Source organism: Gemmatimonadaceae bacterium, from assembly GCA_019752115.1.
Classification (GTDB): Bacteria; Gemmatimonadota; Gemmatimonadetes; order Gemmatimonadales; family Gemmatimonadaceae; genus Gemmatimonas.
The window spans coordinates 56380-100453 of sequence record JAIEMN010000016.1; the positions used below are offsets into that span (position 1 = coordinate 56380).

The following is a 44074-nucleotide window of genomic DNA, read 5'->3' on the forward strand; positions in this document are numbered from 1 at the left end:
GATGCGCTCAAGATGGTGGCAACGGCGGCCTCGCAGCAGGACGGCGCCAGCGCGAATGGCCAGCAGGGTCGCGCGCCGCGCCAGTGGGACATGCAGGATGAGACGCGACGCGAGCAGGCGGCCCGCGCGCGCGACGAGCGTGAGCAGCGCTCGCGGCAGGATGCCCAGGACCAGCAGGAGCGCCAGCGCCGCCAGACCTTCTTCACCGGGAACGCGTGATGATTACCTCGCCCACGTCGCTGTTGCCGAAGTACACGGCCGCGACCACGTCCCCCACCACGCCCGCGTCGAATGGCACGACCCCGGCCTCGGGCACGGCGGCGGAGCCGCCGAAGGGCCCGCTGCAGCCGTCGACGTCGGTCAGCAAGACCAAGAACACCATGTCCATGGGGAAGGACCAGTTCGTGAAGCTCCTGGTCGCGGAGCTCAAGAACCAGGATCCGCTCAACCCGATGGACGGCAAGGAGACGGCTGCCCAGATGGCGCAGTTCTCCACCGTCGAACAGCTGATGACGCTGAATGAGACGATGTCGAAGCAGTCGTCGGACTCCGCCGACGTGCTCAAGGCCATCCAGGATCTCAGCAAGACCGCGAGCGATCAGAATGATGCGCTCACGATGATGATCCAGGGTCAGATGGCCGTGAACATGGTCGGCAAGACCGGCGTGGTCGATGGCAATTCGCTCTTCGTCGACCGTGACGGAAACGGCACCTTGCTCGTTGATGCAGGCACGCGCAAGGGCGAAGCCCGCGTCACGATCAAGGATGCCGATGGCAAGGAAGTTGGCACCTTCGGGATCGGCAAGCTGACAGGAGGTCAGCAGGCGATCGATCTCTCGAAGGCGATCGGCCCGGACGCGAAGCTCGCGCCCGGCAAGTACAGCTACACGGTGCAAGTCGCAACGGATGGCGGCTCGTGGCAGGCAGTCAAGACGTACACGACTGGACGGATTACCGGTCTGAAGTACGAAAACGGCAACCCCATCCTGACCATCGGCGACAGCCTGTCGGTTCCGATGTCCCAGCTCACCCAAGTGCGCAGCTGAGCGCGACCCCACCGAGGACACAGACTTATGCTTCGTTCCCTTTATGCCGGCGTTTCCGGCCTGCGCAACAACCAGGTGCGCATGGACGTGATCGGTAACAACATCGCCAACGTCAACACCGTCTCCTTCAAGGCCGGTCGCGTGACCTTCAAGGAAGGCTTCGCGCAGCTCCTGCAGGGCGCGAGCCGTCCGCCTGGCGATCAGGGTGGTATCAACCCGATCCAGATCGGTCTCGGCATGCAGATCGGCTCGATCGACCAGATCTTCAATCAGGGTAATCTCGAGACGACGGGTCTCAACACCGACGTCGCGATCCAGGGTGACTCGTTCTTCGTCGTTCGCAAGGGCAACCAGAGCTACTACACCCGCGCCGGCAACTTCCAGGTCGACGCGTTGGGCCAGATGGTGACGCCGGCCAACGGCTTCATCGTGCAGGGCCGCATGTACGACAACGGCGTCCTGCAGGATGGCATCCAGGACATCAAGCTGCCGTTCGGTCAGAAGGTGTCGGCCAAGCCGACGAGCCAGATGACGCTGGCCGGCAACCTCAATGCCTCGGCGCCGATCTTCCAGGGCAGCTTCGCCAACGCCGCCGATCGCGAGAACCCGATCAACGAAAAGGCGTGGACGGAAACGCAGCTGGCGGTCTACGACTCGCAGGGCACGAAGACCGATGTGAAGATCCAGATGTGGAAGACGGGCCCGAACACGTGGGATTGGAAGCTCGATCCCATCGCCTCGTCGCAGACGTTCACCGCGCAGACGGACGCGAACACGCCGCCCAGTGACATCACGCTGCCGGTGCCGCCGACCGGGTACGAGATCCTGCCGGCCAACGTGAAGGTGTACAGCACCACGGGCGTGGAGTACGCCTCGCCGGCGGACTTCAGCTTCTCCGCCGGCCCGCCGCCGGCCGTGCAGTTCACGAATAACATGCCGGCGAACTCACAGATCAAGATCGGCTACTTCATGAGCCCGACCACGGCCACGCCGAGCGAGAACAGTGGCACGTTCACCTTCGACAACGCCGGTATCCTCAACACGAACATCTCGGCGGCGATCAACTTCGCGGTGCCGGGCGCCAACCCGGTCAAGATCGACCTGAAGCTCAACGGCGGCGTGAACGGTCTCACGCAGTTCGCGTCGACGTCGTCCACCGCGGTGCTCCGCGACCAGGATGGCTACACGGCCGGCACGCTCCAGAACTTCTCGATCGACCGCTTCGGTCTCATCACCGGCTTCTTCACGAACGGCACGACGTCGCCGCTCGCCCGCATCGTCCTGGCCGACTTCAACAACCCGTCCGGCCTCCAGCGCATCGGCGACAACATGCTCCAGGAGTCCGCGAACTCCGGCAGCGCCGTCCTCGGCTTCGCCCTCGAAGGCTCCCAGTCGCAGCTCACCAGCGGCGCCCTCGAAATGTCGAACGTCGACCTGGCGCAGGAATTCACCAACCTGATCGTCGCCCAGCGCGGCTTCCAGGCCAATTCGAAGGTGGTCTCGACCTCCGACGAAATGCTCCAGGAGCTCATGACGGTGAAGCGGTAATCGCTGACTAGCTCGGCAAAACCTGCCGCCCCCCACCCCGGGGGGCGGCTTTTTGCCGCCCGTAACCGAACCCAGAACCCACGACCAAGAACCCGACACCGTCAACTGATCAGCTTTAAGACGTTGCAGGCAAATGACTTAGGAAAATCGTCGGGTTGTTGGTCGCGAATGGCACGGCTGATGCTTTTGTCGGTCTCGTCCATTATCCCCTCGACCGACCTGTCATATGGCCAAGGAAGAAGCCAAACCCGCCGAGCAGCCCGCAGAAGGGGCAGCCCCGGCCAAACCCAAGCTCCCCATCCTCATCGGCATGGTGGCCGTTGGCCTCGCCGTGGGCGGGGGCACCGGCGCGGCCCTTCTGGGTCCCATGGTCGCCAAGAAGATGGGGAAGGTCCCGCCCGCCGCTGAGGCGTCGAAGGGCGGTGAAGGCGAGAAGGCGGCGGCCGGCGAGCATGCCGCTCCCGCGGAAGGCGAAAAGCCGGCCGAAGGGGGCAAGGAAGGCGCGGGAGCCGAAGCACCGGTTCTCATGCTCGACAACCTCGTGCTCAATCCCGCCAACAGCGGGGGCAGTCGCTTCCTCCTCCTGACGGTCGCGCTCGAAGTGAGCAGCGCCACCACCATGGAAGACTTCAAGAAGCGCGACGCCGAGTTGCGCGACATCATCCTGACCGCGCTGGGCACGAAGACGGTGGAGCAGCTCACCGACATCACCATGCGCGAGAAGTTCAAGTCCGAAATTTCCGCGGCCGTGGAATCCCGCTTCGGCAAGAAGACGGTGAAGCGGCTGTATTTCCCCCAGTTCGTCGTCCAGTAACTCACGATGAGCTCGGAAACGCTTAGCCAGACCGATATCGATCGCCTGCTTGGCGGCGGCCCGCGTGGCGGGTCGGCGGCCAACCGGCCGGCGGTCGATGTGCAGGTCTACGACTTCCGTCGCCCGCATCGCGTCTCCAAGGAGCGCCTGCGCACGCTGGAAGCCATGTACGAGCGCATGGTCAAGGCGCTTGAGGCGTGGCTCATCTCGCGCGTCCGCGGGCAGATCGAAGTGCGGCTGCAAAGTGTCGAGCAGTTCTCGTTCGGCGAGTTCACGCTCTCGCTGCCGATGCCCTGCTCTTCCTTCATCTTCGACATTCAGGGCACGGGGCAGAAGGGCGTCATCGACGTCGGCCCCGAACTCAGCACCTACATCGTCGATCGCTTCTTCGGTGGCGAAGGATCGGGGAGCCCGCTCACCCGCGCCCTCACGCCGATCGAGCGCATGGCGGTCCGCAACGTGGCCGACAAGGTGACGTCGCTGCTCCAGGAGATCTGGCAGGACCACGTCCCGATGGAGCTCAACATCACGGGCTTCGAGTCGTCGCCGGAAATTCTGCAGGTGGTGAACCGCGAAGATCCGGTGCTCGTCGCCAACGTCGAGTTCAGCACCGGCAACGTGAGCAGCCTTCTGCTCATCTGCCTGCCCTTCTCGGTGCTCGACAAGTTCTTCACGTCGAGTGGCCAGCAGCGCCTGGCGCTTCTCGCCACCAACGAACAGGAACGCGAGATCACGCGGCAGCGCAGCGAAGCCGCGTTGCGCGCGACCAAGGTGCCCCTCGTGGCGCGCCTCCCCGACTTTCAGCTCTCGATGCGCGAACTCTCGCAGGTCACCGAGGGCACCATCATTCCCACGGGGATCCCCCGTGATGCGCGCGTGATCGTGCGCGCGGGCACGCAGGAACGCTTCATCGGTCACGCAGGACGCGTGAACGGCAACCTTGCGGTGCGCATCGCCGATGCGGTGCACGCCGCCGCTCCCTCCGACTCCCGGACCACTTCATGAATCCCGCCGAGATTGATGCCCTGGTGGCAAGTGCCCAGGCGGCCAAGGCGGCCGGTCAGCCGCTTTCCTCGCTGATGGACGAACAGGCCGCCGCGGCCCCTGCCGCGCGCGCGCCGCAGCTCACCGACTTCGAGCAGACGATGCTCGGCACGACCGAAGTGCCGATCGGCATGCTCCTCGATCTGACGCTGCCGGTGTCGATCGAACTGGGCCGCACCAGCATGACCGTGCAGGAGATCCTGCGCCTCGGTCGTGGCTCGGTGATCCAGCTCGACCGCCTCGCCGGTGAGCCGATCGACATCTACGTCGGCGACCGTCGCTTTGCCGAAGGCGAAGTGGTGGTGCTCGGCGAGCATTTCGGGGTGCGTATCACGCGCGTGCTGGCCAATCCGGCCGCCGCGGCGAACGCGAACGCCGCCTGATCCCACATCGGTAGCTCTGCATGTTCATCGCCGGTCTCAGCGTCGTCGCTTCACTCGCCTTCGTGCTTGGCTTGGGTGCCCTGTGTGTCTGGGCGCTCAAGAAGTGGGGCACGGGTGCCATGAAGGGAAAGCAGCGCGTGGCCGTCGAAGTCGTGCAGCGGGTCACGCTCGGCCCCAAGACCGGCCTGGCCGTCGTGCGGGTGGGCGAAAAGGTGATGGCCCTCAGTGTCGGTGAAGGCGGCGTGCGGGCGCTCTTCGAACTCGACGAAGCGGACCGGCAGCACGTGCTGGCGACCAGCCCCGTGGCGCTGTCCCATGTATCGAGCGCCGAAGCCACCAAGGCGATCGCCCTGCTGACGCCGCCCGCCGTCCCGCAGGACGCCGTCACCGCCCTCGGCACCAAGATCGGCACGGCCATCGGCACGAAGTTCGGCGGTCTCCTCAATCAGGCACTGCGCACCCCCGAAACCCCGCAGTCCCAGCTTCCGCAGTCCCAGCTTCCGCAGTACGGGCTTCCGCAGTCCCCGCTTCCGCCGGTCCACGCCGAAGTCCCCGCCTTCCTGACCCGCCCCCAGGACAGCAAAGACGACCGCGCCTTCCACAACCTCCTGAACATCTCTCTGAGCGGCGCGACCCGCATCGCGAGTGTCCTCGCCCTGCTCGCCGTCGCGAGCGCTGGCACGCTGCACGCCCAGGCCGCGGACACCACCAAGAAGGTCGATCCCACCGCCGCGATGGCCGCCGACATCACCAAGTCGGTGCTGCAGAGTGCGGCGCAGATCGTGATCCCCAAGACCGCGGACGCGCCGCCGGTCGTGGCGCCGAAGGGCGTCGCGGCGCCCCTGCGCGCACCGATCAAGGCACCGGCGCTGCCGCTGCCGGCCACACAGAAGGCCACCCTCGCGCCCAAGCCGGGCAACGGCGCCGCACTCACGCCGCAAGCCGCGGCGACGACGCGACCGACCAACGAGATGCAGCTCACGCCGGCGCGTGAGCCGAACAACACGGCTCAGGGCGCCCAGCCGGCGCCCATCGCCGCCGATGATGCCATCATGCGCATGATGCCGCAGATGGACGTGAAGCTTGGCGGCGACGGCAAGACTGAAGGGCTGCGCCTGAACGGCACCGTGGGCATCGTGGTGATGATGGGGCTCCTGACGCTCCTCCCCACGCTGCTGCTGATGATGACCGGGTTTACCCGCATCCTCATCGTGCTGCAGCTCCTCAAGCAGGCCATGGGCACGCAGAGCGCGCCGCCGGCGCAGTTGCTGGCCGGCATGGCGTTGCTCCTCACCGCCTTCGTGATGGGCCCCACGCTCAGCGAAGTAAATCAGAAGGCCGTGACGCCGTGGCTCGACGGCAAGATGACCCAGGTGGACATGCTCAAGACCGGCGTGCAGCCGTTCCGCACGTTCATGCTCAAGCAGACCCGCGAGAGCGACCTCAAGACGTTCGTCGAAATGAGCCGCCTGCCGCGCCCCGCCACCGTGGACGATGTACCGCTGCACGTGCTCATGAGCGCGTTCGTCGCCAGTGAGCTCCGCACCGCCTTCCAGATCGGTTTTGCGATCTACCTGCCGTTCATCATTATCGATGCGGTGGTGGCCAGCGTCTTGATGAGTATGGGCATGATCATGTTGCCACCCGCCATGATCTCCTTGCCCTTCAAACTATTGCTCTTCGTCCTCGTGGACGGATGGAGCCTCACCATTTCGTCCCTGGTGCAGAGCTTCAAGTAGCGCGCAGGTCGGCGAGACCCTGACAATCGTGTCGGGGACCCATGTATTCCGATCTGGTTGTAGGAATTATTTGTCGGTCATCTTTGTCCAAATGCTAAAGCTCACCATGCTTGTGTCGAAATAGTAGACATCGAGGGGCGACGTAGCTCCCCACCGAACGCACTACGCATCGGAGTGGGCGCACTATGGTGGCCCCGGGTGAGAGCAACGAGATCCTCAACGAGTTCCTCGTGGAGTCATACGAGGGGCTCGACCAGCTCGACCGCGACATTCTCGCGTTGGAGCAGTACGGCGGCAATGCCGACATCATCGGCCGTGTCTTTCGGTGTATTCACACCATCAAGGGCACCTGCGGCTTCCTCGGCTTCGGCACGCTCGAAGCCGTGGCCCATGTCGGCGAGAACCTGCTGTCGCGCGTTCGCGACGGCTCCATCCCCGTCACGCCGCAGCTCACGTCGGCGCTCTTACGGCTCAACGATGCCGTACGTGGCATGCTCGAGCACATCGAGGAGAGCGGTGACGAAGGCGCCGGCGACTACTCCGCGCTGATCGATACACTCGCGACGCTGACTGACGCACCGTCCGATGCACCGTCTGACGCACCGTCTGGCGCACCGTCTGGCGCACCGTCCGACGCCGCGGCATCGGCCGCGCCGGCCGACAACCTCCCGCCGAGCGTCACCGAGACCCCGATCACGCCGATCCCGGGCGCGATCCCACGGCTCGGCGAGATCCTCATTCAGCAGGGCATGGTACATCCCGCCGATGTCACCGCCGCCGTGCAGGAGCAGGCACAGGGCGTGACTGCGCGCGTCGGGGAGATTCTCGTGGCACGCGGCAGCACCAGCGCCGCGGCCGTGAAGGAGGCGCTGGATGTCCAGCAGGAAGCACGGGCCGGTCATGTGAGCGACGGCAGCATCCGCGTGGATGTCGCGCTGCTCGATCGCCTGATGAATCTCGTGGGTGAGCTCGTCCTGGCCCGCAATCAGATCATCCAGTCGAGCGCCACGCGCGCCGACAATACGCTGCTCGGAACGACGCAGCGTCTCAATCTGATCACCAGCGAGCTGCAGGAAGGGGTCATGAAGACCCGCATGCAGCCCATTGGCAACGTGTGGAGCAAGTTCCCGCGTGTCGTGCGCGATCTGGCGGTCGCCTGCGGCAAGCAGGTGTCCATTCAGATGGAAGGCGCCAACACGGAGCTCGACAAGACGATCATCGAGGCTATCAAGGATCCGCTCACGCACATCGTGCGCAACTCGGTGGATCACGGCATCGAATCGCCGCGTGATCGCGTCATGGCCGACAAGTCCCCCGAGGGACGGCTGCTGCTCCGCGCTTTCCACGAGGGCGGCCAGGTCAACATCGAGATCAGCGACGACGGCGCCGGCATCGATCCGGCCAAGATCCGCGCGAAGGCCCTCGACAAGGGCATCCTGACCCCCGAGGTCGCGGCTCGCATGAGCGATCGCGAGGCGCTCCACCTGATCTTTGCCCCCGGCTTCAGCACCGCTGAGAAGATCACCAACGTCTCAGGCCGCGGCGTCGGCATGGACGTGGTGAAGACCAACATCGAGAAGATCGGCGGCACCGTTGACGTGTCGAGCACGGTGGGCGCAGGCACCACGCTGCGCATCAAGATCCCCCTCACGCTGGCGATCATCCCGGCGCTCGTGATCACCTCGGCCGGCGAACGCTTCGCCATTCCCCAGGTGAGCCTGTTGGAGCTCGTGCGGATGGAACATGACGAGGCCAAGCAGAAGATCGAGATGATCTACGACAAGCCGGTCTACCGGCTGCGCGGCAAGCTGTTGCCGCTCGTGCATCTCAATCACACGCTGAACCTCGAGGCCACACCCTGGCCCAATGAGCCGGGGGCGCGCGACGAAGCCATCAGCATCGTCGTGCTGCAGACCGACGGCGTCCCGTTCGGCCTCGTGGTGGATCGCATCATGGACACCGAAGAGATCGTGGTGAAGCCTCTCGGCAAGCAGCTCAAGGGCATCACGACCTTTGCCGGCGCCACCATCATGGGCGATGGTCGCGTGGCGCTCATCCTCGATGTGCATGGCCTCGCGGCCCGGGCCGGCGTCCTCGCCACCGAGCGCGACCGGGCCGGCAACGAGGCACGCGCCGAACAGAAGAGTGGAGGCGAGATGCTCCAGACGTTGCTCGTCTTCTCGAGTGGCGGCGAGGATCGGATGGCCCTGCCCCTCTCGGAGATTGCCCGCCTCGAGGAGTTCGATCCGCATCGGATTGAGCGCACCGGACGCCACGAGGTCGTGCAGTATCGCGATGAGATCATGCCGCTCGTCCGGCTCTCCGACGTGCTCGATACCGTGACGGTGACGTCGGCCGATCCCGATGCCCTGCTGCAAGTCATCGTGATCACGCAGGCCGATCAGCACGTCGGCGTCATCGTCGACCGCATCGTCGACATCGTCGAATGCGCCGTCTCCGTCCAGCAACGCAAGCGTCCCGGCGTCGTGCTCGGCTCCGCCGTCATTCAGGGGCGCGTGACCGACATCCTCGATATCCGCCGACTGGTGCAGGACGTCGCCGAGGAATTCCTCACCGCCGGGTTCGGAGGACACGCCGCTCATGGCTGAGATCACGCAATACTGCACCTTCTGGGTCGCGCAGCTCTTCCTCGGCATCGATGTGCATGCCGTGCAGGAGGTCATGCGCCCGCTCGAGATGACGCCGGTGCCCCTGTCGTCCACCTCGGTAGTGGGGCTGATCAACCTGCGCGGTCAGATCGTGACCGCCGTGGACATGCGCAGTCGCCTCGGGTTGCCGCCGCGCGCGGCCGACCAGGAACTGATGAACGTTGTGATGCGCACCGACGATGGCGCCGTGAGTCTCGTGGTCGACGAGATCGGTGATGTCATCGAGGTGACCGACGAGACCTTCGAACGCGTCCCCGATACGCTGCAAGGCGAAGCGCGCGCGCTCATCAAGGGTGTGTACAAGCTCAACGATCAACTGCTGCTCATTCTCGACGGGGCGCGCGTTGCGCAACCCGAAACTTCTCTCGCTGCGGCCTGACCGCTCCCCTCACACAAGGAACTGAACCATGTCGTCCGTTTCCACGCAGAAGCGCGCGAGCCGCAAGCAGAGCACGGCCACGGTGTCCACGTCGGGCCAGCCCAACGCGCAAGCCGTCATCGATGCCATTGCCCGTGCGCAGGCGATGATCGAGTTCGATCTCGATGGGACCATCCTGCACGCGAATGACCTCTTCTGCCGCACCATGGGCTATCGCCTCGACGAGATCCAGGGGCAGCATCACCGCCTCTTTGTCGATCCCGCCTACGCGGCCGGCCCGGAGTATGCCCAGTTCTGGACCGACCTGCGCGCCGGCAAGGCGTTCACCGCCGAGTTCACCCGGCGTCGGCGCGACGGCAGCGAGATCACCCTGCAGGGGAGCTACATCCCCGTGCTCGACGAGAGCGGCCGCGCCGTGATGGTAGCCAAGATCGCCACGGACGTCACCGACGTGCGCAACGCCGCCACCGACGCGGCCGGTCGTCTCGACGCCATCAGCCGCGTGCAGGCCGTGATCGAGTTCCGGACCGACGGCACGATCGTCACCGCCAACGACAACTTCCTCAACACGCTCGGCTACCGGCTTGACGAGATCGTGGGCAAGCACCACCGCCTGTTCGTCGAGCCCACGTACGCCGCCAGCGCCGAGTACGCCGACTTCTGGCGCAAGCTCGCCAACGGCGAGTTTCAGCGCGCCGAGTACAAGCGCATTGGCAAGGGCGGTAAGGAAGTCTGGATCGAGGCCAGCTACAATCCGATCTTCGACCAGAAGGGGCGGGTCACCAAGGTGGTGAAGTTTGCCATCGACGTCACGGCGACCAAGCTGCGGGCGGCCGACTTTGAAGGCCAGCTGTCGGCGATCAGCCGGGCGCAGGCGGTCATCGAGTTCAATCTCGACGGCACCGTCGTCAACGCCAACGACAACTTCCTGAACGCGTTGGGCTACCGGCTCGACGAGATCAAGGGGCAGCATCATCGCCTCTTCGTCGAACCCGCGTACGCCCAGTCCGCCGAGTACGCGCAGTTCTGGGCCGATCTCAACGCCGGCAAGTTCCGCCAGGCGGAGTACAAGCGGATCGGCAAGGGCGGGCGCGTGGTCTGGATCAACGCGAGCTACAATCCGATCTTCGATCTGAACGGCAAGCCGTACAAGGTGGTCAAGTACGCCACCGATGTCACCGAGCAGAAGAACCTGCTGTCGATGGTGAACTCGAGCGCGAACTCGCTGGCCGCGGCCGCCGAGGAGCTCACGGCGACCAGCCACACGATGAGTGCCACGGCCGAGCAGACCAGCGCGCAGGCCAACGTGGTGTCGGCGGCGTCCGAGCAGGTCAGCCGCAACGTGGCCACCGTGGCCACGGGAACGGAAGAGATGAGCGCTTCCATCCGTGAGATCGCGAGCAATGCGGCCGAAGCCAGCAAGGTGGCCGTGCACGCGGTGAAGGTGGCCGAGAGCACGAACGACACCGTGGCCAAGCTGGGCGTGTCGAGCGCCGAGATCGGGAAGGTCATCAAGGTCATCACCTCGATCGCGCAGCAGACCAACCTGCTGGCGCTCAATGCCACGATTGAAGCGGCGCGCGCCGGCGAGGCGGGCAAGGGCTTTGCGGTAGTGGCCAACGAAGTGAAGGAGCTCGCCAAGGAAACGGCGAAGGCCACCGAAGACATCAGCCAGAAGATCGAGGCGATTCAGACGGATACCACCGGCGCCGTGTCGGCCATCCGCGAGATCTCGCAGATCATCGACAAGATCGCCGAGATCCAGACGACGATCGCCAGCGCCGTGGAAGAGCAGACGGCGACCACGAACGAGATGGGGCGCAACGTCACCGAAGCGGCCAAGGGGTCGTCGGAGATCGCGCAGAACATCACCGGCGTGGCGCAGGCGGCCATCGCGACCTCGCAGGGCGCGTCCGATTCGCTCCGCGCGTCGACCGAGCTGGCGCGCATGGCGGCCGATCTGCAGGGGATGGTTGGCAAGTTCCAGTTCTGAGGATCCTCGACGATGCGTGCCCTCATAGTGGATGACAGCCGCGCGATGCGCGCGGTGATCGGCAAGATGGTTGGGGATCTCGGGGTCGAGACCTCCTTTGCCGCCAACGGTCGCGACGCGCTCGAGCAGCTCGTCGCGACCGGCCCGCCGGACTTCGCGCTCCTCGACTGGAACATGCCCGAGATGAACGGCTTCGAACTGCTCCAGGCGTTGCGGGCCGATACCCGGTATCGCGATGTCCCGGTCGTCATGATCACCACCGAAACGGAAGTACAGCAGGTGGTCCGGGCGCTGGAGCAGGGCGCCAACGAGTACATCATGAAGCCGTTCACCGCCGAGATTCTGCGCGACAAGCTCGACATGCTCGGCCTGGTGCCGACCGGCGCCTGACGGACCGCTCCATGCGTCGTATTCGGGTGCTCGTCGTGGACGATGCGGTCGTTGTCCGGCGCATGGTGACCGACGTGCTGGCCGCCGATCCGGAGATCGACGTGGTGGGCACGGCGGCCAACGGCCGGATTGCGCTGCAGAAGATCACGCAGCTCACACCGGACCTGATCACGCTCGACGTGGAGATGCCCGAGATGGATGGGCTGACCACGATCAGTGAGATCCGGAAAACATGGACGACCATGCCGGTGATCATGTTCAGCACGCTCACCGAGCGTGGTGGGCAGTCCACGCTGGAAGCATTGTCACGGGGCGCCACGGACTACGTCACCAAGCCGGCGAACGTCGGCAGCGTCACGGTGGCGCAGCAGCGCATTCGCGACGAGCTGATTCCGAAGATCAAAGGGTTGTGCGCCGGGATTCTCGCGCAGGCGGCCCAATTGGCCGCACCGGCGGCGGTCCCGCGTACCACCGCGCCCACGGCGGCAGCGCCGGCGGCGCGACCGCTCACTGGACTGACCGGCGCGTTCGACCTGGCACCAACGCCGCTCTCGCCGCTCGCGCCGCGCGTCGTCGCGATCGGTAGCTCCACCGGTGGGCCGAACGCGCTGATCGAGGTCATTCCGAAGTTGCCGGCCCTCTTTCCGGTGCCGGTGGTCATCACGCAGCACATGCCGCCGATGTTCACGCGTCTGCTGGCGGATCGCTTGTCCAATCTCTCACGGGTCCCCGTCCGTGAGGCCCAGGAAGGGGATGTGATTCGCCCCGGGACCGTGTGGGTCGCCCCCGGCGATCATCATCTCGTACTCAAACGCGTCGAGGACAAAGTGATCGCCACGCTCACGCAGGCCCCGCCGGAGAATTCCTGCCGACCATCAGTCGATGTGATGATGCGCTCGGTGGTGGAGTGCTACGGCGCGCAGGTGCTGGCGGTGATCCTGACCGGCATGGGGCAGGATGGCCTGCGGGGCTGTGAGCTCGTGCACGACACCGGCGGCGGCGTGCTGGCGCAGGACGAAGCCAGCTCCGTGGTCTGGGGGATGCCCGGGTTCGTGGCCAAGGCCGGCATTGCCAACGCCGTCCTCCCGTTGCCGCAGGTGGCGCCCAGCATCATCGCCCGCGTGCTCCATCCGGTCCTCTCCACTGCTCCATCCCCCTCCCTCGCCGCGTCAGCAGGTGCCCCATGGCGATGACCGCCCGAACGTTCGAGTACGTGCGTCAGCTCGTACTCACCCGCAGTGCCATCGTGCTCGAAGCCGGCAAGGAGTATCTCGTCGAATCGCGCCTGCTGCCGCTGGCCAAGGTGCATGGCTTCAATACGCTCGATGATTTCATCGACGCCATGGCGGCCAACAGCTTCGGTACGATGCATCGGCAGACGGTGGAGGCGATGACCACCAACGAGACGAGCTTCTTCCGCGACATCCATCCGTTCGATGCGCTGCGCAAGCACATCCTGCCGGAGCTCATCGCGAAGAAGGCGCTCACCCGACAGCTCAACATCTGGTGTGCCGCGGCGAGCACGGGGCAGGAGCCGTACTCCATGGTGATGCTCCTCAAGGAGCACTTCCCGGAGCTCGCCACGTGGAAGGTGTCATTCCTCGCCACCGACCTGTCGAATGCCGTGCTCGCGAAAGCGCGCAGCGGCCGGTATGGTCAGCTCGAGGTCAACCGCGGGCTGCCGGCGCCGCTCCTCGTGAAGTACTTCACGAAGGATGGCACCGAGTGGATCATCCGCGAGGAGCTGCGCAATCAGATCGACTTCCGCGAACTCAACCTCATCGAAGCGTGGCCCACCATGATGCCACTCGACTTGGTGATGATCCGGAATGTGCTGATCTACTTCGATATTCCGACCAAGAAGAAGATCCTCACCAACATTCGACAGCGGCTCGCGCCGCACGGATATCTCATGCTGGGCGGTGCCGAAACGACCATGGGACTCGACGATCAGTACGAGCGCGTGCAGATCGACAAGGGGATCGCCTACCGTCAGGTGAGCGCCGCCGGCACCGCCGGGAGGGCCTATGCAGCAGCTTGATGCCGCCATCGATGGCATCGTCGCCTCGGTCTGGGAGAGCATGCTTGGCATGGTCGTCGAGCCCGACGACACCATCCAACCGCTGGGCCACGACCCGGTGAGTGAACACACGTACGCCGGCGTCGTGCAGATTGGCGGCGCGTGGGATGGCGCCGTGGCCGTGCAGTGCTCCGACCGCATGGCGCGCCACGCCGCGCAGCACATGTTCTCGCTTGAGCATGGCGATGTCAGCGTGGCCGACTTGCAGGATGCCCTCGGCGAACTGACCAACATGACCGGCGGCAACATCAAGGCCCTGCTCCCCGAGCCGTGCCGCCTGGGGCTGCCGGTGGTGGTGGAAGGCGCGGACTATCGCCTGCGACTTCCTGGGGCCTCGGTGGTGCGCCGCGCCACCTATCGCGCCGACGGCGAACTGGTCGTCGTTACGATGCTGGAGCGGACGACGTAGACGGCACCGCGAAGCCGAAGTCGGGGAAGACGTTCACTTCGATCCAGCGCCGGAAGAACGGATCGTCGAAACGGTACGCCCCCTCGGCGTCGCGCAGCACCAGCTCCGCGTCGATCAGCTGGGTCACGATGCGCGCCATCGTGCTCTTGGGCTTGAGCGGCCACCGGCGCAGCGTGTCGGTGCCGGTGGGTTCCACGTGCGGGTCGTGCGCCATGAGCACCAGCAGCGTGCGATGCGCGTCGCTCTCGAGCCGCTCCCACGCGCGCAGATAGAGCGCACTCTGCTCGGTGACCAGCACACCAAGCGCGGTGGCCACATCATCGGCCGTGGCCGCCGTGTCGTCGGGGAGCACATCCCACAACACGCGCGCCAGCTGCACCACGTCGCGCGTACGCGGCCCGGCGACCTGCACCACGTGCCGGGCCACGGCATCCGGGATCACCACGCCGCTCGCGGCGGCGCGCTCGGTGATCCACGGCGCGAACAGGTCGACCGGAATCGGCTGCAGATCGAGAATCTCCGCCACCTTCCAGAGCCCGGCCTTTTTGGCGTCGAGCATCTGCTCGATCAGGCTCTTCTCCGACCCCGCGAGCACGTAGCTGATGCGCCGGTGCGACTCGAGCGTGCCCTTGAGCAGCCAGTCGATCTCAGGGTCCCACCGCGCGAGGCGCTGAAATTCGTCGAGCGCGAGCCCCAGCGTTTCGCCGCGCTCGCGCAGCTCCTCCTCCACCGCGTTGAGCGCGTCGGCAAAGACCTGCCCCGGCCGCACCGCCGCGGCCGCGGCCTGCAGCGGCGGGAGCACACTGAACGACACACTCGGCGCTCCCGTGACCGGATCCGCCGTGGTCGTGATCGATACCTGCGCATTGCGCATGCGCTGAATCAGGCGCACCGCCGTATCCGTCCACCGGCGCCCAAGCTCGCGATGCACCGCGTCCAGCACGCGCTGCGCCGCCGCTTCCATGGATGTGACCTTCGCCAGATCCACCAGCGCGACGTTCTCGCCATTGGCGCGCGCCGCGGCCGCCGCCGCCAGAATCGCCGAGGTCTTCCCCTGCCGCCGGTCGCCATAGACCACCAGCCGCGACGCCGGATCCGTCAGCGCCACCACGATCCGCCGCAGCTCCGCCACGCGGTCCGCGAAGTGCCCGCCCTCCGCCGGAAATCCGATGATGAAGGGATTGGTCTGAAGGGAATTCATAGTCCCATAATCTGGGACCCACAGGAAAAACTCACAATAGGGGACTACAAAATCCCAAGGAATGGGTCCCAAAACCCAACAACCCCAAACCCCACCCCAGAGTACGGCATTTCCAACCCGGCAATCCCTGCCGCCTCTCAAGGTGTGAGGCCGTTTCCTCCCCCTAACCCCTCCCCTCTGACTTCTGATAAACCCAACCCAGTAAACCACTTAGCCATCACGGAAGGCGCCGAAGCCAGTTGGCACCTCTCCTGCTTTATCCGTGCTCGGCAATTCCACCCCAGACCGACCTATGTCCCATCAACTCGTCATCGACCTCAGCCGCGACGCGATCCTGACCGCTCTTATGGTCGCCGCGCCGCTGCTGCTCATCGCCATGGGCGTCGGGCTGGTCGTGTCCATCATCCAGTCGGTCACGCAGATCCAGGAGCAGACGCTCTCGTTCGTCCCCAAGCTCGTCCTGGTGGGCGGCGCCTTCATCGTCGGGCTCCCCTGGCTCATCCAGATCCTGATGAAGTTCACCACCCAGATCATTCGCGGTATTCCCGCGATGGTCGGTTGATCGGATCCGGACGCCCGTCGTGAACGGCATCCTGAGCGGCTTCCCCGACTTCTTCGCCCCCGGCGTCGCCACGGCCACCGTGCTCGTGGCGCTGCGCGTGGGCGGGCTGCTGCTCGTCGCGCCCGCGTGGTCGTCCAAGCAGGTCCCGATGCGCCTGCGCACCGCGCTGCTGGTGCTCTTCGCGGTGCTGCTGTTGCCGACCGGGATGGCCAGCGCCAATCAGGTCGGTCTCGCCATCACCCCCGCGAGCTTCCTCACCGAAACGGCGCTTGGCATGGCCTTCGGCCTCGCGGCGGCGCTCACGATCGCCGGCGCCGAGTTCGCCGGTGAACTCATGACCACCACGATCGGCCTCTCGGGCGCCGCGATCTTCGATCCGGTCAACAACACCCAGGGCTCGATCCTCGCCGCCTTCATGCAGGTGCTCTCGCTCGTGATTCTCATGAGCACCGGCGGCCACCTCCTGATGCTCCAGGCCGTCGGCCAGAGCTTCTCCATCTTCCCGCTCGGCGCGCCGATTCACATCGGCGCCGGGCTCTTCGCACTCGTGAAGAGTGCGAGCACCATCTTCGCGACCGGCGTGCAGTTCGCCTCGCCGGTCATCGCGGCCATCCTGCTCGCCAACATCGCCCTGTCGATCCTTGGTCGCGCGGCGCCGCAGCTGGAGATCATGAGCATCGCCTTCCCGCTGCAGATCGGGATCGGCCTGCTCACGCTGGCCGGTTCGCTCGGCCTGCTTGTGCGCGCGCTCGGCGACTGGGCGCCCGCGTATCAGCAGCACCTCGACAGTTTTGCGCGGGCGGCCCAGGTGGCCCCCGCGCCGGCGGGGAGGCGCTGACGAGCCATGGCAGAAAACGAATCCGGCGAAAAGACCGAAGACCCATCCGGTAAACGCCTCGAAGAAGCCCGCGAGAAAGGCCAGATCGCCAAGAGCGCCGAGTTCAACACCGCGGCGTTCCTGCTCGGCTTTCTCATGGTGATGTCGTTCGCCGGCCAGGCGCTGTGGGACTTCCTCCTGGCCACCATGGGGCAGCTCCTCGCGACCTCGGGCGACGGTTCACACGAAGGCGTATCGATGATCACGTGGCTCCAGGCCCTGTCCACCCGCACCATCATCGCGATGGTCGGGATGATGGGGGCGATGGCCGTGATCGCCATTGGCGTGCAGGCGCTCCAGACGGGTGGCCTGCTCACCGCCAAGCCGCTCGCGCCCAAGTTCGAGCGCCTCAATCCGATGAACAACCTCGGGCGCATGTTCAGCACGCAGTCCATCGCCGAGCTGTTCAAGGCGCTCGCCAAGATGGGCATCGTGAGCTGGGCCGTGTACGCGACGTTGAGCAACGCGTGGCCCGACATTCAGGCGCTCGTGCTCGACGCGAGCCCGATGGCGCTGATGTCACTCGTGGAACGCTACGGCATGGCGCTCATGAAGAACGCCGGGCTGATGTTCCTCGTCCTCGCGGCCGCCGACTACGGATTCCAGAAGTGGAAGACCTTCGAAGACCTCAAGATGACCAAGCAGGAGGTCAAGGAAGAGGCGAAGGCGTCGGAAGGCAATCAGGAAATGAAGGGACGTCGCCGGCAGATCGCGCGTGAGCGCATCCGTCGCGCGATGTTCGCCGCCGTGCCCAAGGCCGATGTCGTGATCGTCAACCCGACGCACATCGCCATTGCCATCAAGTACGACCCCAATGTCGCCCCCGCGCCGTACGTCGTCGCGCTGGGTGAACGCAAGATCGCGCAACGCATCAAGGAGCTCGCGTTTCAGCATGGTGTCCCCGTCATCGAGAACAAGCCGCTCGCCCGGGCGCTCATCAAGGTCGTCAAGGTGGGCACGATGATCCCCGTCGAGATGTACCTCGCGGTCGCTGAAGTCCTCGCCTTCGTGATGCGTCAGCGGCAGAAGTTCGGGAAGGCCTGGCGTGGCACGGCGGAGATGGCCGCATGACGTCCGCCGCACTGCCGATTCCGAATGCCGGCGCCGTGGCGCCGGGCAAGCGCGCCGATGTGGCGCTGGCGCTGGCCGTCGTGCTGGTGCTCGCGCTCATCATCGTGCCGCTCCCGCCGGCGCTGCTCGACCTCTGCCTCGCGGCCAGCATCGGCGCGTCACTCGCCGTGCTGCTCGTGGCGCTGTCCACGACCAATCCGCTCGACTTCAGCAGCTTCCCCGCGCTGCTCCTGCTCCTCACGCTCTTCCGTATCGGCCTCAACGTCAGCTCCACGCGCCTCATCCTCACGGAAGCGCACGCGGGGCGCGTCATTCAGGCGTTCGGCAGCTTCGTTATCGGCGGCAACTATGCCGTCGGTATCGTCATCTTCCTCATCCTGCTGGGCATCAACTTCATCGTCATCACCAAGGGTGCCGGGCGTATCGCCGAAGTGGCGGCGCGCTTCACCCTCGATGCGATGCCCGGCAAGCAGATGGCCATCGACGCCGACCTGTCGGCCGGCCTGATCGACGAAAAGGAAGCCCGAACCCGCCGTGACGAGATCGCGCGCACCGCCGACTTCTACGGCGCGATGGACGGTGCCTCCAAGTACGTGAAGGGCGATGCCATCCTCGGCATCCTCGTCCTCGTCGTGAACATCCTCGGCGGCATCTTCATTGGCGTCGTGCAGCGCGGCATGCCGCTCGGCAAGGCCGGTGCGACGTACACCATCCTTACGGTTGGTGATGGTCTGGTGTCGCAGATCCCGGCGCTGATCATCTCGACCGCCGCCGGTCTCATGGTCACCGCCGCGACCGGCACCGACCGGATGGGCACGGTGCTGGGCAAGCAGCTCGGCGGGCACCCGCGTGCGATGTACATCGTCGCCGGCGTGCTCGGCGCGTTCGCGCTCGTCCCGGCCGTCCCGATGTTCCCCTTTGCGGCGCTCGCCGCCGGGGCCATCGCGCTGGGCAAGGTGGCCGAGAAGGCCGAGAAGTCGCGGATGGCCATGGCCGCGCTCACCAGCACCCCCGTGGAAGCGGTGGAAGCGCCGGCGCCCGCCGATCCGATGCGCGATCTGCTGCAGATCGATCCGCTCGAACTCGAAGTGGGCTATGCGCTCATTCCGCTCATCGACGCGGGCCAGGGCGGCGACCTGCTCGAACGCATCTCCCTGCTGCGCAAGCAGGCGGCGGTGGAACTCGGCATCCTCGTGCCGCCCATCCGCATTCGCGACGATATCAGCCTCCCCGCCAACGAGTACGTCATCAAGCTGCGCGGCTCCGAAGTCGCCCGCGCCGAAGTGCTGCCGCGCTTTGTCATGGCGCTCAACACCGGTGGCGTGGTCGCCGAGATCGATGGCATGGAAACGGTGGACCCGAGCTTCGGCATGCCGGCCAAGTGGGTCAACAGCGCGCGCAAGTCGGAAGCGGAAGCGCTCGGCTATGTCGTCGTTGAACCGACCACGGTCGTCGCCACCCACCTGCTCGAGACGCTCAAGAACAGCGCCGCCGATCTCCTCGGCCGGCAGGAAGTGCAGGAGATGGTGGAGACGCTCAAGAAGTCGCACCCCGCGCTCGTGGAGGAGATCATCCCCGGCAAGGTGTCGCTCAGCGTGCTGCACCGCGTACTCCAGCGCCTGCTCCGCGAGCGCGTCCCCATTCGCGACCTCGTCACGATCCTCGAAGCGCTCGGCGATGGCGCCGACAGCACCAAGGATCCCGAGGCGCTCACGGAACTCGTCCGCAAGGCACTCACCAACGTCATCGCCCGCATGTTCGCCGACCAGACCGGCAGCGTGCGCGGCATCACGATCGGGTCGCGTCTCGAGAGCGCGCTGCTCGGCCTCTTCTCGCCGCGGCAGTCGCAACCGAACGCGCCGATGCTCACGCCGGAGCTCCTCGCCGGGCTGCTGCGTGAACTCAATCACCTGGCGTCCACCTATGCGGTGGATGGCCGTCCGTTGCCGCTCATCACGCCGCCGTCGCTGCGTGTTGGCGTGCGGCGCCTGATCGAACCGGTGCTGCCGAGCCTCCCGGTGGTTTCGCTCGCCGAACTGCCGGCGCAGATCACCCTCAGCAGCGTTGCCACGTGGGAGATGACCCATGGCTGATATCCTCCTCGCCCACTCCATGAGCCATCCGCAAGCTGAACGTTTCCGTGGTGCCGATCTCTCGCGCGTCTCCGAGCGCGCGCGTCGCACCCTGGGCGACGATGTCATGATTCTGCACACGCGCACCGTCCGCGAAGGCGGCGTGCCGATGGTGGAAGTCCTCGCGGCGCCCAGTGCATCCATCGACGGCGTGCGCGCGCGGCTCACGCCGGCCCCGCTCCCGGCCACATTGCGCAAGGCAGACGGCACGCCCTTCTGCATCGCGCTCGTCGGTCCGACCGGAGCCGGCAAGACGACGACGGCGGCCAAGCTCGCGGTCAAGCGCGGGCTCTTTGGCGCGGGCCGCTGCGGCCTGCTGACCATCGACACCTATCGCGTGGGGGGCATGGAGCAGCTCGCGACCTATGCCGATCTCGCCGACGTGCCTTTTGAAGTGGTCTACGACGAGAAGGAAGTGGACGCCGCGATGAAGCGCCTGTCGGCGCAGTGCGACGTGATCATCGTCGATACGCCGGGGCGAAGCCCGAACAAGGCCGAGCTCACCGAACGGTGGCGCTCGCTGCTCGACCGCATGAACCCCGACGAAGTGCATCTCGTGCTCCCCGCCTCATTGCGTGCCGATCTCGCGGTGGACATCGGCCGCAACTACGGCGCCGCCAAGTCGGCGCGCGGCAGTGCGCATCGCGGGGCCACGCACTTGCTCATCACCAAGCTCGATGAAGTCCCGCGCGAAACTGGCGTCGCCGATCTCGCGCTGTCGCTCGGCATGCCCACGCGCTGGATCGCCGATGGGCAGGACGTGCCCGCCGATCTCGGCGCGGGCGTGCCCCGCCTGCTTCGGAGCTGGGGGCTCTCGGCCGATGCGGAACCCGATTGGATGCCTGCGTAACCCATGGCTGCTCCGATGATCCTCACCCCTCCCCGCAGTCTCGCGGCCACCGCGCCCGCCGCCCGTTCGCAGGCGGAAGGTGTGCGTGCGGCCATGCGACTCGTGGGCGGTGGCACGGCGGATGGCGTGCCCACCATTCTCTGCGCGAGCGGACGTGGTGGCAGCGGCACCTCGTTGCTGGCGGCCTTGCTCGCCGCCACGGCGGCCGGTGATGGCTTCCGCGTGCTGCTCGTGGATACCGACGACCTGCTGGGTCCGCTCGCGATGACGTTTGGCGTGGCGCCGCGCGCGAGCTGGATGGATTTGCGCGGCGGCAAGGCCGCGCCGCTGGACGTGATCACCCCCATCACCGCCACGCTGACGCTGGTGGCCGGTGGCCCGGCGCGTCTCAGTGACGACGCCACACCACTCACGAGTGCCGAACGCCGCGCATGCATGAAGCGCGTCAGTATGCTCGGTGAAGGCATGGACCTCGTGGTGATGGATGCCGGGTCACGCCTGGATGCCGTGCTCGGATCTGTAACACCCCACGCCGGTGAGCGAATGCTCGCCGTCGCCGGCGGGCACGATCCGATTGCCCTCGCGTCCACGTATGCGCTCATCAAGGCTGTACACGCGCGTCATGGTGCCCTTCCGACGGAGGTACTCGTCAATCGGCACGAGGGGCCAGACGCCACCCGCTGTTTCGAGGCCATCGATGCTGGGGCCCGACAGTTTCTCGGAATGTCACTGCGCCAGGCTGGCGCCGTGCCGGCCGACCCCACGCTCGACGCCGCCCTGCGCGCCGGCATGCCGTTCCCGGATGCCGCCGCCGGATCGCCCGCCGCTCTCGCCGCCCACGCGGTGGTGATGGATGTGCTGGCCGCCCGACCCTCCTCACGCATCGGTGCCTGACTGTGTCCCTCGCTACTCCCCTCGGATCCGTCGCCATGAACGCCCAGCTCTGGCAAGCGTATCAGGCCGGTAATCAGACCGCCCGTGATCGACTCCTCGAAGAGCATCTCGGTCTGGTGCACCATGTGGCCCGTCAGGTGTCGCGCACGCTGGCCGTGCGCGCCGACTTCGATGAACTCGTGAGCGCCGGGACGATCGGCCTCATGACCGCCCTCGAAGGGTTCGACGCCACCCGCGGCCTCGCCTTCAGTACGTTCGCGGCGCCCCGCATTCGCGGCGCGATCCTCGACGAACTGCGCAAGCAGGACCATGTGCCGCGGTCGATTCGCCGCAAGACGCGCGAGATTGCGGCCGCCCGTGAAGCGTTCCAGAAGGAACACGGTCACGCCCCCGAAGATCGCGAGCTCGCGGCCACGCTGGGCGTGGATCTCGAAACGCTCTGGCGCTGGCAGGCCGACGTGGAAAGCGCGAATCAGATTCCGCTCGATCGCGCCCCGGGCGAGCGGGAGAATGCGTCGCCGGTCCCCGCCGAAACGCTGACCAGCGACGAGTCGAACGGCGTGGAAGAGGCGCTGACGCACGAACAGGAAGTGTCGCACCTGAAGGACGCCATCATGCGGCTCAAGGAGCAGGAGCGCGTGGTGCTCTCGCTCTATTACTTCGAGGAACTCAAGCTCCACGAGATCGCGAAGGTGCTCGAGCTGACCGAATCGCGCGTGTCGCAGATCCGGAGCAAGGCGCTCAGCAAGCTGCGCGTGGAACTCCGCCCGTTGCGGGAGACCGTCGCATGAAGGCGCTGATGCAGAGTCTCAAGATCGCCGCGCTGCTCGTTGGCGTGACGGCGGTTGGTCTGGTCGCGGGCGCCTGGCTCATGTCGCCGGCCATTTCGCCGCGGCAGCGGGTACTCGCGGCCGGTGGCGTGATCGGCACCCTGGTCTTCGCCGCCCTCGCGTCGTGGCTGCGCGGCGTGATGATCGATCGCCGGGCCCGCCGCAGCCGCACCGCGGCCGCCGCGCCACCGGTGATCACGCTCCGCAGTGGCCGCAGCGCGCGCACCCCCAAGGCCGTACAGGCGCTCGCCGCGAGCGGGGCGGCGCCGGTGGAGATTGCGCACCGGACCGGGCTGCCGCTCGATGCGGTGGCGATGCTGCTGGAGTTGGCGCCGGCGCGGTAGTACGGGTGGGGCGCTAGTGCTGGCGCCCCAGTCCGCGTTTGGTCCAGACGAGCAGCGGACAGCCACGGCGACCGGTCATCAGTTCGCTCGGCGGGTTGCGCGTATACACCTCCATCATCGCCACATCGCGAGGATCGAGCGCGCGCAGATCGTCCGTGTCGCCGGGGATACCATCAATGCGGATGTCCCAGTTCGGGCACGGCCCACTGACCACGACGCGTGTACCCACTCGCCGCATGCGAACGCCGGGAATGCTGTCGAGCACCTCGGGAACGCCTGGGAAGTCGCGCATCACGGTCGAATCCCGGTGATAGCCGAAGCCTGCTCTGATGCGCTCTTCAATCGCCCTCGTGCGCTCGGCGAGCACCGTTGCTTCGACCTTGATCGCCTCGAGGCGCGTGACCGCGCTCAGCGATACGTCGATCACGGCTGGTGAGGTGGCGTCGATGACCACCGGTCGCGATGCCACTTGATAGCCGATCGCCATCACCTCGAGTTGGTGCGTACCCTCCGGAATGCCGCGCAGCACGTAGCGGCCACTATCGTCGCTGCGCACCCCTTCGAACTCACCGACCGTCACGCTCGCGCCAGCGATCCCTGCGCCCCGAGCATTACGCACCACGCCGCGCAGCACGCCGAGCGCCGCGCGCGCCGCGCCGCCACTCGGGAGCACGATGTCCTGCCGCGCCACGCGCTCCGTCGTCGGCGCCATGGTGATCGCCACCCGCCGCAGCGAGTCGTTGGCCGACGCCGCAAACGCCAGTGTGAGCGGCACCCCCATCGGTAATCCGCAGAGCGCATAGCTTCCGCTGGTGTCCACGCTCGCCTCGCGGCGCAATCGTCGCTGCCCGATGTCGGCCAGCGACTTCCCCTTTCCGCTGAGCTCGATCCATTCGCCCGTGCCCACGAGCGATGCGCGACTCACGGTATCGCCCGCCGCGAGCCGCACACTGCCAAACACCAGCAGCGTGTCGTGCGCCGGTGCCGTGGAGCCGCACAGCCGTGACCAGAGCGTGGCGAAGCTCGGGAGTGCCAGCACCACAGGAATGTCCTCACGCACAACCCGCACCGCGCGCGACGCCCCATTGAGCCCGATCGCGTCGAACGCATCGTGCTGCACCGTCAGCCGTTAACTCCCTGCCGCCACGCTGTCGAAGCGAAAGCGTCCGTTCGCATCACTCAGCGCACTGCGCCCCGTGCCTTCGATTGTCACCAACGCACCGGCGAGCGGGCGTGTGTGGAGGCTGTCGTACGCCAGTCCAGTAATTACCACGGGCTGGGCGTGCACGGCGTTCAGCGGCGGACAGAGTCCAGCCGCGACGAAACACATCAGCGCGCTGTGCGCGCGGAGCCATTGCATTGCTGGACGGGACATGGAGCGAACGTACCCCTCGGTCGCGGCGGCAGCAATGTCGATCGTCCCTGCGAAGAGGCCCGACTCGGACGTCGGTCTACGGACATCTATGGACGGTGGGAATCGGGATCGGGAACGGAGGTGGGGGTCGGCTTGCCCGGGGCGAGGATGTGCTGCGCTCCGTCATCACCAATCGTCCGTGCGCCGCGCGAAGCGCCAACACGGACACTCTGAATAGCGGAGCGCAGCAGGCTCCACCCCCCAGCAAGCCGACCCCGATCGTCCGACCAGAATCCCGACTCCCAACTCCATAGTTGTCCGGAGTCCAAAGTCCCAAGTCGGGAGTCCGATACGCGGCCCACCCGCTCGGCTCAGAGCACCAGCAGGTGCTCCGTCGTCGCTCCCGCCACCGCCGCCAGCGGTACAGCGCGATCGAACGTCACCAGCTGCCCCTCGCGCTCGACCGCCAGTGCCAACAGGTACACGTCGGTCAATTGACGTCCGCCGTGAATGCGCGAAAAGTCCACGCGCGTGCTGGCCAACAGTGAGAGATCATCGGGCCAGAACTGGTGCGCCGGCGTCGCGACCGCCTCGCGCAACCGTTCGGCAATCGCCGCCACCGGATGCGGATTCGCATACGTCGGCTGCGACATCACGCGGATGCAGCCGTTCTGCGTGATCGGGCACGACGCCCACCCGCCGTCGCCGCCCGCCTTCGCGAACCACGTAGTCGCGGCAACATGCGACACATGCGACGCATCCAGCAGCGCAATGAGGACGTTCACGTCCAACAGCGATCGGCGCGCGGCGGCCACGTGCTGCCTCAGTACGCGTCGTCTTCGCGCAGCGCGTCGATATGCGCGTTGGTCACCACGCGCTCGCCCGCCGGAAACGGGCGAAACCCGTAGACCGCCGGCGCTTCCCGCACGACCGACGGCCCCGCCAGCGTCGTCAGCGCGCGGCGCAGGAGCTCGGAGACCACCTGCCCCGTGGTCTTCCGCTCCACCCGCGCCCGCTCCTTCGCGGCGTCGAGCACGTCCAAATCGATATCCAGTGTGGTGCGCATGCATCTGATGTTAACGCATCAATCATCAGTCGGCAACTCCTGCCCACCCCATCCCGCCACGGCAATCCCCGCCCAGCCACCGGAAAACCGGCAACAATTTCCCACCGCGTAATCCGCGTACGCAGTCCGTGGCAAAAATGTAATCGCATATCCCACAACCACTTAACTCAACAGCAGCAGCGCCAGAAAGTTTGGCCCGGCCATTGCCTTTCACCATGTCGAGTTCGTGTACCCTCTTTCGAACCCGACATGCCGGATCCTGTAAAGACCAACGGAATGACCAGCGCCGCCGCCGCGCTCCAGATGCTGGAGCGGCGTCAGCAGGTGCTGGCCAACAACCTCGCCAACGTCTCCACCCGGGGATTCAAGGCCGAGACGCCGTTCGCGCGGATGATGGGCAACGCCCTCGCCACGACCGATACGGCGCTCAACCAGGCGCAGGGGAATCTCACGCAGACCCATAACCCGCTCGACCTCGCCGTCGACGGCAATGGGTTCTTCGTGGTGCAGACCCCGAGCGGCGACCGGTTCCTCCGCAACGGCACCTTCGCTCTCGACGCCGATCGGCGCCTGGTGGACGAACAGGGCAATCCGGTGCTCGGCGAGGGCGGCCCCATCACGCTGCCCCAGGGCAACATCGAGATCGATGCCACCGGCCTCGTGAAGGTCAACGGCAAGCCGCAGCAGCGGCTCAAGCTCGAGACCGTGAAGGACGCGTCCAAGCTGCAGCACGAAGGCGGTACGCGCTTCGTACCCGATGCGACGCGCACGAGTGTCCCCGCTGAACAGCGCACCATCAAACAGGGCTTCGTCGAGGAGTCGAACGTCAACGCGATGACCGCGATGACCGACATGCTCTCCGTGCTGCAACGCTACGGTGCCGCCCAGAAGACCCTGTCCACGATCGATTCGGTTCGCGGCATCGCCGTGACCGATCTCGCCAAGCCCGTCTAAGGAGCTCTCGTATGGATCCGGCCCTCCGCGCCGCCGCCACTGGCATGATGGCGCAGCAGACCCGCACCGAAATCATCGCCAACAACCTGGCGAACGTGAACACCACCGGCTTCAAGCGGAGCCGCGCGCACTTCGAAGACCTGCTGTATCAGACCGTGCAGGGGACGCAGATCCTCGGCGATCCCAATGCCAACACGTCGCCCGCCATTCAGGTCGGCCGCGGCACCAAGCTCGCCGGCGTGCAGCGCGTGCATGAACAAGGCGCGCTTGAGCAGACGAGCCGCAACCTCGACGTCGCCATCGAAGGCGAAGGGTTTCTGCAGGTGCAGCTGCCGAGTGGTGACATGGCCTACACGCGCGACGGCTCGCTCCAGATCTCCGATCAGGGCCTGCTCGTGACGAGCGAAGGCTACGCCATTCAGCCGCCCATCCGCGTTCCGAACGACGCCGCCGAGCTCACGATCTCCGCCAACGGCAACGTGAGCGTGAAGCGCGGCAACGACATTCTCCCGACCGAACTCGGGCGCATCGAGCTCGCGCGCTTCGCGAACCCGAGCGGCCTCGAGTCGCTGGGGCGCAACCTGCTGCAGGCCACCGCCGCGTCGGGGCGGCCCACCGTGGGCTTCCCGGGCGACGAGGGGATGGGCCGGCTCGAACAGGGCGCACTCGAAGGCTCCAACGTGGAGATCGTGCAGGAAATGGTGGAGATGATCGCCGCCATGCGGGCGTACGAGATCAACTCGAAGGCGATCAAGCAGGCCGACGAGATGGGTCAGATCGCCAACAACATCACGCGGTGATCGTGATGCGTTCCGCGGTGTCCACCGGGCTGCTGCGCGCAGCGACCGTCCTGGCGATGCTCGTGGCATCGGCGGAGATGCTACGTGCGCAGAACGCGCCGCGGGCCGTCGCCTCCACGCGCGATCTGCGTCAGGTGAGCGTCGCCGTCGCCACGCGGGCGCTTGCCGCCGGCGAAGCGCTGGCCGAGGGCGACTGGACGCTGCGCGATACGACCATCGTGTGGCGCTGGACGACCGCCCCCGACACCACGCGCCCCGCCGCCGGCTGGGTCACGCGTCGGGCCATTGCCGCGGGCGAAGTGCTCAAGAGCCCCGCCGTGGTGCCGCCGCCGGTCGTGACGAGCGGCGCGACGGTCACCGCCATCTGGCAGGACGGCCCCGTGCGCCTCGTGCTCAGTGGCACCGCTACGAATACTGCCGCCATCGGCGCGCCGGTTGGCGTCCGCCTGGATCGCACTCGCCGACTCGATGGCATCGCCATCGCGCCGAACACTGTTCGCCTTCGCTGAGACCTGAGCGATGACTCTCTCCCATACGCGACTCCTGACCATCGCCGCGCTCGGCTCGCTCGTCGCCACGTCGCTGGTGCACGCGCAAGCCGCCACGCAGCAGCCTCCGCGCCCGGCCGCCACCACCGGAGCGACGGCCGCGCCAGCGGCCGGAGCCACCGCAACCGCCGCGCCCTCGATGACCGTCCGGTCGTCCTGGGTCAGTGACCGCCGAGACTTCGCCGTGGGCGACATCATCACGGTGCTGATTGACGATTACACGATCTCCACCGCGGTGAAGGAAGATCTCGCCACCGACAAGCGCAATCGCGGCCTGTCCGCTGATGCGCAGCTGCCATCGAGCAACAAGAGCGTCGGCATCACCACCCGCAACACCGCCGACCAGACCAAGCGTGGTCAGGCCCGGCGCGAGAACCGCTTTCAGAACGAGATGAGCGTGCGCGTGGTCGCCATCGCGCCGAACGGCCTGCTGCAGCTCAAGGGCACCAAGGCCGTCGACGTCGACAAGGCCAAGCAGAACATCATCTTCACCGGCTTCGTCCGTCCGCAGGACATCACGCCGGGCAACAGCGTCGAATCGAGCCGCGTCGCCGACATCTCCATCGGCTACGCCTCGCCCGGCCCCCTCGGCACCCCCAAGCAGGGGATGCTGACCAAGATCCTCGGCGCCCTCTGGCCGTGATCCCCTCTGTGCTGCACTCCGCGAGCCGTCCCATGACCACCACGTCGCATCCGCACGCCATCGGGCAGACCATCGGCCACACGATCGGGCAGATCCTCAAGGTCCTGCTCGTGGCCGTCGCCCTGCTGCTGCTCCTGCCGTCGCTGGCGCACGCGCAGAACGACATCAAGATCCGCGACCTCACGTCGGCCGAAGGCGCGGTGCCGGTGCGCCTGGTTGGCTACGGCATCGTCACCGGGCTCGACAACACGGGCGACCGCGCGATCGGTGGCCAGACCGCCGGCCCGACCGTGCAGAGCGTCATCAACATCCTGCGCCGCTTCAACGTGGAAGTGCCGGCGGATCTCATCCGCATGCGCAACGTGGCCGCGGTGCTGGTCACCGCCGAAGTGTCGCCGTATCTCCGCCCGGGTGGTCGCTTCGAGATCAACGTCTCGAGCATGGGTGACGCGCGCTCCCTCAAGGGCGGCGTACTCTTCATGACCCCGCTCGTCGCCGATCCGAATGGCAAGCCGCTCGCCACCGCGCAGGGCTCGCTCATGATCAGCGAAGGCGGCGCCACCACGCGCTATCAGCCCACGCACGAAACGTCGGCGCGCATCCCCACGGGTGGCGTGCTCGAAGCGGATCTGCCTCGGCCGGCCATCGTCGCCAGCTCGCGCCTGCTCCTGCGGGAACCCGACCTCGGCACCGCCACGCGCATCGCCGCCGCCATCAACACCGCCATGGGCGACAAGACCGCCACGGTGGAAGACGAAGGCAGCGTGATGGTGACGATCCCCGATTCGGTGCAGTCCAAGCCGCTCGCGCTCGCCAAGATCCGCGATCTCTCGATCAAGCCTGAAGCGCGCCCGCGCATCGTGATCGATGCGAAGGACGGCACGGTGGTCGCCGGTGGCGACATGATCGTGGGCTCGGCCACGGTGAGCCACGGCGCCATCACCCTCGCCATCGGCCAGGTCGCGCCGAACGACACCGCCGCCATCCCCGGCAGCGTACGGCTCCCGGCGGGCATTCCGGTCCAGCGTGTCGCCACCGCCCTCCATGCGGTGCTCACGCCCCCCAGCGAAATCGCCGCGATCTTCGCCGCCCTGCGTGAAGTCGGCGCGATCACCGCCGAGGTCATCGTCCGGTGATCTCACGACTCCCCTCCGCGTTCGGCGCTGCGCAGCAGCCGCCCACCTCCGCGAACATCAACAAAATGCCGACCGCACCAGCGGTCGGCGGCACCGCAAACTCCGCGTCCGCGCCCGTCGTCGACGAGAAGCTCAAGAAGAGCGCCCAAGCGCTAGAGGGCCTGTTCGTGCAGCAGCTCTTCAAGGCGATGCGTGACACCGTTCCGCAGCAGGAAGGGATCGTCACCGGTGGGGCCGGAGAGGACATCTTCACTTCGCTCATGGATGAGCACCTCGCGACCGAAACTCCCAAGCAATGGGAGGGCGGCCTCGCCGAGGCGCTCTATCGCCAGCTGCGGGGGCCTGCTCAGGCTGCCGCATCCCAGGCTTCAGCGCCGCACCCTGCTTCCTCGACCAACTGATGTCGCCGACGACACTCCTTGCCCAGGAATCCGCGTCCCTCGAAGGCGGAACCCGCCATGGGGCGCCCAGCGCCGCACTGCTCAGTGCCCTGCACGACGCGCTGATCTCCGAACGGCGTCTGCTCGAGGAACTCATCGCGCAGATGCGTCGGCAACGCACGGCCGTCTCCGCCGATGACATTCAGGGCGTGGACGACAGCACCTTCGCCACGCACCGCATCCTGGCCACGCTCGGGCAGGCGCGGCAGCGCCGCCGTCAGCTCAACGTGCTCCTCGGCGGCAACGAGGAGTGCACGCTGCGCGAGCTCGAGGAGCTGCTGGGCGATCTCGTCGATGATCGCTTCCGCGACGCGCGCCTCCGCCTGCAGCAGGCGGCCGACGTGCTCACGCGCGAAGTCGGCATGAACCGCAAGCTGCTGCGCGAAGCGCTCACGACGACCGACCAGCATGTGCGCACGCTCGTTGGCGCGCCGGCCGCGCCCGCGACGTACGCCACCGAAGGCATGCACACCGCCGTGCCCGCGGGCACGCGCGGCGTGCTCCTCAACCGGACGGTGTAAGATGAGCTTCGGCCTGCTCAGCATCGCCCGCACCGCCCTCACGACGCATCAGACGGCGCTGCAGACGATCTCTCAGAACATCGCCAACGCCGAGACGCCGGGCTATTCACGCCAGGAAGCGGTGCTGCAGGCCAACACGCCCACGAGCTTCTCCTACGGGCAGGTCGGCTCGGGCGTCAGCATCAAGACGATCATTCGCAAGCGCGATCTGCTGCTGGACGACGCCTTCCGCTCGGCCGCTGGCCAGAATGGCGAAGCGCAGATGCGCGCCGATCTCACCAGCCAGATCGAAGGCATCTTCGGCGAGCCGACCGATGCCGGCATGTCGAGTGCGCTCGATCAGTTCTGGAATTCGTGGAGTGACCTGTCGGCGTCGCCGAACAGCCTGGCCGCCCGCGCGGTCGTGCAGCAGCGCGGCCGTCAGCTGGCGCAGATGTTCAACGACTACGACACCGCGCTCACGCAGCAGCGCACGTCGAACCTCGAGCGCCTCACCAACACGGTCGATCAGGTCAACTCGCTGGCCTCGCAGGTCGCGAGCCTGAACGCCGAGATCGTGGTGTCGGAGAGCAACGGCCAGCCGAACAACGACCTGCGCGATCTCCGCGACCGCAAGCTCGATGATCTGTCGAAGCTCGCGGGCACGCGGGTGATCTATCAGGCCAACGGCGGCGTGTCGGTCACGATCGGCAACTCCACGCTCGTGGACGGCGCCTCGGCGACCAAGCTGAACGTCAAGCTGCTCACGCCGAATCCGTTGCCGGCCACGCCGCCGACCGATATTCCGGTGGCGTTTACGCTCGGCGATACGCTGGACCCGGTGGCGAACATGGGCGGCCAGCTCGCGGCGCTGCAGGATGTCCTGAACACCGACATCCCGCAGATGCGCGGCCGCCTCGATGCGATGGCCTCGCAGCTCGTGACCGCCGTCAACACGGCGCACACGGCGGGCTACACCTTCAACGGCACGACGATTCCCGGCACCGCCGCCGGCAACTTCTTCGACGCGGGCACGGTGCTCAATCCGGTGCGTGCGGCGACGATGCGGCTCGATGCCGTCGTGGCCAACGATCCCGGCAAGATCGCCGCCAGTGGCGCGGCGAACGGCCCGAGCGACAACAGCGTGGCGCAGAACCTCGCCGCGTTGCGCTCGGCCAACAACACGGTGACGTGGACCGATGCCAACGGCGCGACCGAGACCGGCTCGTTCGTGGCGTTCTTCCGCGGCGCGATGACCCGGCTCGGGAGCACCGTCTCCGAATCGACCGATCGCGCCTCCGTCACCTCCGCCCTCACCGATCAGGCGGAAACCCGCCGGCAGTCGGTCAGTGGCGTGAATACCGACGAAGAGCTCGTGAACATGATGCGCGTGCAGCAGTCGTATACGGCGGCGTCCAAGATGATCAAGGTCGCCGACGAAATGCTGCAGACGCTGCTCTCCCTGGTGAACTGATGCTGATCCTTGGCCGCCGCGAAGGCGACTCCATTCTCATCGACGGCGGCATCAAGATCGTCGTTGTCTCCTGCGACCGGCACGGCGTGCGGATCGGCATCGAAGCGCCGTCGCACGTGAAGATCCTGCGCGGCGAAATCGCGCAGCAGGTCGCGCAGGAAAATCAGGCGGCGGCCGCTCCGGCCGATGCGTCGTGGCTGAGCGCGCTCGGCGCGCCGACCGTGGCGCCGCTGGTGCCGCCCACCGCTCCCCCCGCCCCGCCGTCCGCGGCGGAGCCGGCCGGCGACTGAGATGTCAGGCCGGCCGGCGTCGCGACGCCTGCAGGGTGGGCAGCGCCAGGGCGCACCCCGACGCGTGGCTCTCCGCCCGGCCGCCCTGGCCAGCCAGGAGCCACGCGATCGCGCACGCGTCCTCCTCGCGGAGCTGTTCGGCGCCGTAGTGCGGTCCGTCGTCGCCGAAGGCCGCGACGCGCACCTCGTCCCCGAGGGTTTCGAGCGTGACCCGCACGGGGCGACCCGCGCTGGTGTAGCGCGCGGCGCTCAGAATCACGACCGCGCAGGCATGCAGGACCGCGCCCGGTTCCGCCCGGACCGGCTGGACATCGCCGAGGGGCTCGATGACCACCGTCCGATCGCGGAGATCGGGGTGCTCCTCGAGGAGGGTCTGCGCGCCGTCGAGCGCGTCAGTCAGGAGCAGGGGCTCGGGATCGGCGTCCACGCGACGCGGAAGATTCCGGAGCGCCTGCAGCAGCCGCTCCATCCGCTGGGCATCGGCGGCCAGTCCACTGGCCACCCGGGGCTCGGGGGTGATCCCGTGCTCGAGCAGCGACGCGGTGGCCGCGACGGTGGCCATCCGGTTGCTCACGGCATGTGCCAAGGCGCGGAGCAAATCGTCATGTACCGTAAGCCAGCGGGTCGCGCCGATCTCGGCCGCCGACCGCTGGGCTCCGCCTGAACTCATTCCTCGCACTCCGGAACCGCACGCGTGTTCGTCATCATCGGCCTGGTCATCGTCTTCGGTGCCGTTATCGGTGGCTACGTCATGCACCACGGCGAGCTCGCGGTGCTGATTCAGCCCAACGAGTTCGTCATCCTCGGTGGTGCCGCCATCGGCACGCTGATCATCGCGAACCCGCCGGCGGTGCTCAAGGGCGTTCTGGCGCAGACCCTCGGTCTGCTCAAGCCCAACCCGTACGGCGCCAAAGCGTACGCCGAATTGCTGCAGGTACTCTACGAGGTCTTCCAGAAGGCCCGCAAGGACGGCCTCGTGGGGCTCGAGTCGCACATCGAGAACCCCGAAGCCAGCGACATCTTCCAGAAGTACCCCTCGTTCATGGGCAATCACCACGCCGTGTCCCTGCTCTGCGACACGCTCAAGGTGCTGCTCACCGGCACGGTCGAAGACCATAATCTCGCCGAAATCCTCGACGTGGACCTCGAGAAGCACCACCACGAAGGGATGCTCGTGCCGCATGCTGTGACCACCGTCGGCGACGCCATGCCGGGCTTCGGCATCGTGGCCGCCGTGCTCGGCGTCATCATCACGATGGGCTCGATCGGTGGCGCCGCCTCCGAAATCGGTGAAAAGGTCGCCGCCGCCCTCGTCGGGACGTTCCTCGGCATTCTGCTGGCGTACGGTGTCTTCGGCCCGCTCGCCAAGGCCATGGAGACGCGCCTGCACGCCGAGCATGACTACATGCTCTGCATCCGCACCGCGCTCCTGAGCTTTGCCCGCGGCGATGCGCCCATGACCGCGGTGGAGTTCTCGCGCCGCAACATCGAACCGCACGAGCGCCCGAGCTTTACGGAACTCGAAGAGCTGACGCGGAAGAAGGCCGCCTAACCCATGGCAGCGCGCGGCGGGAAGAAGGTCGTCATCATCAAGAAGAAGGTCGTCGGCGGTGGCGGACACCACGGCGGCTCATGGAAGGTCGCGTACGCCGACTTCGTGACCGCCATGATGGCCTTCTTCATGGTGATGTGGATCCTCGGCATGGATGACAAGACGAAGCAGGCCATCGAGGGCTACTTCGCCAATCCCGTCGGCTACAAGAAGGGCTACGGCGCCGGCTCGAGCCCGCTGTCCACCGGCACCTCGCCGTCGAACGTGCAGCGCACGCCGCTCCGCCTGATGGTGCGCTCCACCGAACAGCGCACCTTTGAAGAGCTGCGCAAGTCGATCCTCACCAAACTCGAGGCCAACGACTCGCTCAAGAAGCTCAATGCCAGCTGGGATGTGCAGGTCACGCAGGAGGGGCTGCGCATCGAACTCGTCGAAGGCGACAAGGGCGATACGTACTTCCCGAGCGGCTCGGCCAAGATGAATTCGGTCACCGCCCTCGCGCTGCAGTTGGTGGGCTCCGAGCTCGCCACGCTGAACCATCCCGTGATCCTCGAAGGCCACACCGACGCCGCGCCCTTCGGCAAAGACGCGAGCTACACCAACTGGGAGCTCAGCGCCGATCGCGCCAACGCCGCCCGGCGCGTTCTCGAAAGCTCCGGCCTCACACCCGATCGCGTCCAGGAAGTTCGCGGACTCGGCGCCACCCAGCCCCGCGTTCCCGACGATCCCATGGCCTCGGCCAACCGTCGCATCTCGATCCTGCTCCCGTACACCAACGTCCCCGAACCGGCCGGCGCGAACGCCGAGGATCTGGCGGCGAAGAAGCAGGACAGCTTGGTGACCCAGATAACGCAACCGATAAGACGGAATTATTGAGAGCGCTCGACGTGCACTCGGGGTCACTCGCCTGACCGTGCTGGCTACAAGCGCTGAATTCTAGGAGCCAGGGGGGAGGGTTTAGGGGGGAGTTGTTGGCGGGCTTGCGCTATCGCGCTTGCCCGCCTTGTCGTTTGCGATAGGCGCGTAGGGCGTGCAGCATGCGACGGATCTCCGCCAGCTCCTGTTCGACCGGTTCGATGCCGCGAAAGCTGGGCTGTAAACGCGTGACAAGCGCGAGGTGACTCGATACCTCGTTGGCCGACTTGATCGCGATCCCCAGATACCGAGCGAACTCCAAGGGTGAGTCGGCTCCGGCCCCTTCCGCGATGTTCGCGGGAATCGACATGGCCGCGCGTCGCAGCTGGCTTTTCATGCCCGGCGCAAGCTGCGCGTTCACATAGCGCGTCAAGCGCACAATCTCCACCGCCACATCACGCGAGCGCCGCCACACCAGGAGGTTCTCATGATTCTGCATGAGCCGATGGTAGCCCGCCGCGTCACCAAGCCGTCACCCCGCAGTACCACCACCCCCTCAACCCTCCCCCCTGGCCCCTGAACAGCAGCGCCACTAACCAGCATCCCACCCGCGGATGCCGCCCCCAAGCCAGTCGAGCGGTCTCCCAGCGTTATCCTTTCACATACGACAGCCGCTCCCCCGCCCACATCACCGCCTCCGCGTACATCTCGCCCAGCTCCGCCAGCGCGGCCGCGTTCGACTCTTCGTGCACCAGCGCCCACTCCGCCTGCTCGTAGGCGTTCGCCAGGCGCAGCACCGCCGCGTGCGGGCCAGTGCCTTCGAGGAGGGCTTCGCGGATGTCTTCTTTGACGGGCAAGCGATCCAGCACTTCGGTCATCGGCAAGCCGAGCAGCGCGTCCATGCGGGAGAGGAGCCCCACGAGGAAGCGCGCCGCCGGATCGCCACTGGCGTCGTGGGCGGTGATGTTTTCGCAGAAGCGCCCGCGCACCAGCGCGGCGACGACGGCTTCGTGCGTCACGGGGTTCCGCGCGCCCACGCTCGACACGAGCATGATGAGCATCCAGCGCGACAGCGCTTCGCGACCGATGAGGCGAATGGCGTAGGGAATCGAATCCACGCCGCGCCCGCCGAACGCCGCGGCATTCACGATGCGCAGCAGCGCGAGCGACAGCGACGGATGGCTGCGGAACGCCTCTTCGAGCGCGCGATCGGTGACGTTGGGCTCATTGAGCAGCGCCATGATGTGGAACATCGTGACCTGCTGCACCTGCACCGCGCGGCCGTCCATCGTTTCCGGACGGCTGAACACGTAGCCCTGGAAGAGCGTGAAGCCGACTTGCTTGCAGGCCGCGAGCGCCGGGCGCGTCTCCACCCGCTCGGCCAGCACGGCGATCCCCATCTTGCGCAGACGCTCCACGGTGGGGGCCAGCGCGGCCAGATCGCGGTCGAGCACATCGATCTTCACGATCGACGCGAACGGCAGCAGCGCGTCGAGCGACTCGCGGCCATCATAGTCATCGAGGGCGATCGTGTACCCTTCGCTTACCGCACGCGCGCAGGCATCCACCACGGCGGCGGTGCCATCCACCGATTCCAGAAGCTCGAGCACCACGGCCGACGGATCGAAGATCTTGTACAGATCCCCGAGCAGATGCTCTTCGGTAATGTTCACGAAGGCGGTCGTGCCGGCGGTCAGGCGGTCGAGCCCGATGGAGAGCAGCGCATGGAGCGCGGTATCACTGCACATGAACGCCGCCGAGCGCCCCAGGCCCGCCTCGGTCGCATCCGCCGAGGCGCGGTACAACAGTTCGTACGCCACGCGTTGATCGGCGGCGTCGAAGATCGGCTGTCGGGCGATGAAGACGTGCTGCGCCGTCGGGGGCGGCGTCACGTCGACGTCTGAAACAGGCATTGGGCGGCGAGCGGGGAATCGGGAACGCGTGCCGACCACGGGCGTACGACGTCATGAGGTCAGACACTCCATCCTTCGACTATCGGGGTTGCTATGCGGCAACTTCTTGCACGACCGATCTGTGACAGTCGGCACCGCGCGCATCGCGCGCTGGCGCTGGTCGCAGTCGGCGCACTTGGCCTGGCCGCCTGTGGGGATCGCCCGGAGCGTACCGCCGCCGTCGATTCGGCGCTGGCGCGCGATCTGACGCTCGCCGGGTCGGCGTCGAACCCGGTGTCGCTGGGCGATACGGCCATGCGCGCGCCATCTGCGCCAGCCAAGCCAACTGAGCCATCAACACGCCAGAAACAAGCGAATAACACGCCACGAAAGCCTGTTTTGGCGCAAAAGATCGCGCCGAAGCCTGTAGCACGTCCAACGCGCCAGACGCCCGCGCCTGCACCGGCGCCAGTGGCCACCACCCCGGCGCCGGCGCCCGTCCCTGCCGCCCCCATGCCAGCCCCGGCCCCCGGTCCGGCGCCGGCGGCGCGCGGCAGCATCGGCGCCGGCACGCTGCTCTCCGGCGCCACGAGCGCCGAGATCTGCTCCTTGGCCAACCGGCCCGGTGACCGGTTTGTCGTCTCCCTCGCCCGCACCGTGACGGGGAGCAACGGCGCCGTCCTCGACGCGGGCACCCCCATCCTCATCGAACTCGCGAGCGCCGGCACCGACGGGTTCACCTTCCGCCTGCGGGGCGTGCAGGTCCATGGGGACTTCGTGCCCGCGGAGGGGAGCGTGGCGGTGAACGACGCGACCACCACCGAGCGGTCGGTGAGTGGCGGCAACGACAAGGGGAAGGTCATCACCGGCGCGGTCGCCGGCGCCATTCTCGGGCGCATTCTGGGCGGTGGGGCCAAGGGCGCGGTGATCGGGGCGGCTGGCGGGGCGGCGGCCGGCACGGTCGCTGCGCAACGGAGTCGGGTGGCCGAGCGCTGCCTCGCGGCGGGCGCCACTATTAGCGTGACGCTGTCGGCGCCGCTCGTTCTCCCCACATCCGCTCCGTGATCGACGTTTCCGCGTACACCAAACTCTACGGCGATGTCGTGGCCGTGCAGGGACTCTCCTTTCATGTCGCGCCTGGCGATGTGCTGGGGCTTGTTGGCCCGAACGGGGCCGGCAAGACCACGACCCTGCGCGCCCTCGCCGGCATCCTGCAGCCCACGAGCGGATCCATTCAGATCGCCGGGGTCGATCTGGCGAAGGATCCGGTCACAGCCAAGCAGCAGCTGGCGTTCATCCCCGATGAACCGGCGCTCTTTGACTATCTGACGGTCACCGAGCATCTGCGCTTCTGCGCGCGCCTCTACGGGGTGGCCGATGCCGAACCCCGCATCCCGGCGCTGCTCGACGAACTCGAGCTCACCCCCAAGCGCGACGCGCTCCCCACGGAGCTGTCGCGCGGCATGAAGCAGAAGCTGGCCATCGCCTGCGGCCTGCTGCATCAGCCGCGCGCCCTGTTGCTCGATGAGCCGCTCACCGGGCTCGACCCGGTGGGGATCCGCCGCATGAAGGAAACGATCACCGCGCGCGCACGCGAAGGCACCGCCGTGATCCTCAGCTCGCATCTGCTGCACCTCGTCGAAGAGCTGTGCACGCGGCTGCTGGTGATTCGCAAAGGGCAGATGGTCGCCTTCGGCACCCTGGATGACATCGTGACCCAGCGTCCCGCGCTTGCTGGCCGCTCACTCGAGGAGATCTTCATCGCGCTCACCGGCGACGAGCCGGCCGCCGATCCCGTGACCACCGCGGCGTAACGCGGCCGTGGCCACGACGGACCGTCAGCCCGCGCCGCTGAGCGCGCTCGCGTATCTCTACGCGCGCGCCTTTGCCAATCGCGTGCGCCAGCAGACGCGGCGGGTGCGCAGCCCGCGCTACATCGCCGCCGTCGCCCTCGGCGCGCTCTACCTGTGGTGGGCGCTCTTCCGCAACGCGCAGATGAACGGCTCGCCGCTCACCGCGCTGCTGCAGTCGGAACCGCTGCTGGTGCTGGGCAGCACGCTCCTGCTGCTGTCGTCGGCGCGCTGGTGGCTGTTCGGCAGTGAGCGCGGCGCGCTCGCCTTTGCTCCGGCCGAAGTCCAGTTCCTCTTCCCCGCGCCGATCACACGCCGGGGGCTCGTGCACGCCAAGCTGCTGCGCCTGCAGTTGGCCATTCTGGTGAACACGCTGATCTTCTCGGTGCTCTTCCGCGGCAACGCGGGCGAGCTGGCCTCGTGGGAGCGCGGGCTCGCGCTGTGGGTCGTGTTCTCCACGCTGGCGCTGCATCGGCTGGGCGCGGCCATCGTGCGCGCGAGCGCCATGGAGCATGGTCAGGCCGGCGCGCGACGCGGCCTCGTGCCGCTGGTGATTTTCGGAGCGCTGGTCGGCATGGTGGTGTACGGGCTCGCCGTCGAGCTCCCCACGCTGCGCTTTGCCAGCACAAGTGGCGTCAAGGCGCTCATCACCGCCATAACCGACGCGTTGCAGGCGCCGGTACCGGCGGCCGCGCTGTGGCCCGTGCGCACGCTGCTCGAACCGGTGCAGCTCATTCGCACCCCCGCCTTCTGGCCCGCGCTGGCAGGCGCGGGGGCGCTGCTGCTCCTGCACTACGTGTGGGTCGTGCGCCTCGATCGGGCGTTCGAAGAAGCGGCCATCGAAGCCACGCAGCACCGCGCCGAGCGCCTCCAGCGCTTTCGCGCGTCGCAGATGGGGCGCACGCGCAGTCGGAGCGGGAAGCTCGCGCGGGTGCCGTCGCTTGGGCTCCGCGGCCGGCCGGAAGTCGCCATCGTCTGGAAGAACATTGTCGCCGCCATGCGCGGCGGATCCTGGACGACCCAGCTGGTGTCGTTCACGATCGGCCTCGCCATTCTGGCCGCCGTCACACGCTCGGCGTCCACGCGCGCCGGTGACGCCTTCATGGGCGTGACCATCGGCTGGGGCGCCATGCTGCTCTTCGTGGGGCCGCTCTGGATGCGCTTCGACCTGCGCCTCGATCTCCCCAAACTGGCGCAGCTCAAGACGATGCCGCTCGCCGGCTGGCGGATTGTGGGCGCCGAGATCGTCGCCGTCACCGTGTTGCACAGCATCACGGTGTGGTCGCTGATGACGGTCCCGCTGGTGATGTTCCTGCAGGACCCGGCGCTGTTCTTCCAGAGCGGCGCCACGATTCCGATCATCGTGGCCGTGGTCGTGGGTGTGCCGGTGTTCAACGCGCTGATGTTCACCGTCCAGAACGCCACCGCGCTGCTCTTTCCGGCGTGGGTGCGCCTCGGGACCGAAGCGCGCGGCTTCGAAACGATGGGCCAGAATCTGCTCACCACCGGCGCGACCACACTCGTCGCTGCGGTCGCGCTCGTGTTTCCTGCCGGCGCCGGGGTGCTGATTCTGTGGCTCACGGGCGACTGGAACGGCTGGTCGGTGGTGCTCGCCACGCTCGTGGCGAACCTCATCATTGCCCTCGAGCTCTGGCCCGTGTGGCGGTGGCTTGGCACGGTCTTCGAGGAGACCGACGTCACCGACGTGGCAGCCGCTTAACGAAGGCCCCCCGGGCGGTTGAGCCCGGGGGGCCTTCCCGGACGGAGGCTTGCTGTCTAACCTGCGACAGCCCCCGCGGTACCCCGATCCAACGAACGCTCCAATGGCCGCCAACGAGTTCGAGCCCGACGACGACTTCACTCCCGACGACGAGTCCCCCGACGAGCAGGATGCGGGCGACGAGGCGGAGGGCGAGCAGCGTCAGGCGGTGTTCGTGACCACGCGCGAACCCATCACGCTGCACGTCGCCCAGCTCGACGATCCGCGCGCCCCCGAGAACTGCGCGCTGGCGTCGTACATCGACGATCGGCTCGTCGCGCGGAGCGCCATGCCGCCCGAAGCGATCGCTCGCCTGCTCAACCTCAAGCTTTTCGACGAGCCGGTGCAGCTCGGCCTGTTCGCGTTCGAGGAGTCCCCGGGGCTGCAGTGTCGCCTGTTCGCGCTCGTGCCCCGCGCGTTGCTCGAAGCGCAGGATCACGAGTCGGAGCCCTGGAAGGCGAGCGTCCCGAGCTACGAAGCGTCCGTCGGGGCCGATGATGACGACGACGATGAGGACGACGAGGATGACGACGAGACCGAGGAGGCGCCGTTCGAAACGATCCTCCTCGGCCACATCGTGCGCTTCGAAAAGGACCGTCGCCATCCCGATGACCTCGCCGCCGAAGCGGTGGACATCCTGCAGCGCATCATCAACGGCGCCGAGCCGCTCGAAGATGCCGACAAGAAAGCGATCGACGATCTGCTGGGATCGCTTTAGACAGCTCGCACAGGGTGCACAGAGAACCACAGGGGGCACAGAGAGTCGTGATGAGTCTCTGTGCCCCCCTGTGGTTCACGGTGTACTCTGTGCAAGCTGTTTCTAGGGCGCCCGTCGAATGACAACGTAATAGTTCTCATCAGCACGCAGCACGCCGGCGCCAACACTCAGCGCCACAGGTGACCACTCCGCCGTCACGCGGCTCTTCACCATCTTCCCCGACGCCGAGAGCGGGACCTCGAGCGCAAAGCCCGGCACCACATCGGCGAAGCGCACCTGCACCCCGTCGCCGTCGGGCTTCCATTCAAGCGCGGGGATCTTGGTCGTCGTGAGATACTGCGCAAACACCGGCGCCAGATCGATCCCGGCCTGCTGCGAGATGTAGGCCTGCACCTGCGCACCGGTCACCGTCTGGTGCGCATACGTGCTCTGCACGCCGCGCAGGATCTGCTTCCACTTGGCATCATCGCCGATGATCTGGCGAATGGTGTGCAGCATGTTGCCGCCCTTGTAGTACATGTCGCCCGAGCCTTCGGCGTTCACGCCATAGGCGGCGATGATGGGCTGATCGTTGCGCACCTTGGCGCGGGTGCCGATGACATAGCGGGCCCCGGCCGCTTTGCCCAGTCGGCACTCCACATAGAGGTTCTCGGCGTAGTTCGCGAACGACTCGTGCACCCACATGTCGGCGAGGTCCTTGGAGGTCAGGCTGTTCCCCCACCACTCGTGCGCACTTTCGTGCACGATGATGAAGTCCCACAGCAACCCCACACCGGTCCCCGAGAGGTCGGTGCCGAGATAGCCATTCTGGAAGCGATTGCCGTAGCCCACCGCACTCTGGTGCTCCATCCCCAGATGCGGCGTTTCGATGAGCTTGTAGCCGTCTTCGTACCACGGATACGGCCCGAACCAGTTCTCGAAACACTGGATCATCGGCTTCGCCTGCCGGAACTGCTGTTCCGCCGCCTGGCGATGGAAGGCCAGCGGCCAGTAGTCCATCGTCAGCGGGCCACGCTCGCCCTGATGGATCTCGCTGAAGTGCTCGTACGTCCCCGCATTGATCGCGACATCGTAGTTGTTGATGGGGTGCACGAGGAACCACTCCCACGTCGTGGTGCGATCGTCGTGATGCGTCACCCGGCGCAGTCGGCCGTTCGACACGTTCACCATCGGATCGGGGACGCGAATCGCCACGCGCTGGCTGTCCGGCTCATCCGCCTGCGTGTCCTTGGTGGGCCACCACACACTCGCACCCAAGCCCTGATTCGCCGTTGCCACCCAGGGGTTGCCAAGGCTGTCGGCGCGCCAGATGAGCCCCCCATCCCACGGCGGGTTCTTGGCCGCGCGCGGTTTGCCGTGGTAGTACGTGGTGACCGTGCGTCGCTCGCCGACCTTCTGATTCACCACGACCGTCGCAAAGAAGGCATTGCCGTCGCGCGTGAAGGGGAGCTTCGCACCATCCTGCACGATGCTGTCCACCTCGAGCGGCACCTGCAAATCGATCTGGAGTTGCGTCTGCCGGGCCTTGGCGGGCGCGGTGACCTTGTAGGTGATGCCACTGGCGCCGCGCAGCGTGCTGTCGGTGGGCGAGACGCGCACGCGCAGATCGTAGAACTCGACATCCCACCAGCTGCGCCCCGGGCCGTTGCCGCCGCGCAGGGAGTCGGCATGCGTGTAGACGGGGGCCGGCCGCTGGGCGAGCAGCCCCGCGGGCGTGGTGGCGAGCAGCGCGAGCGCGGCACGGAAGAGCGATCGGGTGTTCATTCGGGCACATCCACCTTGCGAAGGTCCGTATCGATCGGCGTAACGGGGGCGAGCTCGCCGAGCCGGCGCGCCGATACGAGCACGCGGCTTTCGAGACTGCCCACCGCGCGATTGTACGCCGTCATGGCGCGCTGCAGCCCGCGCCCCAACTCCGTGAGCTGTTCGTCGAACACCGCGAGCCGCTCGTGCAACTCCCGGCCCAGCGTAGCCACTTCGGCCGCTTCTTCGGCCACACGCTCCTGACGCCACCCATACGCCGCCGCCTTCAGCAGCGCGATGAGCGTCGTGGGCGTCGCCAGCAGCACGCGCTCACCCAACGCGGCCTCGAGCAGCGACGGATCAGCATCCAGCGCCGCCGCAAAGAACGCTTCCCCAGGGAGAAAGAGCACCACGAAGTCCGGTGCATCGGGGAACTGCATCCAGTACCGCTTGCTCGCCAGGCGCTGCACATGCGCCCGCACCTGCGCCGCATGCTCGGCGAGCCACGCGGTCCGCTGCTTGTCATCACTCGCGGCCATCGCCTCGAGATAGCCCGTGAGTGGCGCCTTGGCGTCCACCACGATGCGCCGCTCACCCGGCAAGCGCACAAGGAGATCGGGGCGCTGTACGCCGTCTTCCGTGCGCACGGTGACCTGCGGTTCGAAGTCGCAGTAGGCGAGCATCCCCGCCAGCTCGCACACCCGCCGCAGCTGCAGCTCTCCCCACTGCCCACGCACCGTCGGTGCACGCAGGGCCTGCGACAGCTGCTGCGTCTCCCGGCGCAGCGACTCCCCCGCGGTGGCCACGGCCTCGAGGCGTTCGCCGATCTGCCCGGCGACCTGCGCCTGCGCCCGCCCGAGCTGCGCGAGGGCATCGTCGTACCGCGCGAGCGTATCCCGGATGGGGGCCAGCAGCTCCGCCACATTGCCGTGGCGCGCCGTGAGCTGCGCCTCCGCTTCATGGCGCGCCAACTGCGCCTTGAGCGGCGCTTCCGCTTCGCTCACCCGCCGCGCCGTATCGGCCGCGGCGATGCGCTGCGAAATCAGCCACGCGCCAAGCGCGCCAACCGCACACCCCAGCAGGGCCCACACCCACGGGAGGAGTTCCATGCGCTCCAAGCTACTGATCGGTGTGGTCAGCGGGAAACTGCCTTGGATTCCTCGAATGTCTTCTATGAGAAAGGCCAACTAGTCAAGGCCACCGTGGTGGCCTCGCGGCTGGGTCCTGCGCGAGAATCGGTGCGAC

Annotated in this window: 47 protein-coding genes (1 of these 47 cut by a window edge); 37 read left to right on the forward strand and 10 right to left on the reverse strand. The window is 67.0% G+C overall.

Annotated features, from left to right (window positions below; translation table 11 throughout):
• The 14 genes from K2R93_07170 to K2R93_07235 form a co-directional block, all read left to right on the forward strand.
• On the forward strand, nt 1–219 hold the final stretch of the coding sequence (locus tag K2R93_07170) for a M15 family metallopeptidase (GenBank protein ID MBY0489607.1). It extends 2022 nt beyond the left edge of the window; 219 of the gene's 2241 nt are visible here — the last part of the coding sequence; the start codon falls outside the window, past its left edge; it ends in the stop codon at nt 217–219.
• Complete coding sequence (locus tag K2R93_07175) at nt 219–1046, forward strand: hypothetical protein (GenBank protein ID MBY0489608.1); 828 nt, start codon at nt 219–221, stop codon at nt 1044–1046. Before K2R93_07170 ends, K2R93_07175 begins: the two co-directional genes overlap by 1 nt.
• Before the next feature lie 27 nt (nt 1047–1073).
• Nucleotides 1074–2594 carry a flagellar hook protein FlgE gene (locus K2R93_07180; GenBank protein MBY0489609.1) on the forward strand — a complete coding sequence of 507 codons (1521 nt, stop codon included), beginning with the start codon at nt 1074–1076 and terminating at the stop codon, nt 2592–2594.
• A gap of 226 nt (nt 2595–2820) precedes the next feature.
• A complete protein-coding gene (locus K2R93_07185; GenBank protein ID MBY0489610.1) occupies nt 2821–3408 on the forward strand; it encodes a flagellar basal body-associated FliL family protein in 588 nt (195 codons plus the stop codon).
• A gap of 6 nt (nt 3409–3414) precedes the next feature.
• Nucleotides 3415–4413: a FliM/FliN family flagellar motor switch protein gene (locus K2R93_07190; GenBank protein ID MBY0489611.1), complete on the forward strand. Its 999-nt coding sequence runs from the start codon at nt 3415–3417 to the stop codon at nt 4411–4413.
• Nucleotides 4410–4835 carry a flagellar motor switch protein FliN gene (fliN, locus tag K2R93_07195; GenBank protein MBY0489612.1) on the forward strand — a complete coding sequence of 142 codons (426 nt, stop codon included), beginning with the start codon at nt 4410–4412 and terminating at the stop codon, nt 4833–4835. The genes K2R93_07190 and fliN overlap by 4 nt, the downstream gene beginning before the upstream one ends.
• A gap of 20 nt (nt 4836–4855) precedes the next feature.
• Complete coding sequence (gene fliP / locus K2R93_07200; GenBank protein MBY0489613.1) at nt 4856–6574, forward strand: flagellar type III secretion system pore protein FliP; 1719 nt, start codon at nt 4856–4858, stop codon at nt 6572–6574.
• Nucleotides 6575–6759: 185 nt separating this feature from the next.
• A complete protein-coding gene (locus tag K2R93_07205) occupies nt 6760–9183 on the forward strand; it encodes a chemotaxis protein CheW (protein ID MBY0489614.1) in 2424 nt (807 codons plus the stop codon).
• Entirely contained in the window at nt 9176–9622 is a 447-nt protein-coding gene (locus tag K2R93_07210) for a chemotaxis protein CheW (GenBank protein ID MBY0489615.1), read from the forward strand. The genes K2R93_07205 and K2R93_07210 overlap by 8 nt, the downstream gene beginning before the upstream one ends.
• Nucleotides 9623–9650: 28 nt before the next feature.
• Nucleotides 9651–11615, forward strand: coding sequence for a PAS domain-containing methyl-accepting chemotaxis protein (locus tag K2R93_07215; GenBank protein ID MBY0489616.1), 1965 nt, complete (start codon nt 9651–9653; stop codon nt 11613–11615).
• A gap of 12 nt (nt 11616–11627) precedes the next feature.
• On the forward strand, nt 11628–12005 hold the full coding sequence (locus K2R93_07220) for a response regulator (GenBank protein MBY0489617.1): 378 nt from the start codon (nt 11628–11630) through the stop codon (nt 12003–12005).
• An 11-nt stretch (nt 12006–12016) separates the two neighbouring features.
• On the forward strand, nt 12017–13198 hold the full coding sequence (locus tag K2R93_07225; GenBank protein MBY0489618.1) for a chemotaxis response regulator protein-glutamate methylesterase: 1182 nt from the start codon (nt 12017–12019) through the stop codon (nt 13196–13198).
• A complete protein-coding gene (locus K2R93_07230) occupies nt 13195–14046 on the forward strand; it encodes a protein-glutamate O-methyltransferase CheR (GenBank protein ID MBY0489619.1) in 852 nt (283 codons plus the stop codon). Before K2R93_07225 ends, K2R93_07230 begins: the two co-directional genes overlap by 4 nt.
• Entirely contained in the window at nt 14033–14494 is a 462-nt protein-coding gene (locus K2R93_07235) for a chemotaxis protein CheX (GenBank protein MBY0489620.1), read from the forward strand. The genes K2R93_07230 and K2R93_07235 overlap by 14 nt, the downstream gene beginning before the upstream one ends.
• On the opposite strand, the gene K2R93_07240 is transcribed toward K2R93_07235, so the two are convergent.
• Nucleotides 14469–15695 carry a hypothetical protein gene (locus tag K2R93_07240; protein MBY0489621.1) on the reverse strand — a complete coding sequence of 409 codons (1227 nt, stop codon included), beginning with the start codon at nt 15693–15695 and terminating at the stop codon, nt 14469–14471. The two genes, K2R93_07235 and K2R93_07240, sit on opposite strands and share 26 nt — an antisense overlap.
• Before the next feature lie 292 nt (nt 15696–15987).
• Here K2R93_07240 and fliQ point away from each other — a divergent pair, with 292 nt between their 5' ends.
• From fliQ to K2R93_07280, 8 genes are read left to right on the forward strand one after another with little or no spacing between them, the layout of a single operon-like run.
• Nucleotides 15988–16257, forward strand: a complete 270-nt coding sequence (gene fliQ, locus K2R93_07245) for a flagellar biosynthesis protein FliQ (GenBank protein ID MBY0489622.1) — start codon at nt 15988–15990, stop codon at nt 16255–16257.
• 19 nt (nt 16258–16276) lie between these two features.
• Entirely contained in the window at nt 16277–17095 is an 819-nt protein-coding gene (locus K2R93_07250) for a flagellar biosynthetic protein FliR (protein MBY0489623.1), read from the forward strand.
• Nucleotides 17096–17101: 6 nt separating this feature from the next.
• Nucleotides 17102–18205, forward strand: a complete 1104-nt coding sequence (locus K2R93_07255) for an EscU/YscU/HrcU family type III secretion system export apparatus switch protein (protein MBY0489624.1) — start codon at nt 17102–17104, stop codon at nt 18203–18205.
• On the forward strand, nt 18202–20298 hold the full coding sequence (flhA, locus tag K2R93_07260; GenBank protein ID MBY0489625.1) for a flagellar biosynthesis protein FlhA: 2097 nt from the start codon (nt 18202–18204) through the stop codon (nt 20296–20298). The genes K2R93_07255 and flhA overlap by 4 nt, the downstream gene beginning before the upstream one ends.
• Complete coding sequence (locus tag K2R93_07265; protein ID MBY0489626.1) at nt 20291–21187, forward strand: hypothetical protein; 897 nt, start codon at nt 20291–20293, stop codon at nt 21185–21187. Before flhA ends, K2R93_07265 begins: the two co-directional genes overlap by 8 nt.
• A 3-nt stretch (nt 21188–21190) precedes the next feature.
• A complete protein-coding gene (locus K2R93_07270) occupies nt 21191–22081 on the forward strand; it encodes a hypothetical protein (GenBank protein ID MBY0489627.1) in 891 nt (296 codons plus the stop codon).
• A gap of 35 nt (nt 22082–22116) precedes the next feature.
• Nucleotides 22117–22872, forward strand: coding sequence for a FliA/WhiG family RNA polymerase sigma factor (locus tag K2R93_07275; GenBank protein ID MBY0489628.1), 756 nt, complete (start codon nt 22117–22119; stop codon nt 22870–22872).
• Nucleotides 22869–23255 carry a hypothetical protein gene (locus K2R93_07280; GenBank protein ID MBY0489629.1) on the forward strand — a complete coding sequence of 129 codons (387 nt, stop codon included), beginning with the start codon at nt 22869–22871 and terminating at the stop codon, nt 23253–23255. Before K2R93_07275 ends, K2R93_07280 begins: the two co-directional genes overlap by 4 nt.
• Before the next feature lie 13 nt (nt 23256–23268).
• On the opposite strand, the gene K2R93_07285 is transcribed toward K2R93_07280, so the two are convergent.
• The 4 genes from K2R93_07285 to K2R93_07300 form a co-directional block, all read right to left on the reverse strand.
• The gene (locus tag K2R93_07285; GenBank protein ID MBY0489630.1) at nt 23269–24375 is read right to left on the reverse strand and encodes a carboxypeptidase-like regulatory domain-containing protein; all 1107 of its coding nucleotides are present in this window, start codon (nt 24373–24375) and stop codon (nt 23269–23271) included.
• 9 nt (nt 24376–24384) lie between these two features.
• Complete coding sequence (locus K2R93_07290) at nt 24385–24630, reverse strand: carboxypeptidase-like regulatory domain-containing protein (GenBank protein ID MBY0489631.1); 246 nt, start codon at nt 24628–24630, stop codon at nt 24385–24387.
• A 350-nt stretch (nt 24631–24980) separates the two neighbouring features.
• Nucleotides 24981–25424, reverse strand: a complete 444-nt coding sequence (locus tag K2R93_07295; GenBank protein ID MBY0489632.1) for a PIN domain-containing protein — start codon at nt 25422–25424, stop codon at nt 24981–24983.
• An 8-nt stretch (nt 25425–25432) separates the two neighbouring features.
• Nucleotides 25433–25675, reverse strand: a complete 243-nt coding sequence (locus K2R93_07300; GenBank protein MBY0489633.1) for a hypothetical protein — start codon at nt 25673–25675, stop codon at nt 25433–25435.
• Nucleotides 25676–25924: 249 nt separating this feature from the next.
• On the opposite strand from K2R93_07300, the gene K2R93_07305 reads away from it, so the two are divergent.
• From K2R93_07305 to K2R93_07345, 9 genes are read left to right on the forward strand one after another with little or no spacing between them, the layout of a single operon-like run.
• The gene (locus K2R93_07305; GenBank protein MBY0489634.1) at nt 25925–26629 is read left to right on the forward strand and encodes a flagellar hook-basal body complex protein; all 705 of its coding nucleotides are present in this window, start codon (nt 25925–25927) and stop codon (nt 26627–26629) included.
• A gap of 11 nt (nt 26630–26640) precedes the next feature.
• Complete coding sequence (gene flgG / locus K2R93_07310; GenBank protein MBY0489635.1) at nt 26641–27429, forward strand: flagellar basal-body rod protein FlgG; 789 nt, start codon at nt 26641–26643, stop codon at nt 27427–27429.
• A gap of 5 nt (nt 27430–27434) precedes the next feature.
• Nucleotides 27435–27938, forward strand: a complete 504-nt coding sequence (flgA, locus tag K2R93_07315; GenBank protein ID MBY0489636.1) for a flagellar basal body P-ring formation chaperone FlgA — start codon at nt 27435–27437, stop codon at nt 27936–27938.
• Between the two features lie 10 nt (nt 27939–27948).
• On the forward strand, nt 27949–28620 hold the full coding sequence (locus K2R93_07320) for a flagellar basal body L-ring protein FlgH (protein MBY0489637.1): 672 nt from the start codon (nt 27949–27951) through the stop codon (nt 28618–28620).
• A gap of 32 nt (nt 28621–28652) precedes the next feature.
• Complete coding sequence (locus K2R93_07325; GenBank protein ID MBY0489638.1) at nt 28653–29756, forward strand: flagellar basal body P-ring protein FlgI; 1104 nt, start codon at nt 28653–28655, stop codon at nt 29754–29756.
• Entirely contained in the window at nt 29753–30157 is a 405-nt protein-coding gene (locus K2R93_07330) for a rod-binding protein (protein ID MBY0489639.1), read from the forward strand. Before K2R93_07325 ends, K2R93_07330 begins: the two co-directional genes overlap by 4 nt.
• A complete protein-coding gene (locus tag K2R93_07335) occupies nt 30157–30717 on the forward strand; it encodes a flagellar protein FlgN (GenBank protein ID MBY0489640.1) in 561 nt (186 codons plus the stop codon). Before K2R93_07330 ends, K2R93_07335 begins: the two co-directional genes overlap by 1 nt.
• Nucleotide 30718: 1 nt before the next feature.
• Entirely contained in the window at nt 30719–32170 is a 1452-nt protein-coding gene (flgK, locus tag K2R93_07340) for a flagellar hook-associated protein FlgK (GenBank protein MBY0489641.1), read from the forward strand.
• Nucleotides 32170–32460, forward strand: coding sequence for a carbon storage regulator (locus tag K2R93_07345; GenBank protein ID MBY0489642.1), 291 nt, complete (start codon nt 32170–32172; stop codon nt 32458–32460). The genes flgK and K2R93_07345 overlap by 1 nt, the downstream gene beginning before the upstream one ends.
• Before the next feature lie 4 nt (nt 32461–32464).
• On the opposite strand, the gene K2R93_07350 is transcribed toward K2R93_07345, so the two are convergent.
• On the reverse strand, nt 32465–33130 hold the full coding sequence (locus K2R93_07350) for a hypothetical protein (protein ID MBY0489643.1): 666 nt from the start codon (nt 33128–33130) through the stop codon (nt 32465–32467).
• A 24-nt stretch (nt 33131–33154) separates the two neighbouring features.
• On the opposite strand from K2R93_07350, the gene motA reads away from it, so the two are divergent.
• Together motA and K2R93_07360 are read left to right on the forward strand one after the other, a co-directional pair.
• A complete protein-coding gene (gene motA, locus K2R93_07355; GenBank protein ID MBY0489644.1) occupies nt 33155–34012 on the forward strand; it encodes a flagellar motor stator protein MotA in 858 nt (285 codons plus the stop codon).
• A 3-nt stretch (nt 34013–34015) separates the two neighbouring features.
• Nucleotides 34016–34888: an OmpA family protein gene (locus tag K2R93_07360; protein MBY0489645.1), complete on the forward strand. Its 873-nt coding sequence runs from the start codon at nt 34016–34018 to the stop codon at nt 34886–34888.
• A gap of 109 nt (nt 34889–34997) precedes the next feature.
• Here K2R93_07360 and K2R93_07365 read toward each other — a convergent pair whose 3' ends face one another.
• Together K2R93_07365 and K2R93_07370 are read right to left on the reverse strand one after the other, a co-directional pair.
• Entirely contained in the window at nt 34998–35366 is a 369-nt protein-coding gene (locus K2R93_07365; protein ID MBY0489646.1) for a four helix bundle protein, read from the reverse strand.
• A 151-nt stretch (nt 35367–35517) separates the two neighbouring features.
• Nucleotides 35518–36759 carry an EAL domain-containing protein gene (locus K2R93_07370; GenBank protein ID MBY0489647.1) on the reverse strand — a complete coding sequence of 414 codons (1242 nt, stop codon included), beginning with the start codon at nt 36757–36759 and terminating at the stop codon, nt 35518–35520.
• A 513-nt stretch (nt 36760–37272) separates the two neighbouring features.
• Between K2R93_07370 and K2R93_07375 the strand changes: the two genes are divergently transcribed.
• The 4 genes from K2R93_07375 (at nt 37273) to K2R93_07390 (ending at nt 41086) form a co-directional block, all read left to right on the forward strand.
• Entirely contained in the window at nt 37273–37824 is a 552-nt protein-coding gene (locus K2R93_07375; GenBank protein MBY0489648.1) for a hypothetical protein, read from the forward strand.
• Nucleotides 37821–38573, forward strand: coding sequence for an ABC transporter ATP-binding protein (locus tag K2R93_07380; protein ID MBY0489649.1), 753 nt, complete (start codon nt 37821–37823; stop codon nt 38571–38573). The genes K2R93_07375 and K2R93_07380 overlap by 4 nt, the downstream gene beginning before the upstream one ends.
• A 7-nt stretch (nt 38574–38580) precedes the next feature.
• Nucleotides 38581–40329, forward strand: a complete 1749-nt coding sequence (locus tag K2R93_07385; GenBank protein MBY0489650.1) for a hypothetical protein — start codon at nt 38581–38583, stop codon at nt 40327–40329.
• Nucleotides 40330–40432: 103 nt separating this feature from the next.
• On the forward strand, nt 40433–41086 hold the full coding sequence (locus K2R93_07390) for a hypothetical protein (GenBank protein ID MBY0489651.1): 654 nt from the start codon (nt 40433–40435) through the stop codon (nt 41084–41086).
• 102 nt (nt 41087–41188) lie between these two features.
• Here K2R93_07390 and K2R93_07395 read toward each other — a convergent pair whose 3' ends face one another.
• Nucleotides 41189–42850, reverse strand: coding sequence for a M1 family metallopeptidase (locus K2R93_07395; GenBank protein MBY0489652.1), 1662 nt, complete (start codon nt 42848–42850; stop codon nt 41189–41191).
• Nucleotides 42847–43938: a DNA recombination protein RmuC gene (locus K2R93_07400; protein MBY0489653.1), complete on the reverse strand. Its 1092-nt coding sequence runs from the start codon at nt 43936–43938 to the stop codon at nt 42847–42849. The genes K2R93_07395 and K2R93_07400 overlap by 4 nt, the downstream gene beginning before the upstream one ends.
• Nucleotides 43939–44074: the final 136 nt, after the last annotated feature.

Bases quoted from the DNA above. Each gene is read 5' to 3' on its own strand.
- K2R93_07290 (MBY0489631.1), bottom strand. From the start codon at position 24,630: ATGTCCCGTCCAGCAATGCAATGGCTCCGCGCGCACAGCGCGCTGATG.
- fliP (MBY0489613.1), top strand. From the start codon at position 4,856: ATGTTCATCGCCGGTCTCAGCGTCGTCGCTTCACTCGCCTTCGTGCTT.
- K2R93_07335 (MBY0489640.1), top strand. From the start codon at position 30,157: ATGTCGCCGACGACACTCCTTGCCCAGGAATCCGCGTCCCTCGAAGGC.
- K2R93_07275 (MBY0489628.1), top strand. From the start codon at position 22,117: ATGAACGCCCAGCTCTGGCAAGCGTATCAGGCCGGTAATCAGACCGCC.
- K2R93_07280 (MBY0489629.1), top strand. From the start codon at position 22,869: ATGAAGGCGCTGATGCAGAGTCTCAAGATCGCCGCGCTGCTCGTTGGC.
- flgG (MBY0489635.1), top strand. From the start codon at position 26,641: ATGGATCCGGCCCTCCGCGCCGCCGCCACTGGCATGATGGCGCAGCAG.
- K2R93_07375 (MBY0489648.1), top strand. From the start codon at position 37,273: ATGCCAGCCCCGGCCCCCGGTCCGGCGCCGGCGGCGCGCGGCAGCATC.
- K2R93_07270 (MBY0489627.1), top strand. From the start codon at position 21,191: ATGGCTGCTCCGATGATCCTCACCCCTCCCCGCAGTCTCGCGGCCACC.
- K2R93_07230 (MBY0489619.1), top strand. From the start codon at position 13,195: ATGACCGCCCGAACGTTCGAGTACGTGCGTCAGCTCGTACTCACCCGC.
- K2R93_07365 (MBY0489646.1), bottom strand. From the start codon at position 35,366: ATGCAGAATCATGAGAACCTCCTGGTGTGGCGGCGCTCGCGTGATGTG.
- K2R93_07205 (MBY0489614.1), top strand. From the start codon at position 6,760: ATGGTGGCCCCGGGTGAGAGCAACGAGATCCTCAACGAGTTCCTCGTG.
- flhA (MBY0489625.1), top strand. From the start codon at position 18,202: ATGACGTCCGCCGCACTGCCGATTCCGAATGCCGGCGCCGTGGCGCCG.
- K2R93_07215 (MBY0489616.1), top strand. From the start codon at position 9,651: ATGTCGTCCGTTTCCACGCAGAAGCGCGCGAGCCGCAAGCAGAGCACG.
- K2R93_07190 (MBY0489611.1), top strand. From the start codon at position 3,415: ATGAGCTCGGAAACGCTTAGCCAGACCGATATCGATCGCCTGCTTGGC.
- K2R93_07320 (MBY0489637.1), top strand. From the start codon at position 27,949: ATGACTCTCTCCCATACGCGACTCCTGACCATCGCCGCGCTCGGCTCG.
- K2R93_07325 (MBY0489638.1), top strand. From the start codon at position 28,653: ATGACCACCACGTCGCATCCGCACGCCATCGGGCAGACCATCGGCCAC.
- K2R93_07305 (MBY0489634.1), top strand. From the start codon at position 25,925: ATGCCGGATCCTGTAAAGACCAACGGAATGACCAGCGCCGCCGCCGCG.
- K2R93_07300 (MBY0489633.1), bottom strand. From the start codon at position 25,675: ATGCGCACCACACTGGATATCGATTTGGACGTGCTCGACGCCGCGAAG.
- K2R93_07395 (MBY0489652.1), bottom strand. From the start codon at position 42,850: ATGAACACCCGATCGCTCTTCCGTGCCGCGCTCGCGCTGCTCGCCACC.
- flgK (MBY0489641.1), top strand. From the start codon at position 30,719: ATGAGCTTCGGCCTGCTCAGCATCGCCCGCACCGCCCTCACGACGCAT.
- K2R93_07180 (MBY0489609.1), top strand. From the start codon at position 1,074: ATGCTTCGTTCCCTTTATGCCGGCGTTTCCGGCCTGCGCAACAACCAG.
- K2R93_07360 (MBY0489645.1), top strand. From the start codon at position 34,016: ATGGCAGCGCGCGGCGGGAAGAAGGTCGTCATCATCAAGAAGAAGGTC.
- K2R93_07210 (MBY0489615.1), top strand. From the start codon at position 9,176: ATGGCTGAGATCACGCAATACTGCACCTTCTGGGTCGCGCAGCTCTTC.
- K2R93_07225 (MBY0489618.1), top strand. From the start codon at position 12,017: ATGCGTCGTATTCGGGTGCTCGTCGTGGACGATGCGGTCGTTGTCCGG.
- K2R93_07240 (MBY0489621.1), bottom strand. From the start codon at position 15,695: ATGAATTCCCTTCAGACCAATCCCTTCATCATCGGATTTCCGGCGGAG.
- K2R93_07185 (MBY0489610.1), top strand. From the start codon at position 2,821: ATGGCCAAGGAAGAAGCCAAACCCGCCGAGCAGCCCGCAGAAGGGGCA.
- flgA (MBY0489636.1), top strand. From the start codon at position 27,435: ATGCGTTCCGCGGTGTCCACCGGGCTGCTGCGCGCAGCGACCGTCCTG.
- K2R93_07265 (MBY0489626.1), top strand. From the start codon at position 20,291: ATGGCTGATATCCTCCTCGCCCACTCCATGAGCCATCCGCAAGCTGAA.
- K2R93_07235 (MBY0489620.1), top strand. From the start codon at position 14,033: ATGCAGCAGCTTGATGCCGCCATCGATGGCATCGTCGCCTCGGTCTGG.
- K2R93_07350 (MBY0489643.1), bottom strand. From the start codon at position 33,130: ATGAGTTCAGGCGGAGCCCAGCGGTCGGCGGCCGAGATCGGCGCGACC.
- K2R93_07220 (MBY0489617.1), top strand. From the start codon at position 11,628: ATGCGTGCCCTCATAGTGGATGACAGCCGCGCGATGCGCGCGGTGATC.
- K2R93_07390 (MBY0489651.1), top strand. From the start codon at position 40,433: ATGGCCGCCAACGAGTTCGAGCCCGACGACGACTTCACTCCCGACGAC.
- K2R93_07175 (MBY0489608.1), top strand. From the start codon at position 219: ATGATTACCTCGCCCACGTCGCTGTTGCCGAAGTACACGGCCGCGACC.
- K2R93_07400 (MBY0489653.1), bottom strand. From the start codon at position 43,938: ATGGAACTCCTCCCGTGGGTGTGGGCCCTGCTGGGGTGTGCGGTTGGC.
- K2R93_07345 (MBY0489642.1), top strand. From the start codon at position 32,170: ATGCTGATCCTTGGCCGCCGCGAAGGCGACTCCATTCTCATCGACGGC.
- fliQ (MBY0489622.1), top strand. From the start codon at position 15,988: ATGTCCCATCAACTCGTCATCGACCTCAGCCGCGACGCGATCCTGACC.
- fliN (MBY0489612.1), top strand. From the start codon at position 4,410: ATGAATCCCGCCGAGATTGATGCCCTGGTGGCAAGTGCCCAGGCGGCC.
- K2R93_07255 (MBY0489624.1), top strand. From the start codon at position 17,102: ATGGCAGAAAACGAATCCGGCGAAAAGACCGAAGACCCATCCGGTAAA.